Below are 57,671 nucleotides of genomic sequence, written 5' to 3' on the forward strand. Positions count from 1 at the left end.
TGGGGCAGCAGCTATAGGCGCGCAGCCCTTTCTATTTTTTTGACTTAGACGACCAGAGAAAAGGACCAGAAACATGGGAATATTTGACTTTCTCAAAGGCGAATTCATCGATGTCATTCACTGGACCGATGACAGCCGCGACACCATGGTCTGGCGGTTTGAACGCGAGGCACATGAGATCAAATACGGTGCCAAGCTGACCGTGCGTGAGGGTCAGGCGGCGGTCTTTGTGCATGAAGGGCAGCTGGCCGATGTTTTCACGCCCGGGCTTTATATGCTTGAAACCAATAATATGCCGGTGATGACAACCCTGCAGCACTGGGATCACGGCTTTCAGTCGCCCTTCAAGTCCGAGATCTATTTTGTCGACACCACCCGGTTCAACAACCTGAAGTGGGGCACCAAAAATCCGATCATGTGCCGGGATCCTGAATTTGGTCCGGTGCGCCTGCGCGCCTTTGGCAGCTACACGATCCGGGTTACCGATGCAGCACGCTTCCTGACCGAAATCGTTGGCACCGATGGTGAATTCACCATGGATGAGATCTCGTTCCAGATCCGCAATATCATCGTGCAGGAGTTTTCCCGTGCCGTGGCCGGGTCGGGCATTCCGGTGCTGGACATGGCGGCGAATACCGCTGATCTGGGCAAACTGGTCGCGGCTGAGATCGCGCCAACGCTGGCAGAATATGGCCTGTCGATCCCCGAGCTTTATATCGAGAATATCTCACTGCCCCCCGCCGTGGAGCAGGCAATGGACAAGCGTACTCAGATGGGCATCGTTGGCGACCTGGGCCGCTACACCCAGTTTGCCGCCGCCGAGGCCATGGGCGCCGCAGCCCAAACCCCCAACAGCGGTATGGGCGCCGGCCTTGGCATGGGGATGGGAATGGCGATGGCGCAGCAGATGGGGCAGCAGATGCAGCCCCAGGCAGCGGGCCAGGCCGCAGGGCCTTGGGGCGCCCGTCCCGCCCCCGCTGCATCTGCGCCCGCAGCGCAGGCCGCACCGCCGCAGGCCGCCCCCGTTGCCCCACCGCCGCCTCCGGTGGAACATGTCTGGCATACCGCAGAAAATGGCACCACGGCGGGACCGTTTTCCAAGGCTCGTCTGGGGCGCATGGCGCAGGAAGGCAGTTTGAAACGCGACACCCATGTCTGGACCCCAGGTCAGGACGGCTGGATGCGGGCCGGAGATGTTGCTGAACTGGCCCAGCTCTTCACAATTCTGCCCCCTCCGCCACCACCACCAGCACCGTAAGATTGACGACGACAAAGAGGGAGCACTCCAATCGCGTGCTCCCGCCTATAACTTCAACCCATTGAGAAGGACGAAGCAATCAGCCCTTTGCTTGCCACTCCGCAAGCGCTTCCTCCAGCTCTTTGCTCGAGGTGGTATAGGCAGCCCCTTCGAGCGCCGCGATTGCCATTGTTGGATTACCATCAGCAATTTTCTGAGCCACCAGCCCTGCGGCTTTGTGAAAATCACTATGCAGCGTTTTGATGTTGTTGAAATAGCTCCCGGTTCTATCGTTCGGGGTCACCCCCGCCAGCCATTGCCCAAAACGGCATTTGTCATCCCGGCAGATATCCTGAACCGGCAGGTCCGTTTCATTGTTCCTGGCGGCGGTCAACAATCGATGCTTCCAAGCAGCATGCGCGCGGATTGCTTCTGAAATTTCCCCACGAAAAGCATCGTCGGTCATGGCTGTGGCTCCCGTTGGTGTAACGACGACCATAGTCAAACCAAGAGCCTAACAGATCGTTCTCACCTGATCGAATCATAGAAAAACCTAGGAACAACTCCTTTAAAATTGACGCCACTTCCCCTTGCGTGGATTTGCGTACAGACCCCTTCAAACAATGAGGACATCCGCCACAGCGGCTGTTATAACCCCTTAAACACCCTCGCTAGATTTCGGAGTTTTTGTGACTGACACACCTCCCGCCCCGCCCGAGACCCTGCCTCAGATGCCCCCCCAAGCCCCGCAGGAGACCAATCGGTTTCCCTGTGAACAATGTGGTGCGGACTATCGGTTCGACCCAAAGGAAGGCAGCCTGACCTGCAGCCATTGTGGCCATAGCCAGGTTATGCGTGACAAAGCCGATCATGGTAGCGCTCTGCGGGAGCTGGATTTCAAAGCGGCCCTGTCGCAACAGCTGCCTGAGGCGGAGATGGAAGTGACCCGGGTCTCCAGCTGTCCAAACTGCGCCGCGCAGGTGGAGTTTTCCAACGAAACCCATGCTTTGGAATGTCCCTTCTGTGCAACCCCCGTGGTGGCGGATACTGGTGAAAGCCGCCATATCAAGCCCAAGGGTGTTGTCCCCTTTGAGCTGGAAGAGCGCGCTGCTCATGACGCCATGAGCACCTGGCTGGGCCGGTTGTGGTTTGCCCCCAATGGGCTACAGGCCTATGCCCGCAAGGGCCGCGCAATGGAGGGTATCTATGTGCCCTTCTGGACCTATGATGCCGAAAGCCAAAGCCGCTATTCTGGACAGCGCGGCACCACCTATTATGTCTCGGAAACTGTCATGGTGGAGGGTAAGGCCGAACAGCGACGGGTTGCCAAGATCCGCTGGACCCCTGTTTCAGGTCGGGTGCGCCGTTTCTTTGATGATGTGCTGGTGCTGGCCTCCAAAAGCCTGCCCAAACGCTACACGGATGCGCTGGAACCCTGGGATCTCTCGGCGCTTGCCCCCTATCAGCCGCAATACCTCGCCGGGTTTCGCGCCGAGGCCTATGCAATCGATCTGGAGGAAGGCTTTCACGAAGCACGGGCACATATGGACCGGGTGATTGAGCGGGATGTGCGCTTTGACATTGGTGGTGACCGCCAGAGGATCTCCCAAATCGACACCCAACTGTCAGATGTCACCTTCAAGCATGTGCTGCTGCCGGTCTGGCTGGCCGCCTATAAATACCGCGGTAAGACCTATCGTTTTGTGGTCAACGGCCAAAGCGGGCGGGTCCAGGGAGAGCGCCCCTATTCTGCCTGGAAGATCGCAATAGCTGTGGTTTTGGGCCTCGCCCTGCTTGGCGTTGCAGCCTATTTTGGCAGCCAAAGCTAGGGTTGACCTTACCGGTACTCACAGCACTCCTTTCCGCTTGAAGCGATCCCACTTTGATCGAGGGGCGAATTCCCCGGCAAGACTTTATGACAGGACTATTCAGACATGACCGCCCCCCAACTGCCCTCTCTGGCTGAGCTGCAATCGCTGTTTACGGCGCGCCATAGCTGCCGTGCCTTCTTGCCAGACCAGCTGCCAAGGGAGGTCATCGAGGACATCCTGACCTGTGCTCAGAAAGTGCCCTCCTGGTGCAATGCGCAGCCCTGGAAACTGACCATCACCAGCGGCAAGGAAACCGACAGGCTGCGCCAGGCGTTGATGCAGGCGGTACAAAGCGATAGTCATAGTCCCGACCTCGCCTTTCCGACCTCTTATGAGAATGAATACCAGACCCGCCGTCGCAAATGTGGTTGGGCACTGTACAAAGCCGTCGGGGTAGAAAAGGGCGATCGCGCTGCCTCCGAACGTCAAATGATGGAGAACTTTTCACTCTTTGGCGCCCCCCATTGTGCGATCCTGTCGACCCCGGCCGAGCTGGGAGGGTATGGGGCCATGGATTGTGGCGGTTTTGTTGCGGGCTTTACCCTGGCGGCGCAGGCGGCTGGGGTTGCAAACATTCCACAGGCTGCGGTGGCCTCCTATGCGCCATTACTCCACGAGCTTCTTGAGATCCCGCAGGACCGGCACATCCTCTGCGCCATTTCTTTTGGCTATGGCAACCCTGACCATCCTGCCAACAGCTTTCGCACCAACCGGGCGCCTCTGTCTGAGTTTGCCGCGTTTCGCGACTAGCCCAGCTACCAAGAGCAAGCGATTCCCCTCTTAATGAAAGATCCGAGCCATGCGTGCAGTCATCCAACGTGTATCCGAAGCCTCTGTCACTGTCGATCAAGAGGTCATCGGCAAAATCGATGCAGGGCTATTGGTGCTGGTCTGCGCTATGCAGGGCGACGATGAGGCCCAGGCCGATTATCTGGCAAAAAAGATTGCCAAGCTGCGCATCTTTCAGGATGAGGTGGGGAAGATGAACCGCTCTGTCACTGACATCGCAGGCGCCGTTCTGGTGATCAGCCAATTCACCCTGGCCGCTGAAACCCATCGTGGCAACAGGCCAGGTTTTTCAACAGCGGCCTCTCCGACCGAGGGTAACGCGCTTTATACCTATTTTGCCGATCAGCTCGCCTCTCTGGGCGTGCCGGTGCAGCGCGGATCTTTTGGTGCTGACATGAAGGTCAGGCTGCTGAATGACGGGCCAGTAACCATCTGGATGGACAGCGCCGAGCGCTGACCCCCTTTCAGTCGCCACAGTTTTCCTGCCCCTCTTGTCCAAACTTGGCCCCAGTTTGGACAAGATGGACGCTGGTTTTTTCTCATGGCTGGCCCCGTAGGCTGGGCCCGACAAATCACGATGTCGCAAACGAACTACGGGCAGCCGCTTGGTCGAATTACGACCAGAGATTCTTTTCGGTTTTGTGACAGATCACGATCCGAACGCTCTGGGCGAGGCAAAAAACTCCTGCGCAACGTCACAAGTTACAAAAACTTATCCTATAGGAAAAATAGGGGCAAAATGGCGGTTTACCTCACAAATGCGGCATGACACCCTGAGAAGGCGACACCATTTAGATTTCAGGACTTTGCAGAAGTTTCGTCAAACTAGGCGTGTCGTTATTAAAGCTTGCGAGGTCGCGGCAAATGCGCAAATCTTGGTGCATCATACAAAAATAAGCCGCCGAGATCGCAGACCGCGATTGCAAGCCGCAGGAACTAAAACTGGGAGACATCGATGAACGATCACCTTCATTATCTGGCGCGCCATGCCGCAGCCGGTAAACTGAGCCGCCGTGATTTCATGGCAAAAGCCGCAGCACTGGGCTTTTCTGCAGCTGCAGCAGGCACCCTGCTGACCACCGAAGCCCGTGCCGCTGGCCCGCAAAAAGGCGGTACCATGCGTATTGGTCTGCAGGGCGGCAGCACCACTGATAGCCTGGACCCGGCCCTGTCCACCAACCAGGTTACCCTAATGCTGATCCGTCTATGGGGCGAACCTCTGGTTGAGCTGAACGACGAGGGCGGCCTGGACGGCAAAGTTGCTGAAAGCTACGAAGCCTCTGCAGATGCCAAGGTCTGGACCTTCAAAGTCCGTAGCGGCATCACCTTCTCCAACGGGAAATCCGTTACTGCAGAAGATGTAGCAAAAACTCTTGAACGTCACTCGGGCGAAGACACCAAATCCGGTGCGCTTGGCATTATGCGTGGCATTCAGAACATCACCACCGAGGGTGACAATGTCATCGTCGAGTTAGAAACACCAAACGCTGACCTTCCCTACTTGATGGCTGACTATCACCTGGTCATCCAGCCAGGCGGAGGCATGGAAGATCCAGCGGCTGCTATCGGCACCGGCCCCTACATTATCAAAGATGTAGATATGGGTGTGCGCATCGTTGCTGAAAAGAACCCCAACTATTGGGGTGACATCGGACATGCCGAAACCATTGAGCTGATCGTCATCAACGACAACACCGCTCGCGTTGCAGCTCTGCAGTCCGGGCAGGTTGACTTGATCGACCGCGTTCCCCCACGGACCGCCAAGCTGGTAGACCGCGCCCCCAACATCAACGTGCACTCCACTTCTGGCCCGGGCCACTATGTGTTCATCATGCACTGCAACACCGCCCCGTTTGACAATAACGATGTGCGGATGGCGCTGAAATACGGCATCAACCGTCAGGAAATGGTCGACAAGGTTCTGAACGGCTTCGGGTCGGTTGGCAACGACAGCCCGATCAACTCTTCCTATCCTCTGTTCACCGCGGTTGAGCAGCGTGAGTATGATCCGGACAAGGCGATGCACCACCTGAAGAAGTCGGGCTACGACGGCGAGATCCTGCTGCGCACGTCCGATAACTCCTTCCCTGGTGCGCCGGATGCTGCAGCTCTGTTCCAGCAGTCCTGTGCCGGTGCTGGTATCAACCTGAACGTCAAGCGTGAGCCCAATGATGGCTATTGGTCTGAAGTCTGGAACAACCAACCCTTCTGCACCAGCTACTGGGGTGGCCGCCCAACCCAGGACCAGATGTACACCACGGCCTATCTGTCGACTGCAGACTGGAACGACACGCGTTTCAACAACGAACAGTTCGATCAGTTGCTGCTGGCAGCCCGCGCCGAGCTGGACCTTGCCAAGCGGACTCAGATGTATGCGGACATGGGTGAAATTCAGCGCGACAATGGCGGCTTGATCTGCCCAATGTTCAACGACTTTGTTGATGCAACATCTGATCGCTTGGATGGCTGGGTAGAGAATGCAAAAGGCTTTGCACTCATGAACAGCTACGCACCGATGAAAATGTGGGTGAAGGCATAAGATGCCTCTCATTATCAAACTGTTGGCCCAGCGCATTGCGCTGGGCCTCATCCTGCTCTTCCTCGTTTCCGGTCTGATCTTTGCCGGCACGATGATCCTGCCGGGTGATGTCGCGCAGTCGATCTTGGGCCAGTCGGCCACCCCGGAGGCACTGGAAAACCTACGTGCTGAACTGGGGCTGAATGATCCGCCGCTGCAGCGCTATATTCAATGGCTCGGCGGTGCGATGACCGGCGATCTGGGAACCGCTCTGACCAGCGGCGCCGACATTACCGAAAGCATTGGCAAGCGTCTGTCGAACACCCTGTTCCTGGCCTTCTGGGCTGCGATCATTGCGGTGCCTTTGGCGATCTTTCTCGGCCTTTTGGCTGTGCGGTTCAAAGACCGTTGGCCCGATAAGGCGATCTCGGCTGTGACCCTCGCCTCTATCTCTATTCCTGAATTTCTCATCGGCTATGTGCTGATGTACCTGATCGCAGTTAAACTGCGTTGGTTCCCCTCGGTGGCTATGATCAATGACAGCATGTCCTTAGGCGACAAGCTGAGCGCCATTGCCCTGCCCGTCACGGTGCTGACCCTGGTGGTTCTGGCCCATATGATGCGCATGACCCGTGCGGCGATCCTGAACGTGATGCAGTCGGCCTATATCGAGACGGCTGAGCTGAAGGGCCTCAATGGCTTTCAGGTGATCTTCCGCCACGCCTTCCCCAACGCGATTGCCCCCATTGTGAATGTGGTGATGCTGAACCTTGCCTATCTTGTGGTTGGCGTTGTGGTGATCGAGGTGGTCTTTGTCTACCCTGGCATGGGCCAGTATCTGGTGGACCACGTCTCGAAACGCGATGTGCCGGTTGTGCAGGCCTGTGGTCTGATCTTTGCCGCGGTCTATATCGGTCTCAACATGGTGGCTGATGTTGTCGCCATCCTGTCGAACCCCCGTCTGAGGCATCCAAAATGAAGAATATCCCTATCTCCGCTATGATCGGGTTGTTCTTCACGGCCCTCTACTTTCTCGCAGCGATCTTTGCACCACTCCTCGCCCCTTACGGCATGGCCGAAGTGGTTGGTGATGTCTGGGAACCCTCCTCTTCTGAATTCCTGCTGGGCACCGACAATATCGGTCGTGATCTGCTTAGCCGGATGATCTACGGCGGGCGCACCACGATCTTTATCGCCACCGCTGCAACCGTTTTGTCCTTCACACTGGGCTCGGTTCTGGGCTTCTTTGCTGCCGTGGCCGGTGGCTGGGTGGATCAGCTACTCTCGCGTTTTGTTGACCTGGTGATGTCGATCCCCACCCTGATCTTTGCACTGGTTGTTCTGTCGGTGATGCCGGTGACCGTACCGGTGCTGATCGTTGTCATGGGGCTGCTGGATGCCACCCGTGTCTACCGCCTGGCCCGTGCCGTTGCGGTTGATATCGAAGTGATGGACTATGTCGAAGCGGCGCGTCTGCGCGGCGAAAAAACCGCCTGGATCATCTTCCGTGAGATCCTGCCGAATGCGCTGTCACCTCTGATCGCTGAGATGGGCCTGCGGTTCATCTTTATGGTTCTTTTCGTTTCCACCCTTTCCTTCCTCGGCCTTGGCATCCAGCCACCCGAAGCGGACTGGGGCGGTATCGTGAAAGAAAACAAAGATGGTATCGTCTACGGCATTCCGGCCGCATTGGCGCCTGCCTTTGCCATCGCCACACTGGCGATCTCGGTCAACCTGGTGGCTGACTGGGTGCTGAACCGGACCACATCGCTGAAAGGAGGCCGCGGATGAGCGAACCTTTGCTAAAAGTACGCGGCTTGAAGATCGGTGCTACGGTCTATCCTCCAAATGAAAAGCCCCATGACATCGACATCGTGCATGGGGTGGATTTTGACGTCCAAAAGGGCAAGGTACTGGGCCTCATCGGGGAATCCGGTGCCGGTAAGTCCACCATCGGCCTTGCCTCCATGGCCTATGGCCGGGGCGGCGTCAAAATCACCGGTGGTGAAGTCTGGGTCAATGGCCGTGACATCATGCAATCCGGGATCGGTGATATCCGCAAACTGCGCGGCGGTGAGGTGACATACGTGTCCCAATCCGCTGCGGCCTCCTTCAACCCTGCCAAAAAGATCATTGATCAGGTGGTAGAGGCCGCAGTTGAACAGAAAAAGTTCAGCCGCAAAGAGGCCGAAGAGCGCGCGCGGGTACTGTTTGAAAAGCTCGGTCTGCCAGATCCGCAGAACATTGGCGACCGTTTTCCGCACCAGGTTTCGGGCGGTCAGCTGCAGCGTTGCATGACAGCGCTGGCGCTCTGCCCTGAACCGGATCTGGTGGTCTTTGACGAGCCCACAACGGCGCTGGATGTGACCACACAGATTGATGTTCTGATGGCGATCAAGGAAGCCATCCGGGAAACCGGCGTTGCAGCCCTGTATATCACCCATGATCTGGCCGTTGTGGCCCAGGTCAGCGACGATATCATGGTGCTGCGTCACGGCAATATGGTTGAATACGGATCGGTTGATCAGATCATCAACAACCCGCAGGAAGAGTACACCCAGGCGCTTGTCTCGGTGCGCTCGATCGAGCACGAAGAAAAGCAACCCAGTGGCGACCCGGTGCTCAGCGTGCGCAATATCACTGCGCGCTACAAAGGCACACAGTTCGATGTTTTGCACAACGTGAATGTTGATCTCTACCCCGGTCAGACACTGGCCGTTGTGGGTGAATCGGGCTCGGGGAAATCTACCCTTGCCCGCGTCATCACTGGCCTTTTGCCACCGCGCGAAGGTGAGATTGAGTTTGCCGGACGCACCCTTTCGCCAGATCTGGCCGGGCGCTCGCAGGAAGACCTGCGCGAGCTGCAGATGATCTACCAGATGGCGGATGTGGCAATGAACCCACGCCAGACCGTGGGCACCATCATTGGTCGCCCGCTGGAGTTCTATTTCGATATGAAGGGCGAAGAGAAGCGTAAGCGGATCATTGAACTTCTCGACGAAATTGAGCTGGGCGAAGAGTTCATTGATCGCTATCCAGCAGAACTGTCCGGTGGGCAAAAGCAGCGTGTCTGCATCGCCCGTTCGCTGGCGGCCAAGCCCAAGATGATCATCTGCGACGAGGTCACTTCGGCGCTGGATCCCCTGGTGGCAGACGGTATTCTCAAACTGTTGTTGGAACTGCAAAAGATCGAGGATGTTGCCTTCCTCTTCATCACCCACGATCTGGCCACAGTGCGTGCAATCTCCGATTCTATTGCGGTGATGTATCAGGGCAAGGTGCAGCGCTATGGAGGCAAGAACCAGGTGCTGAGCCCACCGTTTGACGACTATACCGATCTCTTGCTCAGCTCCGTGCCAGAGATGCGTCTGGGCTGGCTTGAAGAGGTTATATCTAACCGCAAAATGGAAAGTGCCGGCAACTGACGCCGCCCTTCCCTTAGCAGTACAATCGACCAGCCCCGTGCAATCTGCGCGGGCCTGCGTCGTTTTAGCTATATACATTCCATTTCCAGCATGCTTTAACATTCCACAATTGGAATATTATTATCACGTTAGGAATGGACCGATGAGCAAGCCTCTCTCCGCTGCTGCCCGCGCCGCAGACCAGAGTTATTCTCCGCTCTACTTTCTCGCCTCCCTTGGCGCTGGTGGCCTCGCTGTCACCTTCTTTATGTATCTGATGTTCTGGGTGCCACACCCCGGCCAGCCCGTGCCTGTTTTTGAGGACCTGATGGCGGTGCTGGCCAGTGGCAGTCTCGCCATGAAAGCAGCCGTTGTAGTCGCAATGGTTGGGATCGCGATCTTTGTCTTTCTGAACGTAAAGATGCTGTTGTGGAACTTTGCCGCCCTGTCCCGCTTCAAAAAGGCCGACGCCTATGCGGCGCTACGCAAAACCAATGGCGAAACCACCCTGTTGGCAGGGCCGCTGGCAACAGCGATGACCATCAATGGCGGCTTTATTGTCGGGCTCGTCTTTGTACCGCAGCTCTGGAGCGTGGTTGAATACCTCTTCCCGGCCGCCATGGTCGCCTTTCTGGCTGTGGGCATCTGGGCCTTTCGCCTGATCGGGCATTTCCTGGGGCGGGTTCTGGCCGAAGGTGGCGCCTTTGACATGACCGCGCATAACTCCTTTGCCCAACTGCTGCCCGCCTTTGCCCTGTCGATGGTGGCTGTTGGCCTCTCTGCCCCCGCAGCGATGAGCGGCAACACGGTTGTTGTTGGCACCTCGCTGGTTCTTTCCACCTTCTTTGGTGTCACCGCGATGCTCTACGCCGCCTATGCCTCAGTCACCGCCTTCTCCTCCATGCTGATGCATGGCACCGCGCGCGAAGCAGGCCCTACCCTGATGGTAATTGTACCGCTGCTGACCGTGCTGGGCATCATGATGCTGCGCCAAAACCACGGGCTGCATGCTGCCTTTGACGTCCATGGGAGCCCGGCAGAAACACTGATCCTGCTGGCGCGGATCCTGACCATCCAGATTGTCTTCTCGCTGCTTGGCCTGCTGGTGATGGCGCGCCAGAAATACTTCTCTGACTTCGTTTTTGGAGACAAACTGTCCCCCGGTTCCTATGCGCTGGTCTGCCCCGGTGTGGCCCTGTCGGTGATGCTGCATTTCTTTATCAACAAAGGTCTGGTTGGTGCGCAGATCGTCGACAAGTTCAGCCTCGCCTTCTGGGTGCTCACCGCTCTGGCGCTGATGTTCCAGGCGGCCATGATCGCCCTGGTGCTGCGCCTCAACCGCCAGCATTTCAAGGCCGCCACTGCCGCCGCCTCTGCGGTTCCCGCCGAGTGAGCCCATATCTCACCTGATAAAATGGAAAAAGTGACGGATGGCGACCTCGCCGTCCGTTTTTTGAATGGCAATTCAAGTTTCTGTCGCAATGATGAGGTCAAAGAGCCCCGTGGAACAAAAGGATTCGGGTCATGGACAACAAATTGCTTCTCATCATTTTGGATGGGGTTCCCTATCGCAACTTTCGTCGGCTGTTTGGCAACCTCGAAGGCTGGGTCGACAGCGGCGATGCCCGTGTGTGGAAGTTGCGCGCTGTGCTGCCTTCGATTTCGGCCAGCTGTTACGCTTCGATCCACACAGGCGTCGCCCCGGCAGAGCACGGCTGCACCGGCAATGGCAATGTCTTCAAGCTGAGCCACAAGGACGTGTTCTCACAGGTGCGCGAGGCTGAAGGCACAACAGGGGCCGTGGCCCATAGTTTCTGGTCACAATTCTTCAACCGTCATCCCTTCGACTATGTGCGTGACGTGGAATACGACGAGCCCGACAGCAAGACCATCAACCATGGACGGTTCCATTCCATGACCGGTTATGGCCAAGCCAATCAGATGACCCCCTCGGATGTGGATCTCTTTGGCACCCTCACCAACCTCTGCCTGCGCTTTGGTCTGGACTACGGCATGCTGCATACCTGCACGCTCGACAGTATGGGACATCGGTTCTTCCATGACTGTCAGGAAATGGACCACGCCTGTTTTGTCATGGATGAAATGCTGGCCCCCTTTATCACCAAATGGCGTCAGCTGGGCTATGAGGTGATTGTCACAGCCGACCATGGCCAGGACGAACGCGGCCACCACGGCGGGCGCGGCGCGCTGCAACAGGAAACGGCCCTGTATTATTTTGGTGACGCTGAAGGCCCAGCCAAAGACGATGTCATCGATCAGCGGCAGCTGGCTCCAACTATCCTGACCCGTTTGGGCGCCCCTATTGCCGAGACGATGAAGGCCAAACCTTTCCTGAAATAGTGCTCAACCTTGGGGCCCCCTGTGATAGGATCAGGGGGTCTTAGATTTTCAGGATTTCTCGATGCGCTCTCTTTTTCTAACGGTTGTTCCGCTTCTCACGTCCCTAGCCGTCCTACCTTCATTGGTCGCAGCTGATGAATTTTGTGAAGATCTCTGGTTCACCCGCAATGCCATTATGGACCGGGCCGGATATTGCTTTGGCTCCAACCTCGGGCGGGCGATTTTCGACAATACAGACTGCCTAGGCAAAAATGTAAGACTGAACCGCGGGGATCAGGAAACGGTCGCCACTTTGCAAAGCATGGAGCACGACAATGACTGCAGGGTTGATACATCACAAAGTCAACTGTCGCTGAAGGATCTGAAGCACCGACACGCCCTGTGGTTTTTACCGATACGCGACCTATCCGAGAGTGCCTGCATTGGATGGCTTGGCGATCAGGCCGGACTGCGCGCCGGCCCCACATTGGACGCGCCGATCATCGGTAAAATCGCCCCCGGTGACACCATTGGCTACAGCTATCTGCCGCATGCCAACTGGGACTATGTGCAGGTCTTTGACAGCAACTGGAATTTCAAATCTGCCGGCTGGAGCGATCTGCGCATCACTCCTAAAACCTGCCGCCAGATCGCAGGTTAAGCTGTCATCTCGATCCTTTGCCCTGCTGTCAATCGTAGGGCCAGATCCCCTGCCCCAGCGCCTCGACCGCGGCTGAGATGCGCTCAAAACTGTCGCGCGCACGCTTGACCGAATGACGGGCACGCAGATAGCCATGCACCAACCCCGGCTCGTTGACCCAATAGGCCTTACCGCCTGCCCCCACAATCCGATCCCTATAATCCCGGCTGTCGTCGCGCACCGGGTCACAATCCGCCGAGACCAGTACTGTGGGCGGCAAGCCGGTAAAATCTCTGTCCTGCAGTGGCGCGTAGGTCGGATCTGGTCCCAGATCGCCACCGGGGCGACGTATATCCATGTAAAACAAGATCTCGTCGCGGGTCAGCATCGGTGCCTGGGCGTGTTCCAGATAAGACCCCGCATTCACATCGCCACCAAAAGCCCCATAAATCAGCACCTGCCCCAGAATGCCGCAGGTCAGTTCGATATCCTCACGGGCGGCATGGGCCAGTGCAGCACTGAGATTGGCCCCGGCGCTATCCCCCATCAGAACAACCCCCTCACCATAGGTTGCCAGTACCCATCTGAGCGCCGTCCAGCCGTCCTCGAACATGGCCGGGTGCTGGTGCTCCGGGGCCAGGCGATAGTCCACCGCAACCACGCGATAGCCGGTCTGGGCGCAGATTTCGGCGCAGACATCATCATGGCTGTCGAGGCCGCCAACAACAAATCCGCCACCATGGCAAAACAGCACCGTGCGGCTGGGATCCCCTGCCGTATAGATGCGCACAGGCACCTGCTCCACCATGCGGTCTTCGCTCGTCACAAGATCAGGGCGCGGCGCCAGAAACTCCCGTGCCATCTCATTGTAGACCGCGCGCTGCTCTGAAATGCTCAGCTCAACTGCGTCCTCGGGGTAGCATTCCCCGGTCTTACGAATGAAGGCCCAGGTTTCCTCGTCGATCAGCCGTTCATAATCCATTGCCGGTCCTTCACTGCATATGTTCTGCGTCACAGGTTAGGCCAGAGAGCTGGGGCAAGGGAATGGTCAAAGTACAAAAAAGGGTGCGCCTTGCTAGACGCACCCTGTCATTTTTCTAAAACCCCTTAAGGATGTTTGGGGATACCCCTTCAGCTGGCTGCGACCGCCTCTGCTGGCAGATGTTCCCAGGGGCAGGTAAAGCCCCCCAACACTGCCGAGATATCGCCGTCAGATGCACCATTGGCCTCCAGCTGGGCCACCAGGCCCCGCTTTTTGCTATCTACCACAGAGACAACCCGCGCCGGAGAAGAAGCCTTGAGCAGGGCTTCATTGTAAATACGGGTGATGGCGTGTTTGCGCAGATCCGGTTTAAAGACCTTGCCCACGGCGGTTTTTGGCAGCTCGTCCAACACGGTAAGGTGCTTTGGAATGGCCGCACGCTCATGCACATGGATCTTGCAATAGTCCAGCAGCTCATCCGCTGTGGCCGTTGCGCCGTCGACAAGTTCGACAAAGGCACAGGGCAGCTCACCGGAATGGGCATCAGGCTGACCAATAGCGCCCGCAAAGGCGACAGCCTCGTGTCCCAGCAGCGCCTCTTCGATCTCAGCGGGATCGATATTGTGCCCCCCACGGATGATCAGATCCTTGGCACGGCCAGTGATCCACAGATAGCTGTCTTCGTCAAAGCGCCCCAGATCACCGGTGCGCAGATACTCATCCTTGTAGTAGAGATCGACGTTCTTGTCGGCCTCGGTATAGGTATTGCCCGCATAGACACCTGGGTTGGAAATACAGATCTCGCCCACTTCATCGGTGCCGCATTCCACCAGACCATCGGCGGTACCCTTGACGATTTTCACATCCGTATAGGGGAAGGTAATCCCGATTGAGCCGATCTTCTTTTCCCCATCCACCGGGTTGCAGGACACCAGGCAGGTCGCCTCGGTCAGGCCGTAGCCCTCGATGATCTTGATTCCAGTCGCCTTTTCAAAGCGGTGAAACAGTTCCACTGGCAGCGGAGCTGAGCCGGAGAAGGCCGTTTTCACAGTTGAAATGTCAGCATCTACCGGGCGCTGCATCTTGGCCGAGATAGCCGTGGGGACAGTGATGATAAAAGAGATCTTCCAGCGTTCGATCAGCTTCCAGAAATTGTCAAAGACACCATCGCCACGGTAGCCCTGCGGCGTCGGGAAGATCACATGCGCGCCCGAAGACAGCGAGGCCATCATGATCACATGGCAGGCAAAGACATGGAACAGGGGCAGCGGGCACATGACGTTGTCGTTCTCGGTGAACAGCAGCGTGCCCCCCAGCCAGCCATTGTAGATCAGGCCGGAATACTTGTGCTGAGCCACCTTGGGCATGCCCGTGGTGCCACCGGTGTGGAAATAGCAGGCCACGCGGTCGCTGGTGCTGTCGGCAAAGGCCAGGGTGGTTGGCTGTTTGCGCATCTCCTTGCGGAAAGATTTGTAATCCGCATGGGTGACCTTTTCCTTGTTCTCGATCTTTGGACGGATCAGCGGCACGATCCAGGACTTTGGCGGCGTCAGATAGCGGTTTAGATCCACCTCCAACACCGTGTTCACCCCCGGTGCATGGCGCACGGCCTCGGCCACTTTTTGGGCCACGTCGGTCTTGGGAAAGGGTTTCAGCGTCACCACGACCTTGGCCTTGGTCTCGCGCAGGATTGACGCGATCTGTTCAGGCTCCAACAGCGGGTTGATCGGGTTGACGATACCTGCAACCGCGCCTGCCAGCATGGTAACCAGCGTCTCATTACAATTGGGCAGCACATAGGCCACGACGTCCTTTTCGCCGATGCCCATCTCGCGGAACATATTGGCAGCCTGGGTGACCTGATCCTTGAGCTGGCTCCAGGTCAGCGTTTCCGCCTTATCGGTGGGCCCCGAAAAGATCTGATAGCTGACCGCATTGTTATTGGGAAACTTGCCCGTTGTCCGGGACAACAGCTGGTACAGGGTCACCGGGTTATCCCGCTCTTCCCAGCTCGCTTCCTGCTCCATTGCGATGCAGTCTTCTATCGTGGCAAACGCCATAGTAATCCTCCCCTGCCCCGGTGTTTTCCGGGGTTTTCCTCTTTGATCTTAATCTGAGGGTAAAAGTCGGATCGTGCAAGCAAATGGGCGAGATCACGTCAAGGCAACACGCCAATTTGACGTTGCGAAACAAGCAGCCTGCCGCAGCAAACCGCTTGCCTTTACAATTACTCTGCTGCCAGCCCGTCGGTGAACTGCAACCGCGCCAACCGGGCATAGAGCCCGCCTTCGGCAACCAGCGCATCATGAGTGCCGGTGGCAACCACCCGGCCCTCTTCCATCACCACAATACGGTCGGCTTTTTTCACGGTTGCGAGACGGTGTGCAACGATAAGGGTCGTTCGGTTTTGGCTCAACTCATCCACCGCGGCCTGCACCAGACGTTCGCTTTCAGCATCCAGCGCCGAGGTGGCCTCATCCAGCAGCAGCACTGGTGCGTCGCGCAGGATAGCACGAGCAATGGCGATCCGTTGTTTCTGCCCGCCAGACAACATCACACCGCGCTCGCCGACAAAACTGTCATAGCCTTCGGGCAGCGCCGAGATGAACTCATGTGCGGCGGCGGCGGCGGCGGCGGCTTCGACCTCAGCGTCCGTAGCGTCCGGACGCCCAAAACGGATGTTTTCCCGCGCCGATGTGGCAAAGATCACCGGATCCTGCGGCACCATCGCCAGGTGTTTGCGGAAGCCGTCCCGCTGCAGGTCTGGCAGCGCAACACCATCCAGCAGGATGGCGCCTTTGTCAGGATCATAAAACCGCTGGATCATCTGAATGATGGTGGTTTTGCCGGCACCCGATGGTCCAACAAAGGCAACAGTTTCCCCTGGTTGCACTGTCAGAGTGACCTCGTTCAGGGCCTGCACCCCGGGTCGTGCCGGGTAGGCAAAGGAGACATCGTCAAAGGTGATCTCACCCTTTACTGGCTGAGGCAGAGTATTGGCTGCCTTGGGGTCCTTAACCGTATCCGTGGCGTTCAACAGTTCAATCAGCCGCTCGGTGGCACCGGCTGCGCGTTGCAGCTCGCTCCAGATCTCCGACAGCGCCGCCACCGATCCGGCAACCAGCACCGCGTAGATCACAAACTGGATCAAGGTGCCTTCGCTCATCAATCCGGCGCGCACATCATTGGCGCCCATCCAAAGCACCCCAACGATGCCGGAAAACACCAGAAAAATCACGATGACAGTCAGATAGGCGCGTGTTTTTATCCGATTGACCGAAACATCAAACGCCGTCTCGGTCATCTGGGAAAATTGCGCCCGGCTGGCATTCTCATGGGTGAACGCCTGCACCGTCTGCACCGCGCCCAGCGCCTCGCCCGCATTGCCAGAGGAGGCTGCGATCCAGTCCTGGTTTTCGCGGCTGATACCCCGCAAACGGCGCCCCAGAACCAGGATCGGCACGATGACAGCAGGCACGATGAGCAAAACAAGCCCGGTGAGCTTGGCCGAGGTGAGCAGCATCAGCACCATGCCACCAATGAAAATCAGCAGATTACGCAGGGCAATGGAAACAGAGGAGCCCAGCACTGACTGGATCAGGGTGGTATCGGTTGTAATCCGGCTCAGCACCTCGCCGGTCATGATTTTTTCAAAGAAAGCCGGGCTCATGCCGATGACGCGATCAAAAACAGCCTTGCGGATATCAGAGACCACGCGCTCGCCCAAACGAGTCACCAGCGCATAGCGCAAGCCAGTGCCGACCGCCAGCATAGCCGCAATACCCAAAGCAGCCACAAAATACTGGTTCAGCAGGGCGCTTTCGGAGATCCGGAAATTGTCTACGACGCGGCGTACCGCCAGGGGCAGCGTCAGGGACAGGCCCGCAGTCAAAACCAGGGCACAAGTGGCCGCAAACATCAGCAATCGATAGGGGCGCATAAAGGGCCAAAGAGCCCCCAACACACCTATTTCACGAGAGCTCTCGCGTTCTTCTTCTGTTGTCGGAGCTGCCTGATTTCGCGCCATACCCGGTCCTTTTAACAGTTGTCCTGCTCGGGCCTGGTGCCCTGCGGTGCAAACAGGTTCATGCCCCCCTCAGCTCAGCAGGTCAAGCAGCTCTCGCCACAGAGGTAAGAACAAACCGGGCCTATGCGCTGACAAGCGTCTTTATAGGGCAATAAGACGCAACAAGATTTCGCTTTTTCAAGAGAGGAAGCCCCTCTGGGCGCGGCAGCCTTTTGCCCCCCGCAGAAGGTCACCCCACCGCTTTGCCCTTAGATTGCCTTCCCAAGTGATTTCTGGGCTCAGTTCAACAGATGTTCAGCCAAACTAAGAGAGGATCAAAGGAGCAGGCTTTCATGGCTACGGGGCCAGCCTAGCTGCAAGGTATTGCTGAAAGTACCAGACCGTCCGTTCCTTTGGTGATAGACGCCCCGGCGCGGCGGCCAAAGCACCTGCGTTATGGACGATCCCACCGATGATCGGTTTGTCCTCATCGTTGATCACGTCAAAGCCAGCTTTTAACTCAGCGGCATAGGCCTCGCGCTCAGCCGGGTCTTCGGGCACCGCACCGGGGTAATAGTCAGCCCCCCAAAGCACCTTTACCTGATGGGTGCCATGCGGTTGCAGCGACAGCCAGAAGGTGCGTTCTGCCACGACAGACATCACATGACAGGGAAAAACTGCTGACAAAACTGCTGTATTGCGATCCTCTTCTGTCAGGCGCGGATTATCGACTGCCATATCAGAGGCCCGTTCGTAAGATTTCCCTGGGATCCGCCCCTGTTTGTAAAGGCTATGGCCTTCGCTGCCATGCATCGCATTGGCCAGCTTTGTTGGCATCGCAGGTTCAATCGTTTTGGCATGGGCCACAAACAGGTGATAGCCCTCGGTGAAATTCTGCACCAAGATCTTCCAGTTGGTGTCCCAGATCTCTTCGGCGCGAAACAGGGTACGGTATTTTGACAGTTGGTAATTGTCCAAATGCTCAGACAACAACGTAAGGCGCGGTGCGAGAGGTGCTGCGTTGGGGTCCAGCGAGACATAGACCCAGCCCTGCCAGACCTCGACCTGGAACTGCGGCAGGCAGACTTCCTTTTTGTCAAAGTTATCGCGCATATGCGCGGCGCCAATCAACTGACCGTCCAGATTGTAGGTCCAGGCGTGATAGGGACAGGTGATACGCCCTTTCAGGTTACCGGACCCCTGGAGCAATGTTGCCATGCGATGCCGACAGATATTGGACATCGCCCGCAGATTGTCATCGCGATCGCGCAACACCACAACGGGGTCGCGCCCAATGGTCATAGTGCGATAGTCGCCCTGGTTTTCAAACTCGTCAATGCGGCCAACGCAGAACCATTCGTGATTGAAGATCTCGTCCAGTTCCAGTTCCAGAAACTCGGGTGAGGTATAGATCTGCGGCGGCGTTGCCTCTGCCATGTCATCTGGCAGCTCGGCATTGCGCCGCAGCGCCTCTAGCAACTCTGCAATGGGCATATGTGGCTTCATCGTTGGAACTCCCGGTCGAATGGCTTGCTGGGCTTTTGGCTATTCTTCAACCAACCCGTATTGATGCGCGCTTTCAGAGAGCAGCTGCCACAGGGACAGGGCGGAGCTGCGCGGAAACAAAAGGTTCAACCCATCGGCATCGCGCCAAAGGGTGACACCGACGTGGTGGAAGGCGGTGGTTGCGACCGCCCCATCGGCAAAGACGCTGGGCCGCAGATTGAGCGGCAGGAAATGATTGAGCAGTGTTTCGGCCTTGTCGCCGGTGATGCGCAACCAACAGCGTGCATCCTGCATATCCAGAACTGCGCCATTCTCAGCTGCCAATTCAGGCTCAGGACGGGGCGCGGCGGCAGACGTCAGCAGCCACCACTTTAACGGCTCAACCCGCATCAGGACCCCATTGGACCCGGAAACCACGTGCCCTGGCGCTGGAGCTAAGCTGCAACCGGCCAGTCGTGCGGCCTCGGCACCGGTCTGCGCAAGACTCGCGCCCCAGGCAGAAAACTGCAACAGGCCAAAGCCAGTGACCTCTTTGATGGTGACACCAGGCTTGCCGGGGGCACCGAACTGCCCTGCCCTACGTATTGGCTGCAGTGGAGAAATCGCTTTAGCCATGCATCCGCTCCCCTTTTGGATCAAACATATGAGGCGAGACAATCTCGACCATGACATCCCCTTTGCGAACCGGGTCAGTGGCGGCCACGGATTTGCCCTGCCAGGCATCATGCCCGCCGGAAATGTAGCCAAGGCCAATCCAGTGCCCCAGCGCCGGGGAATGGGTCACAGCGGTGATCCAGCCTTCGCCAAAACCCGAGATCTCATCCGGTTTGCACAACAAGGCGCCGCCGTTGAAGCTGTCGCTGCGATCCTTGGGAAAGATCCCCACCAGTTGCGGCCTGTCTTCACGCTCCAGCTCGGGGCGTTGACGCAGGGCGCTGCCGATAAAGGGCTTCTTGGTTGAGGCCATTTTCCCCAGACCGGCATCATCGATGGTGACCCGCCCGTCGAGTTCGGCACCAGTGACATGACCCTTTTCGATCCTAAGGGTGCCAAGGGCCTCAAGCCCATAGAGGCAACCGCCCAGGGGCTCAGATGCGGCCCATAGCTGATCCATCATCGCCTCGCCAAGGTCGGCAGGCACATAGATCTCATAGGCCAGCTCACCGGAAAAGCTGATGCGCGCGATCAGGCATCTGATGCCCCCCTTCAGGCGGCTCTCCATCACCCCCATAAAGGGCAGATTCTCCGCCGAGATGGCTTCGGGATCTTCCAGACAAGCGGCAATCGCCTTGCGGGTTTGTGGACCTGCCACGGAAACACCCGCCCATTGATCCGAGACCGAACTGACATGAACCCGCAACTCGGGCCAGCGCAATTGCAGCAGCTCCTCCAGCCAGACCATGACCTTGCCCGCCGCCGTGGTGGTGGTTGTCAGCAGAAAGTCGTTCTCGCTCAGACGCCAGGTGGTGCCATCGTCCATCACCATGCCATCGTCGCGCAGCATGATACCGTAGCGTGCCTTGCCCACCGCCAATTTGGCAAAGGCATTGCTATAGATCCGGTTGAGGAACTCGGAGGCATCCGGCCCCTGCACCGCGATTTTACCCAGCGAGCTCACATCACAAATGCCGAGGGTGTCGCGCACAGTGGTGGCCTCGCGAATATAGGCCTCGGTGATGCTCTCGCCTTTGCGGGCAAAATACCAGGGCCGGTGCCACAGACCTGCGTCGGTCATGGTGGCGCCCTGGCGCAGGTTCCAGTCATGCAGCGGTGTCCGCCGCAGGGTTTTGAAATGGCTGCCAGTGTTGCGCCCCGCCAGCGCACCAATCGCCACAGGTGTGTAGGGCGGGCGGAACCGGGTGGTGCCAACGGCGGGGATGTCTTTGCCCAGGGCCTCTGCCATCAGAGCCAGCCCAATGATATTGCCCATCTTGCCCTGATCTGTGGCCATGCCCAGCGTAGTATAGCGTTTCAGATGCTCAACCGAGACAAAGCCCTCTTGATGCGCCAAACGAATGTCGCTGGCGGTGACATCGTGCTGCGGATCAACAAAACTCTTGGTCTTTTTGCCCGGCAGGCGCACCTCATAGAGCGGCTTGATTGGAGTATTCCAGCCTCCCGGGGTAATCGCGCCCACCTTTTGTCCCATGGCCAGATTTGCTGCAGCAATTCCCGAAGCGGTGCAATGCTCGGTGCTCCAGTGGCCGGCTGCAGCCCCAGCCATGGTTACGTTCTCGGCACAGAGCGCAGGCAGGAAACAAGAAAGATCCTGATCCCAGATCGGTTTTGCACCGCGATGGGACAACAGGTTCACCACCGGCGACCACCCAGCAGAGACAAGCAAGAGATCACAAGGCAACGTTTCAACCGCCACCCAAGTGTCGCCTTGCAGGCGGGCCAGTTGAACGCCAGTAACCGCTTTGCCACCCAGTGCTTTGAGCGGTGCAAGACCGGTCTGAACGGTTACTCCCGCCGCATTCATTTGCTCTGACAGGTCCGCATCAATTGCTTCGCGCAGATCAACCAGGGTGACCTTTGCTCCGGCCTGTGCCAGCTCGCCCGCAGTATCATAGGCGGAATCGTTGTTGGTATTCAGAACGATGTTCTGGCCGGGCAACACCCCATATCGGTTCAGATAGCTGCGGGTAGCGTTTGCCGTCATCACACCGGGGCGATCATTGTTTTCAAAGGCAACTGTGCGTTCCAAGGCACCGGTGGCCAGAATGGTGGCGGCAGCCCGCACGGTCCAAAACCGCTGGCGAGGGGCATGATCCGGCTTGACCGCCAAATGATCCGTTACCCGCTCCAACAGGCCAGCCGTGCCATAATCATACAAACCAAAGGCGGTGGTGCGCGTCATGATCCGCACGCCCGCCGCTGTCAGTGCGGCAATCAGCTCAGCGCGTATTGCGTTTGACTTTGGATCGGACCGGTTCAACAGATCCCCACCCAAGTCAAAGTCCTGTTCAACCAGGATCACGTCTTTGCCCTGTTGCGCCGCATGCAGGGCTGCACTCATCCCAGCCGGGCCGGAACCGACAACCAACACGTCACAAAAGGCGTGCACATGATCATAGCAATCAGGATCAGCCTGGCGCGAGGCCTCACCCATGCCGGCCGCTTTGCGAATGATCTTCTCATACTGCATCCAGATGCCGGTTCCGCGCCCCCATTCAAAGGGCGGTAGCCCCATGAAGGTCTTGTAGTAAAACCCGGCAGAGAAAAAGCGACCAAACAGCCCTAAACCCGCGCCGACATCATTGCGCACATTGGGCCAGGCGTTCTGTCCTGAAGCCAGCAGCCCGTCAAACAGCTCTACCATAGTGGCCTTGCTATTGGGTTCTGTTCGGTCGCCCGTGCCCAGCGTCACAATGGCACCGGACTCTTCGACGCCTGCCGACATGATCCCGCGCGGACGGTGGTATTTGAAACTGCGACCCAGTACCCTCTCACCATTGGCCATCAAGGCCGAGGCCAGAGTATCGCCGGCAAAGCCCTTATAAGATCTGCCGTCCCAGGTGAACCGGAGCGGACGGCTGCGGTCGATCCGACCGCCTGTATTCAGACGTGTCGCGCTCATGCTGTCACCTCAAGCGCAGCGGCCATGTCTGGATGCGCCGGGCGCACGGAATGGATCTCGTGGGTCATGGTATCACGCTCCACCAAAAGCCACATGCGACAGCCATTCACATGCTGCCAGGTCTCCACCTGAAGCCCACAGATGTTTTCGCGCTGAAACACCGCATCGTGCCAGTCCTGCATGGGTGCATCCAAATCTGGATAGGTGATCGCGCCATCCCCCCCATAGGAAAATTCGCTGTGGTCGCGGGTGCCGCAAAACGGACAGGGTATTCTAATCATGTGTGATGTCCTTATCCGTGCAGTTTCGGGTCTGGGCCGGCGCCGCGTTCATCCAGCTGGATGCCGCGCTCAAACCGTTTCAGATCGTGGTTGGCGATCACCTCGTGAGGGCGATCATTGGCGATAAGATCGGCAAAATAGGTGCCTGAGGCAGGCGTTGCCTTGAAGCCACCGTAGTTCCAGCCGGCGTTCAGATAGAGATTGTCGACCGGGGTCTTGCAGATGAAATGCGAGCCATCCATCGACATATCCACCACACCGGACCAATGACGCAGCAGACGCACACGGCCCAGACAGGGCATTACCGACATCGCAGCCTCGGCCACGTCCTGGACAATCGGCAGGTTGCCCTTCTGGGCATAGGATTTGTACCAATCCAGATCACCGCCAAAGACCATACCGCCCTTGTCCGACTGCGAGATGTAGAAATGGGCGCCGCCCATGCCAAAGACCACAACCTGATCCAAAAGTGGCTTCAGCGGCTCCGAGACAAAAGCCTGCAACTTGTGCGATTCAATGGGCAAATGGCGCATCCCCGCCATGTTCCACAGCCGCGAGCTATTGCCAGCCACCGCCAGACCGACCTTGTCAGTGGTGATCTTGCCGCGTGAGGTCTCAATCGCTGTGACCTTGCCACCATCGCGCAGGATGCCGGTGACTTCGCAGTTTTGAAGGATATCGACCCCCAGCTGATCCGCCGCCCGTGCATAGCCCCAGATCACCGCATCATGGCGCGCGGTTCCGGCCCGTTTGTGCACAGCTGCGCCCATGATCGGAAAGCGGGCATCGGCGCCGTAATTCAGATGTGGCACCGCCTCTTGCAGCTGATCCAGGCTCCAGATCTCGGCATCCGTGTTCCCGGTGAGCCGCATGGTGTTATAGTTGCGTGCTGTGGCATCCACCGCACCGGGGCTGTGCAACAGGGTGATATGCGACCGCTGGCTGAACATGACGTTGTAGTTCAGCTCGTGGCTCAGCTCTTCCCAGAGTTTCAGCGAGTTCTCATAGAATTCCCGGTTGCCCGGCTGGGTATAGTTGGAGCGTACAATAGTAGTGTTGCGCCCGGCGTTGCCACCACCGATCCAGCCTTTTTCCAGCACCGCAATATTGCGAATGCCGTGGTCTCTGGCCAGGTAATAGGCGGTGGCAAGCCCATGCAGCCCGCCGCCGATAATCACCACATTGTAATGGGGTTTGGGTTCGGGGTCGCGCCACTGACGCGACCAGCCCTTCTGGCCGGTCACACCGTTCCAGAAGACATTCCAAGCGGAAAATCTTGTCATTTCATCTGTCTTTCAACGGGCTTTAGAGGGTGCTTTTCAGCGCCTTGCCAGGATGTTTGAAAATCTGACCAAAGCCTTCCAGCTCATCCATGATGCCGGCCCGCCGCAGGCAGGACCACATCTGGGCCTGGTTCGAGGTAATCACCGGTTTGCCAGTGGCCTGCTCGATCTCTTCCACCACCTCCAAAGCACGGATGCCGCCACAGCTGAGGAAAATCACGTCGGCATCAGGCTGGTCGATCTCCAGTGCAAATTTCTTCCAATAGGCCGGTGTAACCAGCCCCATGTCCCAGCCCTGGGCAATGTTGAGCCCCTGAATGTCGAGCACGTCAAAGCCGCGCTCCACCAGGAACTCTGCCTCGGCAGTATTGATTTCATCCAAATAGGGCGTACCAACGACCAGCTTCTTTGCACCCAGTTCGTGCAGCGCATCCAACACGCCCTGCACCAGACACATCGGCTGTGCCCAGGGAGCGCCCTTGTGGATTTCCTTAAAAATCCGCTGCTCGCCAATGACAATGGATCCGCTGGTGCAGCTGTAGCTGACTACATCAGGCCGGGCCTCGGGCTGGATGCGCGAAGCGGCATCAGCCATATGTTCGATATGGCGCGAAAGCGTTTCATTGGTGGTGTAGTCATCGGTTTTCAGCCGGGTGATATGCACACCAACCCCTTCGGGCGCCATGTCACGAAAATCCCCTTCAGCGGAAGGATCCGTCGACATCAGGATAAAGCCAAGCTTGGCGCGATGATGACGGCCTGTGCTCAATTCCGGAGTACGGGGCGTGGACTGGATCTTTTGACCGGGCTGAAACATCACAGAATGACCTCTTCTACGGATTTCGGGTGTTGGGTGAGTGGCTCCCAGCCATCGTCGGTGATGATAAAGCTGTCGCCGACCTGAGCGCGGAAGGTCTCAACCGACACAGAGCCATCTACGGCCAGAACCATGCCCGGCTGAATGATGGTGGTGTCGCCAGTGACCAGCTGTGGAGCCTCCAAAAAGCTGAAACCGGTCGCGCGGCCACAGCGGAAGGGATACTCAAAACCCGCACCCTGAATGACCTCGGCGTATTCGGCGTGAATGCTTTCGGCCGTTACACCGGGACGCAGGGCGTCCAGCGCCGCCTTCTGACTGGCCACTGCCACCTCATAGACCTTCACTTGCTCCGGGTCGGGCTCGCCAATCCAGAAGGTTCGATCAAAGCCCAGTTTGAAACGATGGAAATTGGTCATGCCACAAAAGCACAGGAACACCGGCTCTCCCTGACGCATGATGCGGGTTGAGGCGCGGTGGTGGGTTTTGACGATATCCTTGCCCGAGGCCATGATCTGCAGGAAATGTGTGTTGGGTGACATGTCGGCATCATCATAATGCGCCGCCAGCAGCTCAGCCGCTTTGCGCGTTCCGGCCTGGCTGGTGGCAATGGCCACCTCAAATTCGGGAACGCCATCACCAATGGCCGCACGACCTGCATTCATCATTGCAGTGGCCACCTCACCGGCATGACGAGCCAGTTGCAACTCCTGCGCCGATTTGATCATCCGCATTTCATTCAGGATGGGGGTGACACTGGTGAGCGCCTCGGCATCAACCAGATCATTCACATAGGCGCGCACCAAGGGTGGCATGTGACCCGGCTCAATCGCCACAGAGGTCGCAGATTTGACCGCCGCTGGCAGCTCTTCGCGCCATTCATTGCCCATGCCGTCATTCCAGGGCGCAATCCGTCCAACACGCGCCGCGGCCTGGGCAGAGTTGAGGTCGATTGTCGGGGTGATCAACAGGGCCTCGCCGTCCTTGGGCACCACCAGAATGGTCGGGCGGCCAAACTCCATATGCAGGTAGTCGTAATAGCCGGTCAGGTAGTAGACATTGTCGTCATCAGTGATCAGCGCCACATCGATATTAGCGTCAGTCAATTTGGTCTGCAGGCGGCTTAATCGTTCGGTGAACATGCGGACTTCCCCTGTGCAATGGCCCCGGCGGATCTGGGCCTTATTGTGTATTTCAGACGAGCTTATTGTCAGAAATCGCATTTTCAAAATGACTTTTACCCTTCACGTATGATAACCATTAGTTATGAAAAATTACCGCCGCACCCTGCCACCTCTGGACTATCTCTTGTTCTTCGAGACGGTCGCCCGCCACAAGAATTTCACCCGTGCGGCGGAGGAGCTGAATGTTAGTCAGGCCGCTGTTAGCAAACGCGTAAAATTCCTAGAGAGCTGGCTTGGGGTAGAATTGATGACCCGTAACGGACGCACCGTAGACCTCACCAAAGCGGGGCATAAGCTTGCTGCCAACGCGTCCGAGGCATTAGAGTACCTGGCGCTTGGGATAGGTCAATTGCGACAGGGCAGCCATGATAGGCTGTCCTTGGCCTCAAACATCGCGGTCTCGCAGTTCTGGCTGACGCCCCAGGTCAACGAATACCTGCTGAGCCAAGACGCTGTACCCGTGAGCATTACCGCTTCAAACAAGGAATCTGATGTTCTCAATCAGGATCATGATGTGGTCGTCTACTACGGAAACGACATTCCTTCAGGTTGGGAAGGCGAAGTGCTGTTCGAGGAGGTCTGGCAGCCCTTGGCTGCGCCCAGTCTGCTTGCCAAAGAACCCGACCTTGCGCGCAGCACCCTGTTGGATTTTGATAAACTGGCGTTGAAATGGATCAACTGGCCCGACTTCATTGACCTGTCTGGATCTGAGGAACTGGCAGCGGCGCCTCGGGTCAACCTAGGCTCCTACGGGAGCTCGTTGGATGCAGCCATCCGGGGCAAAGGCATTGCCCTGGGATGCGTCAATGTCCTGCGATATGAGATCGAGGCGGGCAGATTGGCGCCCTTGGGGGGATACGCCCTGAACACTGGGCGTACCTATTTTGTCATCTGGCGCATCGGCACCCTGTCCCAACGCACCCGCGATCTGTTGCGCGACGTTGGGATCAAGATATAGGGCAAAGCCAGATCACACGGCTTCGCGGACCGCACTGAGGAACTGCTGGGTGCGTTCGCGCTGTGGGTTACCAAACAGCTCGGACGGAGGTCCTTGCTCTTCGATTTTACCGCCGTAGAAAAAGCAAACACGATCTGAAATATCGCGGGCAAACCCCATCTGATGGGTGACCATCAGCATGGTGAGGTTATGTTCGGAAACCAAACCCCGGATAACATTTGTCACCTCGCCGATCACTTCCGGATCCAGTGCCGAGGTCACCTCGTCAAACAGCATCACCTTGGGGCGCATGGCCAGTGCCCGGGCGATGGCAACCCGTTGTTGTTGTCCACCTGACAGGCGCGAAGGGTGTTGGTCTTTTTTGGCAATCATGCCGACCAGCTCTAGCAGCTCTTCCGACCGGTCACGCGCCTCTGCCTTGGAAAGGCCCAGCACCTGAACCGGACCCTCCATGCAGTTTTCCAGCGCCGTCATATGCGGAAACAGGTTGAAGTGCTGAAAGCACATACCAATGTCGGAGCGACGGCTGTGCAGGTGACGTTCATTGGCCGGCACCAACTGCCCCCCTTTGGGCATATGGGTCAGCGGCTTACCATCCACATAAATCACGCCGCTGTTGATTTGCTCCAGCGTCATCAACATCCGCAGCACGGTTGTTTTACCTGACCCGGAGGGGCCAATGATCGACACCATTTCACCGGCATTGATATCGAGATCAAGATCATCAAGAACGGTCAGCGCGCCGTAGGATTTGCGCACCTTGCGAAAACTCACCATAGGTTTGTTCTCACCGCTCAACTCGAGTGGAAAACCTGACATATCAAGCATTATTTCAGTCCCATTTTGCGGCGCACGCGCCCTTCGACCAACCGGATTAGTCCTGCGGCAGGAAGAGAGATTGCAAGGAAAAGGATGCCAACCATCGTGTAGGGCTCCAGAAAGCGATAGTGCTCGGACCCGATGGCATTGGCCGTGTGAATGAGTTCGGCGACCCCAATGACGGACAGCATCGGCGTATCCTTGAAGATACCAACCAGATAGTTGCCCATGCCCGAAAGGGCGGATGGAATGGCCTGCGGAATGATGACGCGGCGATATTTCTGCACCGTTGTCATGTTCAGCGCGATTGCCGCCTCCCACTGACCTTTGGGCACGCTGTCGATGCCACCGCGATAGACCTCGGAGAGGTAGCAGGCATAGTGCAGACCAATTGCGATCATCCCCGACATCCAGGGGCTGAGGCGAATACCAAACTGCGGCCCGACGTAGAAGATAAAGAAGATCTGCAAGAGCAAGGGGGTAGAGCGGATGAATTCAACCAACTCCCGCACCACAAAGGTCAAAGCGCGTGAGGGGCTGCGCTGAGCGATGGCGAGGAAAAGCCCCAGCACCAAGGCAATGGCATAGCCTGCGCCCGCCGCCAAAAGCGTGTTGCCGGTTGCCACAAAAAGCCGTGGCAAGATTTCCCAGGCGAATTCCCATTTCCAGTCAAACATGGATCAAGCCCTTCCCATTTTGCGCGCCATATAGGCCTCAAGCCAGCGCATGAAGGGGGTCACCATGAAACGCGCCAATATATAGTAGATCACCAGAGCAGCACCAAAGGCCTGGGCCGACAAAAAGGTAGATCCGTTGATCTGCTTGGTCTCGAACATCAGGTCCGCCACTGAGATCAGTGAGACCAGCGCCGTCCCCTTCAGCAGTTCAATCATCAGATTGCCCCAGGGCGGCAACATATTGACCAAGGCCTGAGGAAGGATGACCCGCCGCATCCGCTGCGCGGGCGACATATTAATCGCAAGGGCTGCTTCCCACTGGCCTTTGGGGACAGAAAGAATGCCACCCCGAACCAGCTCAGCCCCGTAGGCGCCGATGTTCATGCCAACCGCCACGTAGCCGGCGGTGAACTTGTCGATCGACACACCAAACAGCGGCAAAACAAAGAAGATCCAATAGAGCTGAATCAAGAGCGAGGTGCCACGAAAGATCTCGATATAGGTCACGGCAGTGGCGCGAACCAATTTGTTGGGGGAGAGTTTCATCAGGCCCATTATCAGGGCGACGGTCACCCCAAGAAGGGTCGCGAGAAAGAACTGTGCAACAGTCATTCCGGTTCCGGCCAACAGGCGTGGCCAGTATTGGGCAACGAAATCAAAGATATTCATGGATCCGCTCTGCTATCTTAGGAAACGTGCAAATTGCGGCGAGCCTCAACAAGGCCCGCCGCTTGGATGCTTAGCGGTTGCCGCAAACCCATTCTGCGGATTTGTCGCCGGGCAGATGCGAAGGCGTGTAACCGTACTCAGATACTGAATTCAGCATAGCTTCGGAGCCGACATAGCCTGCAAGGGCCGCGTTGAACTTGGTCATGAATTCAGAGTCTTCGTCACGAAAGCCGATGCCAACCCAGTTCTTTGTCCACTCAGGCAGAGCCGACGGGTCAGTAACCTCAAAGGCCCCCTCGGACTGTTCTGCCAGATACAGAGCTTCAAAATAGGTCAGAGCCGCCGCATCCGCGCGCTGCGCCTTCATTGCGGCCAGCGTTTCGGTTGGTCCGGGAACCTGCATCATCTGTGCGTCGGTCAGACCTTCCTTGCGCGAGGCCTCAACCGTGTTTGCGCCGGAATACATAATCAGCGTCGCATCTTCCTGCGCCACAACATCTTTGTAGTTGTTGATGTTCTTGGGGTTTCCTGCAGGCACCAGGAAAGCGTCGCCCATCGAACCGATTGGCTCGGAGAAGGCGATGTTTTCGCAACGACTGTTGAGAATATACAGACCACCGGTGATCATGTCATAGCGGTTTGCCTTCAGGCCCGGGATCAAGCCCCCCCATTCGGTGACGGTGGTTTCCACCTCGGAGTGGCCCATTTCGGCCAGGATACCCAGCGCGATTTCATTCACAAAGCCTTTGGCGTCGCCATTCTCATCCGGAAAGCCCCAGATTGGAATATTGGAAAAGCCAATACGGATTGGCTCACCCGCCGCGATCCGGTCATCAATTGGGCCAGCAACAGCTGCAACCGTGCTGAGAACTGTCGCGGCAACTGCGGTGCCGAGTGTCTTAAGTAGTTTGTAAGTCATAGGTTCCTCCCAGAAGTAAACTTGTCGTCGATGTGGAGCACGCCACCGTCACCTGAGACGGTCCGATACTGCCTTTGCCACGCCCACGCGCCCTCCCTGATGGTGAGAGCAAAACAGATCCTGCGCGCGGGTCGTGAATTCCCTAGTGTTATGAAGAACCTCCCGGAACCTCATGGTTTTGATATAGCCATCGCCCAAAAGAGCTTGCAGTGGCGGGTGCTTCATCTGGTCAAATCGCCCCATATTTAGGGGTGATTTCACCTCCTCCTCCAAAGTTCGAACCAGCCTATTGGCAAAAATCCGCATTTCAAAATGACCTTTCCTATCACCTTATGATAACCACAGGTTTTGATAGATCATTTTCGAAACCTCTTCCCCCTAGCCGCCCGTCAACATGCGTTTGCTCTGCGGGTCATAAAACGGTGCAAGGCTGACATCCGCCTTGATGCTCCTGCCCTCCACCAGAACTGTGAACTCTCCCTTTTCCACCGAAGCCTTGTCTGCTTCCCCCTCGGGAAGGTTCAATAGGCACAGGCCAACAGCGCCCCCTAGGGTTTGCCCCCAGGCTCCGGCAGTAACGTAGCCCGCGATTTTGCCATCACGCAGTACCGGCTCGTTGTGGTGCAAAAGCGGCTCTGGATCTTGCAGTTTGACCGAACACAGGAAGGGGCCTTTGTTCTCGGCCTTGCGGGCCAGATAGGCATCGCGACCAATAAAGGGGATGTCTTTTTTGGTCTTGCAGACAAATTCCATGCCCAATTGATGCGGTGCTTCGGTATAGGCCATCTCGTGACCCCAATGCACAAAACCCTTTTCCAGTCGTAGCGCGTTCAAAGCCTCACCTCCGATCAGGCGCAGACCGTCGTTTTCCCCTGCCTGCATCAAGACTTCAAAGACATGTTCGGCAAAATCCGGGGTGATAAAGATCTCCCAACCCATTTCACCGGAATAGGACAGTCGTTGCGCAAATACCGGGGCGTGCCCGATGTGGAAATGCTTCAGGCTGTTGAAGGGGAAGGCTTCATTCGAGGCATCAATGCCGCCGACCTTCTGCAACAGATCACGGCTTTTGGGCCCCATGATGCCCAGCACGCCATAGGCAGAGGTCGCATCCCGCAGACGCACATCTTCACCGGGCTGAATCAAATCACGCAGATGCAGATAGTCGCGCCGGGTATGCGAGATCGAGCTCATCACCATAAAGCTATCATCGCCGTGACGTGCCACGGTGACATCGCTTTCAATGCCACCGCGTTCGTTCAGCATCAGCGTATAGGCGACCCGGCCAGTCTTCATGGCCATATTGTTGGTGCAGGCGCGCTGCAGGAAGCTCTCAGCATCTTTGCCTTCGACCATCAGCTTGCCCAACATGGTGTAATCGATCATCGCCACACCTTCGCGCGCGGCTTTTTGCTCCTCCAGCGCGTAGTTAAACCAGTTCTGGCGACCAAAGCTGTATTCATATTTTGGTTCCACCCCTTCCGGGGCGAACCAACCGGGGCGCTCCCAGCCCTGGGTCTCGGCAAAGCAGGCACCACGTGCCTTCATCGCGTGATAGAATGGCGTGCGGCGCAGATTACGCGCGGTTTCACGCTGGCGGTTTGGCCAATGCATCGCATAGGTCAGCACCAGAGTTTCCGGGCAGCGTTCCTGCAAATAGGGATCTCGTGCCTGGAATTCTTCGCAGCGTTTGGGATCCATCTCGCTCAGATCAATCGGCGGATGCCCGTCGATGATCCATTGCGCCAATGCCCGTCCAGCTCCGGAACCAGACTGGATACCCGTGGAGTTCACCCCACCCAACACAAAATAGTTCGAGATATCCGGCGCCTGCCCCAGGATAAAGCGGCCATCGTAAGAATAGCTTTCAGGCCCATTAAAAAAGGTGCGAATTCCAGTTTCCTGCAACAGAGGCACCCGGTTCATCGCCAGCTCCAGCACCTCCATCACATCGTCTTCGACAAAAGGCAGACTGTCGTATTCAAAACTCTCCGAAATACCCTTCATGCCCCAGGGCTTGGCCTGGAAATGGGCAAAACCAAAGAGCAGCTTGCCGGCGTCTTCCTTCCAATAGGTGCCATCACAATAAGAACGCAGAACCGGCAGATCGCTGGGCAGATTGTCAATCGCCTCAGTGACCAGATAGTAATGCTCGCAGGCGTGCAGCGGCACACCCACGCCGTTTTGACGGCCCAGTTCACGCGCCCACATGCCACCGCAGTTGACCACATAATCCGCGCGGATGGTGCCTTGGTCGGTGCGCACACCGACGGCTTTGCCACCCTCGGTCAGAACCTCTTCGACCTTGGTATATTCAAAGATCTTGGCACCACGCATCCGGGCGCCTTTGGCCAGGGCCGTGGTCAGGTCCACCGGGTTGGCGGAACCATCGCTGGGCATATAGATGCCACCCTGAACACCATCCGGGTTCATCAATGGCCAACGCTCTTTGATTTCGGCCGTTTCCAGATAATGCGCTTCAATGCCAAAGAGGGCGGCAAAATCCGCTTTGCGCTTTAGCTCTGCCATGCGCTCATTATTGGTGGCAACCGAGATGGAGCCCGAGCGGCGGTAGCCGGGGTTCTGGCCGGTCTCGGCCTCGATTTCTTCCAGCAGTTCGATGCCGTATTTGGCAAAGGCGGTGGTCGCATGGCTGCCCTGCAGCTGCCCAACCAGCCCGGCCGCATGCCAGGTGGTCCCCGAGGTCAGCTGTTTGCGCTCCAACAAAACAACATCGGTAAGACCCTGTTTGGCCAAATGATAGGCCACAGAGCAGCCATGGATACCGCCGCCAATAATGACGACCGTTGCCTGCGATGGGATTTGCTTGTTCATAGTCTTTGGCCTGTCGAATTAGGTAATGATTGGAAGTTCGCGCGCCGCCCGGCGCGTCAGTAGCTCGGCGCCATCCTCTCGGATGACGATGTTCTCTTCGTGCAGCATCATTTTGCCGTCGCCAAAGGCCAGACCGGGCTCAAGTGTCAGCACCATTCCGGCCTGAATGACGGTGTCATCCCCAGGCATCAACGAGGGCCACTCGGTCACCTGCATGCCCAGCCCGTGGCCCATCCGGCCAATCTGATGGCCACTACAACCGCCCTCTTCCAACACCTGCGCCATCGCGGCCCAGAGCTCGGTTGTGGTCAGCCCGGGACGCGCTGCCTGCAATCCGGCCTCGGTGGCCCGCCAGGCCAGGTCATAGGCGGATTTTGCCGCATCTGAGGCATGGCCGAAGGCAAAGTTGCGGTCAAAATCGCAACTGTAGCCATCATACAGCGCGCCTGTATCCAGGAGCAGCATGTCGCCCTCGGCTATCAGCCGATCCGAAGGGCGGTTGATCACATCCTCAAATCCGCCGGGGCCCGAGCTGCCCACCAGATAGGGCACATCATCAGCGCCCTTTTGCAGCAGATCGATCTTGAATTTGGCAAAGGCCTGACGTTCGCTATCGCCTGCCTTGATGTAGCCTGGCAGATCCTCAAAGGCGGCAGAGGCAATGCTGCACATGCGGGCGATCTTGGCGATCTCAGCCTCGGACTTTACCATCCGCAGGCTGCGCACCACTTCGGTTGCATCCGCCAGCGCAACACCCTCCACCCCGGCTTGTAATTTGGCCAGATCCGCCGCAGGCATGCGCACATGGGTCTCATGCCCCATCGGCAGGCCCAAGACACCGCCACCGGGCATCACTTCCCGCAGCGTGTCAGTGAGCAGGGAAATGCCATCATCCTCGGGCTGCGGTGCCAGCCAGGTGCGGATATCCGTGACCCAGGTCAGCGACATGCTAGGACCGCCGATCTCTGGGATCACGGCAATTGGCGCACCTTTCGCCGGGATCACAACAAACCAAGGGCGCGTTGGGCTCAGCCAGAAGATGGTATCAAACCCGGTGAAGTACCGCACCTCGGGTTCCGTTGTCAGCAACATGGCATCCAGGCCTAGCCCCGCCATGATCTTTTGGGCCGCTTCGGTTCGCTGCTCAAATTCAGCGGTAGTAAAGCCGCGGGTGGCTATGGGATGCAGATCCAACATCTGTTCAATCCTCAGCGTTGAGTTGGTGTTGAAAGATCGAACCGGCACCTGCGATACAATCCGTGACCCCAGCCAACCGGGCCAGGTGCCAGGCGGTGGCCTGATTGCTGGACAAAACGGGTTTGCCTAGAAACGCCTCGGCTTCGGCAATGACAGACAGAACGCGCAGGCTGGTGCAGGAGACAAAGATGCCATCGCAATCCTCTCGCTGGCCCACCTGTTTGATCGCCGTCAGGATGCTGTCAGTCGAAATGCGGGCGACCTTGAAATCATCGGATTCGTTAAAGGTTCCAATCGCGTTCACCTCAAACCCAGCGGCCGCGAGATTGTCACGCATCTCCACCGTGACATCAGGCGCATAAGGGGTAATCAAGGCGATGCGCCTCACCCCCAATGCCTGTAGCGCTGCCTTGCTAGCCGTTATCGGATTGCTGGTCTTGGCGCCCGGATGCTGGGCCCGCAGGATTTCATCCACCCGGCCCTCACCAATCATCGTGGCACCAGAGGTGCAGCAATACCCAATTGCATCAAACTCAAAAGAGGCTGGCAACAACCCTGCTGCGACGGGCAGATCAGCCTCCATTTTGCGCAGGGTATCGCAGGTCACTTCCATCTCGTTGGGAATGCGCGCGTGATACAGCACCACCCCCTCTCGGTGTAGGAGCGTAGCAAACTCATGCTCGATGGTCTGATCAGATTGCAAAACAATCATGCCGATCCGCGCACGCGCGCCCAAACCGCTGTCCTGGGACGCACTGAGATTCTGGATGTCAGGTTCGCGGCTCATCTGCTGTGCTCCGAAACAAAATGGGTCAACGCTGCTCTCCCTGCAAACCGCCTCGCACCTTGAAATCCATGGCCATGCCATGCAGTCAGGAGGAGATCTCTTGAGAATCTGGTATAGACCAGCAATCTGGTATATACCAAGAAAAAACTTTGAAAGCTAAATTGAATGAGCCTGCCTGATAGAAACTTTAAGAATAAAGAGCCTGCATTTCAGAAGGTTATCGATCACTTTCGATCTCAAATTCGCAGTGGTGCACTGATGGAACATGCGGCTCTTCCATCTGAACGTGCCCTCGGGGACCAGTTTTCCATCAGTAGAATGACAGCGCGCCGAGCTCTCTTGGCGCTCGAAATGGAGGGGCTGGCCTATAGTTCTGAGCGCCGCGGGCGTTTTGTTTCACCGCAAAGACTGACCTATGACATCAGCAAAACGGTCAGCTTTTCCGAACATGCTGAGGATGACGCACTGGGGCTGAAGATCGAACTGGTATCAAAAGAAGTGACCCGAGCCTCCCCGCTGATCGCAGCCAAATTGGGTGTGGAGGAAGGGAGAGAGCTGTATAAATACACACGGTTGTTCCGCCTCAAGGGCCACCCAGCTTTTGTTGAAGTAGAGTTTGCGATTGCGGATCTGTTTCCCGAGATGTTCAGCCATAACCTTGAGCAATCTACAACGCGTCTTATGGAGCAGGAATATAACATTCCGTCTCATTCTGGTGACATCTCCATTCGCATGCGTGCATTGAATGAAGAGGAGTCCAGACTCCTGGGACTGCCAACCTATCACGCAGGCATCGAATTGGAGCAGGTGATTTTTGACTCCAACGGCCAAGCATTCTGTTATGGGCGGCAAATCTGGCGAGGCGAACTGGCTGAGTTCACGGCGCATGCTGTAGTCCGCGACCGGTAGATGGCGCGCTCCAGGCCCATATCACAGGAGCTTCCAGTCGGTAGGATCCTTAGGCTCTGATGTTGAAAGCCCGGCGCTGTGCCAGCCATTGCGCGATGTCAAAAGGACCTTGGCGGATCCGCTACGCCCAAGCTAGAAAATCGCAGGCCATGCGCCTCTGGTGTGGGCAGGTACTGCGCAACCTTGGCGCCTTGGGTGGTACTGACCCTCTGGTGACCTTCCTGCAGGCCTTCCACTTTGGTGCGCGTGACAAGTTCCATGCCATCACTATGGCAACAGCCAAGCTGGGCGCCGGTTCATGGATCGACCCCACCCTGCCCGCCCAGCGCGTCACCTCGCATTTCTACGAGATCGAGATGTTTGGAGTCTTGGGTCGTGGCGATAGCCCGGCAGCTGCAACGGACAGCTGGCACATGGCCGCCTTGGCCGAGCTTCCTGCCCGCCACCGCGCTGTGCGTCAGGGGGTAGCAGCATGAGCCTGTCGAGCCATCTGGTTGAAACCCCCGAGGATCTGGAAGTGAAGCGCAAGGCCTGGACCTGGAACAAGCGTGAGCTGCTGAAGTTCGTTACCCAATATGCCGAGGCAGCAGATCCCGGCGCCGTTTCCAAACCTACACCCTTGCAGAACGCCATCGCGGCCGACGCTGAAAAAGCTAAGTTCCCGGTCACCCTTGTTCGCAAGCTCGGCAACCTGCGTCGTCGTATCGATGCTTCTGATGACAAGGTCAATGAATTCGAACTTGTGACCGAGTTCACAGACAAACTGCGCAGTTATGCTGAAAAGCTTGGACTTGGACAGGCCTTCCAATGACCACATCCTATTTCCCCCGGTCCCGCACTGATGCGGGCACCTTCCCCAGCGGCCCAAGTGCTGCTGGGGTCTTTTCCACCACTCACGGCAAAGGTGATGGGGGATTAACCGCGGCGCGCGCTGTCCTGGCGCAGGTCTCAAACCACACAGATCTCCAGATAGCGCGCGCCTGCCGGATTGTATTGGATACCCATCGCTCAGAACCACAGGAACGCACCGACGCCCAGGCACTGTTTGCCCGGCTCCCGATGGTCGTATCCGCACAGGTTTGCGGCTCAATGGACGGGCGCTCTTATGCGTAAACCCGCCCTGCCCCGCTTTGCTGGCCTGCGCAATGGCGACCTATTGCGCCCAGCGCGCCCCATCATGCATTGGGTGATCATTGCGATGGCTACCACTGTCTCCATCACCATCCTTTTCATCTCGTTCTTATGAAAGCGCAGACAATGACCGAGACAGTCCGCATTTACAGCGCATCCCAAGACTTGCTGGGCCGCAAATGGACCTACGGCAGAGTTGTTCTGTTTCGCTCCCTTGGCGGCACGCTGCGAGCCCCTGAACCAGTCTCGGGCTATCCCGAAGAAAACTGCTGGCAGGCCGATCTGTTTGGCATCCTGCGCACCGGGGACAGTTGCGATGCTGCGATCCTGGCATGGGCGCACGCGGCAAATGACAGCGTTCCGTTGCAGGGAACAGATGGCCGCCCAGATTGCCCTTACAGCGGCCAGGGCCTCGCCCCGACCAAACTGATGGAGAATGAAATTGGAAAAGGCTGAAACGTAAAAGATCGGGCGCAGCATGCACACCCGATCTCTATGCCTGTGACAACAAGCTAGCGGCACCCTAATGGGCGGACGACCCGAATGCCTGACAACACCTTTAGCGTGCATTCGTATCCAAATTCTTAACCCAGAAACAAAACCGCGCACCTCTGAAAGAGACCAAATGGCCGCCTACTACAATGAGTTCGACAAGCGCGCCGCCGCATGGCTGCGAGAACTAATCAGAGCCGGATTAATTGCGCCAGGTGAGGTGGACGAAAGGAGCATTCTTGATGTTAGAGCAGATGAACTTTCTGGATTTACTCAGTGCCACTTCTTCGCAGGAATTGGAGGATGGTCCTACGCCCTCCGTCTTGCAGGATGGCCGGACGACAAGCCAGCGTGGACCGGGTCGCCTCCCTGCCAACCCCTCAGCGTTGCTGGAGAGGGCCTTGGACGGGACGACCCCCGGCACCTATCCCCCAAATTTGCAAGCCTGGTCGGGACCGCCCGCCCCGCAGTGTTGTTCGGCGAGCAAGTCGCTAGCGCGGCAGTCTTCGGAAAGATTGCAGCAAAAGCTAAACGCGGCCATGCAAGCGCGCCTGAGTGGGCATGGTGGGATGATTTATCAGACCGCCTGGAAAGCTCACACTACGCCGTTGGGGCGTCAGATATTCCGGCTGCGGGCGTCGGCGCCCCGCACATCCGGCAAAGAACCTTTTTCGGGGCCTACAATCTGCGATCTCCCACAAGCGGGCTGGTCAACGACATCAGCACGGGACTGGAAAGACACAGGGGGCATGTCTCAAACGGGCACGAACCCGGATGGGTCACCTCGGAACCGAATGGATCAGCTGGGGCGGCAGTGCCACCTTGCGGGCTGGCCATCAGCTACTGCGACAGATTCACTGCGCCACCCGTCACTGGAGTTCACAACGCCGAACATTACACTAAACCACGCGGCAGTGCTGGCGGGCTGGCCGACATGCAAGGCGCAGAACGCGAACAGCCCGGGCCTGCACGGCAACGGAGGTCAGGATCTCCAGACGGTTACAACAATGTTAGCCACCCCGACCCGCTTGACGGTTTCTGGAAAAATGCAGACTGGCTTGGATGCCGGGATGGAAAGTGGCGGCCAGTTGAACCCGGATCATTCCCGTTGGCTCATGGGCTACCCGGCAGAGTGGGGCTCTTGCGGGGCTATGGCAATGCAATCTGTCCGTGGGCAGCGAAAGAGTTCATCCAGGCCTTTGAAGAAGCAGCCCGATCTCACCTCACAAAATCCTAATTCCAACAAACGCCAACCATCGGAGGCCCGATGACTTCTGTCCACATTCCTGATGAAGCAAAATTCGTGACCGGGGTTCAGGCGATACGCTCGCCTCGCTGGCCCTTTCGCAAAGACACTTTCTACAAGATGGTGCGCGAGGGCATGATCAAAAAAGTCTTCCCATATCCTGGCGCCAGACCTGTGTTTTCCGTCGCTCAGATCGACAAACTTTATGCAAATTCAAGCGAAGAACAAAGTGGGGGCCAAAGTGGGGGCCAAATCGAAACTTAGGGTACTTTATTCAACGTTTTCAGGGGGTCTTTGGAGCGGGCGGCGGGAATCGAACCCGCGTCATTAGCTTGGAAGGCTAAGGTCTTACCATTACACAACGCCCGCTCATCTGAATCAGTTCTTAATCCATTGATTTTTTGAGGTCAAGCCATGAAGAGGGTTTGTCATGGGCACCTTTGCAAACGAAATCAATCCCGTTTTTTTGCAAAGCAGAGTACTGTGAAAAACTCGGTCTTACCCCCTGCCTTTTACCCTCCTACAAGGGCCACAATACGATCCGGAACTGCCTGTGAGAGTGCCAGCCTTCACCAGGGGCCGCGTCTATAGGATCAGACCCCAAATCACGACTTTTGCATAGTCGTTGTTCTCCAATGATCATGGTGCGTCACTATTGGCCTTAGGTTCAAAATCCAAGGCGTCACAGTCAGCCCATGATACAACATACTCATTGACTGTTTTCTGCGGTATCAAAATTGTCGAATGCGGGTCTATTTGAACGTCATGGAGCTCAAAACGGGCGAATGATTTTGTGGTGATTTCTCTATTGGATGGAATCAAATGAGCCCCTATAAGCCACGCGACGACGACACAGGGCAAATTCACTAAAGGCGTTGGGTTATGGATAGGTTTTGAGACCGGGCTTCACGTTTCAATCGAAAATCCTGAACTTTCCTCCCCTCCAAACTCTGTTTCCGCTACTGTCTTCTTACCCCAGTCAACAAAGGCGAACTTGCTTGAACCAGGATCACATGTGCCCAGGGAATGTTTATGGAGTCGACCGGTGGGGCAAAGGCCTGATCACCATTTCACCGGATGGCGAGATCGCGCTTTGCAACCCAGCCCATAAGGCGGCAGCGCCAATCAGCCTGCCCGGCATCTTGAACGACCTGGAGCAACGCGGCATTGCATCACCGCTGCTGCTGCGTATCAGCTCCTTTCTGGAGAGCGAAATTCGTCATCTCAACCAGAGCTTTTCTGATGCAATCCAGCGCGTTGGATACAAGGCCCCTTACCGCGGCGTTTTTCCGATCAAGGTGAACCAGCAAGCGCAGGTGATTGACCGTATCGTTGAATTTGGCAGCCCATATGACTTTGGACTGGAGGCCGGATCAAAACCCGAACTGGTGATCGCCCTGGCACATCGCCTCTCCAAAGACGCTCTGATCGTTTGCAACGGTGTCAAAGACGCTGAATTCATTCGCCTGGCGATCCTGTCACGGCGGCTTGGTTTCAATACCATCATTGTGCTGGAAAGCCCAAAAGAGGCAGAAACCGTCATCGAGGTGACGCGTGAGCTTGGTATCGAACCGCTTTTGGGGGTGCGCGTAAAGCTGACCAACCAAATTGGCGGCAAATGGCAGGAAAGCTCAGGCGACCGCTCGGCCTTTGGCATGAACACCGACCAGCTGTTGCGGGTTGTGGACCGGTTGAAAGACGTCGACCTGCTGCATTGCCTGAAACTGCAACATTCCCATCTGGGCAGCCAGGTGCCGGATGTGAACGATGTGCGCCGCGCCACAGCAGAAGCCTGTCGTTACTTCATCGAGCTGACCCGTGAGGGCGTGCCGCTGACCCACCTTGATCTCGGCGGCGGTCTGGGGATCGACTATACAGGGGAAAAACGGGCTGCAGAAAACTCGATCAATTATTCAATCGAGGAATATGCCGCCAATGTGGTGGAAACCGTAGCCTACGCCATGGACGAAGCCGAGGTGAAGCATCCGGTTTTGGTCACCGAGAGTGGCAGAGCGGTGGTTGCAACCTCATCGATATTGATCTTCGATGTGCTGGAAACCACACTCTATGACGCGCCGGACGCCCCGGAGGTTCAGCCGGAGGATCATCACCTGGTGACTGACCTGGCCGCAATTCGTGGCTATCTGGTGGCTGGCCGGGTGCAGGAATGCTGGAACGATGCCACGTTTTATCGCGATGAGCTGCGCGGATTGTTCCGCCGTGGCATGGTCGATTTGCGTCAGATGGCGCGCGCAGAGCGCATCTATCTGTCCCTCGTCGCGCAAATCAAAGTGCTGGCTGCAGCCTCGGATGAGGTCAACGAACTGGGTGAAAAACTGGAAAAGGTTGCAGATGTCTATCACTGCAATTTTTCGCTGTTCCAATCCCTGCCGGATGTCTGGGCCATCGATCAGCTGCACCCGATTGTTCCGCTCCAGATGCTGAACCAGGTACCGGATCGCCGCGCCGTCTTGTCCGATATCACCTGCGATAGCGACGGCAAGGTTGATCGCTTTATCCTGGCGGATGGCATTTCCCCCTCTCTGCCTGTGCATTCTCTGAGCGAGGACCAACGCTATTATCTTGGGGTGTTCTTTGTTGGCGCCTATCAGGAAACGCTGGGCGATTTGCACAATCTGTTTGGCGATACAAATGCTGTCACCATCGATCTGCGCCCCGATGGCGGCTTTGATCTGTTGCACGAACAGGAAGGCGACACGATTTCCGAAGTTCTGTCCTATGTCGAGTTTGATCCGGCAGACTGTGTGGCGGCCTTCCGCAAAATGGTTGATGAGGCCATTTCAAACGGATCTGTGCAGGTGAGCGAACGCAAGACCCTAATCGGGGCCTATCGGGACTCGATCAACGGCTATACCTACTATGAATAACCCCGGGAAGGAGAAGACCACCATGGGTAAGACACTTGTTGTTGGTGCCGGCGGCGTAAGCCACGCATCGGTACATAAGATGGCGATGAACGCCGATATCTTTACCGAAATCACCTTGGCCAGCCGCACCAAATCCAAATGTGATGCGATCGCGGCCAGCGTGAAAGAACGCACCGGGGTAGAGGTGAAGACCGCCGAGCTGGACGCCTATGATGTGGCTGCAACGGTTGCTCTGATCCGCGAAACCGGCGCCGAAGTCTTGGTGAACCTTGCCCTGCCCTATCAGGATCTGGTGCTGATGGATGCCTGCCTCGAGGCTGGCTGCCATTACTTGGATACTGCAAACTATGAGCCCGAAGATGTGGCCAAGTTTGAATACCATTGGCAATGGGCCTATCAGGAGAAGTTCAAAGAGGCAGGTCTGACCGCCATTCTGGGCTCTGGCTTTGATCCGGGCGTGACCAGCGTCTTTGCCACCTGGCTGAAGAAGCACAAGTTGGACACAATCCGCCAGATCGACATTCTGGACGCCAATGGCGGCTCCAACGATCAGGAGTTTGCTACCAATTTCAACCCCGAGATCAACCTGCGCGAAGTGCTGGCCGAGGTGCGTCACTGGGAAGGTGGTGAATGGAAAACCAGCCCCGCCATGACCACCAAGGTCGAGTTCGACTTCCCGGCCATCGGCAACAAGAACATGTACCTGATGTATCATGAGGAGTTGGAGTCGCTGTCGACCCATTTCCCTGAGATCGAGCGCGCCCGGTTCTGGATGACCTTTGGCGATGCCTATATCATGCATGCCAAGGTGCTGGAGAACGTCGGAATGACCCGGATTGATCCGGTGATGCACGGCGGTCAGGAGATCATCCCGATCCAGTTCCTGAAAACCCTGCTGCCTGATCCCGGTGATCTCGGCGCGGAAACCAAGGGCAAGGCCTGCATCGGTGACATCGCCACCGGCCAGGCAAAGGATGGCTCGGGCGAGAAGACCTACTATATCTACAACATCTGCGACCACGAAGAATGCTATGCCGAAGTGGGCAGCCAGGCTGTGTCCTATACCACCGGCGTGCCTGCCATGATCGGGGCGGCGCAGGTGCTGAAGGGCAACTGGGTCGCGCCCGGTGTCTGGAACATGGAACAGCTTGATCCCGACAACTTCATGGACATGTTGAACGAACACGGCCTGCCATGGCAGGTCCACGAACTCGACGGTCCGGTCGAATTCTAAACCCTCTCCCGGCCTTCGGGCCGGGCAGCGCCCGTCCTCCCAGGGGTGGGTGCTTTTGCCCACCTGCGGTCTGGTTCTCCTATCCGCTCTTTCTGGAAAATTCTCCATGTCCGAGATGATGACCACCCAGGCCGGAGATGCCGGCGCCTTTCGCGACTTTGACCTCTCCCGCGTCCCCACACCCGCCTTTGTGGTAGACGAAAAGGCAATCGAGCGGAATCTGTCAATCCTCGCCGATGTTGCTGACCGCTCTGGCGCCCATATTCTGGCAGCCCTCAAGGCGTTCTCAATGTTCGCTCTGGCGCCAATGCTGCGCCAGTATCTGAGCGGCACCTGCGCCAGTGGCCTGCATGAGGCGCGCCTGGCGCGCGAAGAATATGGCGGCGAGGTAGCCACCTTTTGTGCGGGCTACAAGGACAGCGAGATCGAGGAGATCATTGCGCTCTCTGATCATATGATCTTCAACAGCGTGGCCCAGAAGAACCGCTTTCTGGACAGATGTCAGGCTACCGGCAAACAGGTGGGGCTGCGGATCAACCCCGAACATTCCGAAGGTGAGATCGCCAAATATGACCCCTGCGCGCCCTGCTCGCGGCTGGGTACTCCCATCAGCCAGGTGACCTCAGAGGTTCTAGACGGGGTGGATGGGTTGCATATGCATACCCTTTGCGAACAGGGGTTTGCGCCTCTCGAACGGACCTGGGCCGCAATCGAACCCAAGCTGGCGCCCTACCTCAACCAGTTGAAGTGGCTGAATTTTGGCGGCGGCCATCACATCACTCGTGATGATTATGACCGCGATGCACTGGTGCGTTTCATCAAGCACATCCGCAGCAAATACGATGTCGATGTCTATCTGGAACCGGGTGAGGCCGTGGCGCTGGATGCGGGTATTCTGATTGGTGAGGTGCTGGATCTGCCGCAAAACGGCATGAACCTCGCCATTACCGATATCTCTGCCACTTGTCATATGCCGGATGTGATCGAAGCCCCCTATCGCCCCGCGATGAGGGGAGAGACCAGCACAGGCCATAGCTACCGCTTTGGCGGCCCCTCCTGTCTAGCGGGGGATGTGATCGGGGACTACCAGATGGACCAACCGCTGCAGATTGGTGACCGCTTCGCCTTTCTGGATCAAGCCCACTATTCGATGGTCAAAACCAACACCTTCAACGGCGTGGCCTTGCCGACAATTGCCTTGTGGAATAGCCAGACGGATGATCTGCGGATCGTGAGGCAATTCGGATATGACGATTTCAAAGACAGACTGTCATGAGGGGACCGCTATGAGCATTTTTCTGGAGAGTGAGTTAACCGCTGATGAGCGCCGCGAAACTGCTCATTTTCGGGTCATTCCGGTGCCCTTGGAACGCACTGTGTCTTATGGCTCTGGCACGGCAGCAGGGCCGCAAGCCATCATCGAAGCCTCCAACGAGCTGGAACGCCTGTGTCAGGGGACAGAACCCTGTGCCAGGGGTATCTTCACCGAAGAGATGCTGGATTGTGGCGGGCCGCTCCCCGACGTAATGGAGCGCCTGGCGCAGCGTACCGAAGCCTGTGTGCGTGCCGGTCAGCTGCCCGTCACCCTGGGCGGCGAGCACTCGCTGAGCTATGGCGCAGTGACCGGCGTCGCGCGCGCGCTGAACCAACCGATTGGCATCGTGCAAATTGACGCCCATGCAGATCTACGGGTGGCCTACCAAGGGGAGCAACACTCCCATGCCTCCGTCATGCATCTGCTGGTCAGTGAGGGCCACAGGCTGGCCCAATTTGGTGTGCGTGCCCTGTGCACTCAAGAGGCCGAAAGCCGCGTTGCAAACGGCGTCTTTCATGTGGATGCCGAGGAGCTGGTCACCGGAAATCTCCATGCGATCGACCTGCCCGCAGATTTCCCGGATCTGGTCTACGTCAGTTTCGACGTTGATGGCCTGGACCCTTCGCAAATGCCCGCCACCGGCACCCCGGTTCCTGGCGGCCTCGGCTACTATCAGGCGCTGCACCTTGTCGAACACGCCCTAAAGGGCCGCCGCTGCGTGGGCTTGGATGTTGTAGAACTTGCTCCCGACGGCAATGTAGCCTGGGATTTTACCGCAGCGCAGATCGTTTACCGTTTGATGGCTGGTTGCCTTGCAAATACTGCCCCTCCCCCTTTGAGGTGATCCGCCGGCTTTGTTGCACAAATCGGCTGATGGGGTTCACCGCATGAATCCAGCGTGATAGCTGCAGGTGATGAGCAGTTGGTCCCCTACGAATTACAAGACCAAGAATTGGTCCTCTTACCACCGCAGAAGCCGTGTCGAGCCCCCCTCGGGATCATGCTTTGCATAACCCTGCCGGGCAGCGGATGCTTTGCATGAAACCACTCGGGCAATCCTTGATGGCGAGGGACTTCGAAAGACAGGTCGCTGCACTCCAAATACGCATCATTCGACCATTGACCGCGGACCACTGGCGGCCAAGGTCTCATTTCTCAACAGATACACTGCTCTTGGCATACCCCTCACTGAGCCTGTAGGTTAAATTCGTCTGGGATAAAGGGAAGAGAGTCCCCGGTACCCGATTTGTGCAAGAAAGCCCTGGCTGCACGGTAATGATTGGTGCCGCCATTGCGCTCAGGCAATGGATAGATGGACGAAGATCCGCGATCAAACACACGTCCAATCGAGCTCATCGGCTCACCGCGCGGCCATCGATCCCAAATCTCTGCCTTCTGCTGCACTGAGAAAAACATCCGCTTCCGATAGGCCATGACTTACACTCCATCTTTCCAAAAAGACTAAAGTGTTGCGTCCATCCGTTGAAACCTCCGCAGGAAGTGGTCTTTGCAAAGTGTTCGTGCCTCCCCGGAGCAAACTTTCAGGCTGATTGCAAAAAACCTCACTTTAGGACTGAGAACTCCAATTGCTGAAACACTCATGAATGGCCGCAAATACGTGGTCTCGTTGGCCTTGCCTATCCAACGCTTCTGATGTGTGGGATATAGCGACCAAGGGACAGCTCGCTCGCGGAACTGACCAAGGCGTCGGCGTCGAGACGGAAGTGCCGGTAGAGGTCAGCAATAGAACCCGTTTGCCCAAAGTGTTCCACCCCGTGAGAGATCGTCTGATGCCCCCATACGCCGCCAAGCCATGACAGTGTTGCAGGATGGCCGTCGATGACGGTGATCAGGACGCAGGTTCGGGGCAGGCCTTGCATCAGGGTTTCGATATGTGAAGCCGCAGTCTTGGTGCCGTTTGCCCGTGCCCGTTGTGCCGCAGTCCAACCGGCATTCAACCGGTCAGCCGAGGTCACGGCGAGAACACCGACATCGCGGCGGCTTTCACCGATCATGCCCGCCGCCTTGATCGCTTCTGGAGCCACTGCGCCTTGATAGGCGATGACAACTTCGCAGTTGGGGCCGGGCTTGCGCAGCCAGTAGGCCCCGTCGATTGCCCCCTGTTTAAAGGCATCATCGACGCGCTTGCCGGGCTGTTCGATCGGGTTGGTTGTGAGCCGCAGATAGACCGACCCGCCTGTTTCGTCTCGTAGCCATGTCCGTTCATCAGGGTCGCTTTCGCCATCCTTTTGCAGGTGCTTGAACGACCACTCCATGATCACTGCCAATTCGTCGGCAAAGGCAGGCTCAAACGCGGCGAGACCGTCTTGGGACATGCCAATCAGAGGGGAGGCTATGGATTGATGCGCGCCGCCCTCATAGGACAGTGTGACGCCTGACGGTGTGCCGACAATCATGAAGCGCGCATCCTGGTAGCAAGCGTAATTCAGAGCATCCAAACCACGGGACACAAAGGGATCATAGACAGTGCCAATAGGAATGAGGCGTTTGCCGAACATCGAATGAGACAGGCCAGCTGCCGCCAAAAGCAGGAACAGGTTCATCTCAGCGATGCCAAGTTCAATGTGTTGGCCTTCGGGTGTGAACTCCCATTTTGCGATCGAAGGGATGTTTTCGGTCTTGAACGTGTCTTCCTGGTGGTCGCGCGCGAACAATTTACGGCGGTTCACCCAGGGGCCAAGGTTCGTCGTCCCCGTCACATCAGGCGATGTTGTCACGATGCGTTCAGCCAGTGTGCTGTCCCCTTTGGAGAGACTGTCGAGGATCTTGCCAAACGCCATCTGCGTCGAGATTTCACGATCTGATGTCAGCTCGATCATCGGAACGTCGATGATGTCATCAGAGTAGCGGCGTGGGCCTTTGGCGAAGAAGGGGGTCTTTGCCAGCTCGGCCTCAAACGCGGAGGGATCGGCGATGGTTGCAAACCTGTCCCACTCCTGGCCATGCGCCACGCCCATATGCTCTTGCCACTGCGCCATCTGGGTTTTGTTCATCAAGCCGCCATGGTTGTCTTTGTGACCCGCAATCGGGGTGCCCCATCCTTTGATAGTATAGGCCAGAAAGCAAACCGGGCGGTCGTGGTCGATTGACGCGAAGGTGTCGGCCATGGTCTGCACGCAGTTGCCGCCCAGGTTTTCCATCAGTTCGGCAAGCTCCGCATCGCTCCGCCGGTCCAGCAATGCAGTTACATCGCCCTGATCGCCAAGCGCCTCCATCAGCCGTTCGCGCCACACCGCCCCGCCCATGAATGTCAGGGCGGAATACAATTGGTTCGGACAGTCATCAATCCACTGGCGCAGCTTTTCGCCACCCGTTTCTTTGAATGCAGCCCGTTGCAGGTGGCCATATTTCACCCGAACGATATCCCAGCCGAAGGCATCAAAAATCTGCTCCACCCGTTTGAACAGACCTTCACGCACGACACCGTCAAGCGACTGCCGGTTGTAGTCGATAATCCACCAGCAATTGCGCAGATCGTTTTTCCAGCCTTCCTGCAAGGCTTCGTAGATGTTGCCTTCGTCCAGTTCCGCATCGCCGACAAGTGCGATCATCCGGCCCAATTTCTGCTCGCCGCTCCAGGATTTGGCGTCGATGTAGACCTGGACGATAGAGGCAAAGGATGTGACCGCAACGCCCAGACCAACCGAGCCGGTCGAAAAGTCAACATCGTCGATATCCTTGGTGCGTGATGGATAGCTCTGAACACCGCCATATCCGCGAAAATTCTCCATCTTCTGGCGTGTTTGATTGCCCATAAGATACTGTATTGCATGGAAAATCGGTGACGCATGCGGTTTGACCGCAACCCGGTCCTCTGGCCGCAGGGTCTGGAAATACAGCGCTGTCATGATCGACACCATCGACGCCGATGATGCCTGATGCCCGCCGACCTTGATACCATCCGCCTTTGGGCGAATGTGGTTGGCATTGTGGATCATCCAGTGGGACAGCCACAAAAGACGTTGTTCGATGGTCTTGAGATGCGCGGGCATGGCGGTGTTCCTTTAGGCAGCGGTCTTGATCGGGGTCACGGGCAAGGCCTGTGCGAGATCGGCAAGAATATCGTCCACCCCCTCAAGGCCAATCGACAGCCGCACAAGGCCTTCGCTGATCCCATGTTCAGCCAGTTCTTCGGTGGTGTAAGTAGAATGTGTCATGCTGGCCGGGTGCTGCACCAGTGTTTCTGCATCGCCCAGGGAAACTGCGCGTGAAATCAGTTCAAGCCTGTTCATCATCTCAATGCCTGCCTGCTTGCCGCCCGTCAGTTCAAAGGCAATCATGCCGCCAAATTGGGACATCTGTAGTTGCGCCAGATCGTACTGTTCGAAACTCTCCAGACCCGGATACCAGACCTTTTGCACGGCAGGGGACGTCTCTAGCATCTGGGCCACCGTTGCCGCATTGCTGCAATGTCGATCCATACGCAGCGCAAGTGTTTTGAGGCCACGCAAAATCAGCATCGCATTGAACGGAGCCATGACAGCGCCCGTCATATCCTTCATCCCCTGAAGGCGAATGTCCGCAACCAGCTCCGCAGACCCTGCCAACAGTCCCGCCACAACGTCGCCGTGCCCGCCAAGGTATTTCGTTGCCGAATGCAAAACGATATCCGCACCAAGTTTGATGGGCTGCGTCAGATAGGGCGTGGCATAGGTGTTGTCGACGACCAGATGCGCGCCGCCCGCGTGGGCAATACCGGCAACTGTGGCAATATCAACCAAGCGCATATTCGGGTTGGCAGGTGTTTCAAAGTACACAACTTTTGTCTTGTCTGACATCGCTGCCTTCAGGTTTTCGGCCCGCGTCAAGTCGACATGAGTGACGGTAATACCAAACTTGGCCAAACCATGGTGCATGAAGGAAAACGTGCAGCCATAGAGCGTTTTGTCCAAGATTATTTCGTCTCCAGGAGAGAGAAGAGTCCATAGGGTTGCTGTGATCGCGCCCATGCCAGATGCCAAGGCCAGCCCGGCTTCGGCGCCTTCCAATACCGCGATGCGACGTTCCAAAAGATCGGTTGTCGGGTTGGAGATGCGCGAATAGATATGCCCGGCCTGTTCCCCCGCAAACATGTTTCCACCCGCTTCGGCCGTTTCAAAGGTAAAGGTCGATGTCAGATGCAAAGGCGGCGTGAGGGCCCCCTCATTGTCCATCGGGTCGTATCCGTGGTGGATCGCCATCGTTGAAAAGCTGTTGGGGTGATTGCGCATGTCGATGCTCCGGAAATGTTTCTCGAGCAATTTGGGGCATTTCCCGGGTCATTAGATTGCTAATACTGCCATATTTTGGTACAAAAATAGCAGATTATGCCAACTTGGCCCTAAAATAGGTGCCACAGACCGCCAAGTCATCCGCAGGTTTGCAACGTGATAGCCGAATAACGAATCTAGACCTCTCCGCCCGGAGGCCGCCTGCAAACTGAGGGGCCTTTATGGTGGTGTTGAGGCCCCCTCCCTCCCCCACATAAGAAGGCGCAGTCACTTGGCGACCCAATCACTGATTGGCTCTACAAAACCTATGTCGCAGGCCCGATCAAAATCCCGATGGGGCCACATACAAGCCGAGCACTCAAAATGGCAGTGTTTCGGGGCGCCCTTCACTGCGACCAATCGCAACGGATCATCGCCCAGTCTCTCTGCTGCAACATTCACGCCGTGGAGCGTGCCAAGCGCGAGCTGGTAGACGCAGGGTTTCTATAGGGAGCTTAGAGTTTGGGGGGTCCTGTGACCACCAACCTAGCCCCGTAAATGAACGCCATTGGTCACTCAGTTTCCTGGGCTTCTCCGCGCCCTGTGCCCGACCCAAATCCGTCAGAAGATATGATGCTCTCCAACCCGAAGCGCGCGGTAGCACGACATTCCTGTCCACCTCCTGGCGCAGATTGAGGGTGGACGCATATCTAGCCATATACTTATGTGGGACTATGACAAACGTTACCTCTTCCGCTTCGTCCACGGACCACATTCTTACTGGTGTCGCGCTGATGCTGGGGTTTTGCTTGACTGCCCCCTTGCTTGATGTTGCGGCTAAACTCGCGTCTGAAAGCGTACCGGTCGGACAGATCACAGCTGCACGCTTCATTGTACAGTGCGCTCTGATGGCTCCGTTCATCCGGGTCATGGGATTGTCGTTACGGGTTGCGAAGGGCCTATGGCTGCCACTTCTGTTTCGTGCCTCGCTTTTGCTGATCGCGACCTTTTGTTTCATCTCCGCGATCCGCGTGATGCCTCTTGCGGATGCATTGGCAATTGTCTTCATAGCCCCCTTCATCGTGCTACTGGTGGGCAAATTCTATCTGGGCGAAGATGTCGGCCCGCGCCGGGTGGGCGCGGCTCTTGTGGGGTTTGTTGGCGTCTTGTTGGTGATCCAACCCAGTTTTGCAGCCTTTGGCGCTGTGGCCTTGTTTCCGCTTGGTACGGCAGTAGGGTTTGCATTCTACATTCTTGTCACACGCGGGTTGTCGCGTAAGATTCACCCGGTGACCATGCAATTCTACACGGGCCTTATTGCCAGCCTGTTCTGCCTGCCTGTCATGGCAGTGGCACAAGGCCTTGGGTCCGAGTTGCTTGATCCAGTTTGGCCTATGGGCATTGTCTGGTTGTGGCTCCTGGGAGTAGGTTTTTTTGCCACGTTGAGCCACATGATGATGACCTATGCTCTGTCGGTGGCACCTTCGGCCACGTTAGCTCCACTGCAATATCTTGAGTTACCAGTGGCGACCTTATTCGGATATCTGGTTTTCCACGATTTCCCGAACACTCTAAGCCTGATCGGAATTGCCATCATTATCGGCGCCGGGCTGTATATGATCCACCGCGAAAGGGTCACTTCCAAACAGTTGATCACCGAGCGGGCTGCGCCACCTATCTGATATGTCAGTCACTTGCGCCCAAAGGAGACTGCGATCAAGTTTCCGATGTCCCAGTGCAATTGCCCTAAAGGCAGAGGCTTTTATCCGTTAGCCGAGTTCTTTCATGCCACCCATGGGCTTCTTTTCGTGGCCCCATATTCTATGCAATGGCCCCATGAGTTGTATCTAACGCGAGCGTCGCATAAATCATCGGTACAAATTGTAAGTGGAGCCATAAGTCATGACTGATACCCTCGAAAAAGAAACATTTTCCTTTCAAACCGAAGTTGGTCAACTTTTGGAAATTGTCGCGGGTTCGCTCTATTCCAACCGAGAAGTTTTCCTGCGTGAGCTGGTCTCCAATGCATCTGACGCATGTGATAAACTGCGCTATGCGGCCCTTACAGATAGCAACCTCCTCCCGTCGCAAGACTTGGCTGTCACACTTGAAATCAGTGCAGAGTCGGGAACTTTGTCGGTTGCAGATAACGGCATTGGCATGAGCCATGCTGATCTTTTGGAAACCCTCGGCACGATTGCAAAGTCCGGAACTGGCGCGTTCATTGAGGCGCTCAAGGCTGAAGAAAAGGATCAGGTTGGCCTGATCGGCCAATTTGGTGTGGGTTTCTATTCTGCCTTTATGGTGGCGTCTCAAGTGGACGTCATCACCCGCAAGGCCGGTGAGGCTGAAGCTTGGCTCTGGTCCTCTGATGGCAAAGGCTCTTTCACCATTGAGGCAGCACAGCGAGACAGCAGTGGCACCACTGTTACCTTGCACCTGAAAAAGGATGACAAGGAGTTCGCAGAAGAAGCCCGGATCAGGCATATTATCAAGACCTACTCTGAGCACATCAGCTTTCCGATCAAACTGGGTGATGAAACCCTGAACGCAGCTGAAGCGCTCTGGACACGTCCTGCAAAAGACATCACCGAAGAACAATACGCTGAGTTCTACCGCCATAGTTCGCACGCGTATGATGCGCCCTGGCATGTGATCCACAACAAGGTCGAGGGAACGCTAAACCACACGAGCTTGCTTTTTGTGCCGAGTGCTCAACCTTTTGATCTCTTTGATTCTGAGCGAAAAAGCCACGTTCAGCTGTATGTGAATCGTGTCTTTATCTCTGAGACCACCACTGATCTGTTTCCGGCCTATCTGCGCTTTTTGCGCGGGGTTGTAGACAGTCAGGATCTGTCACTGAACGTTTCGCGCGAAATGCTGCAAACCGACCCGATACTCGCGAAAATCAAAGCGCAAATTTCGAAAAAGATCCTGAGTGAACTGAAGAAAAAAGCCACCAAAGCACCGGATGAATATGCACAATTTTGGAGCAATTTTGGGGCGGTTCTGAAGGAAGGTTTGGTCGAAGATCCATCCCTACGCGATCGTATTTTGGAGATCTGTCGCTTTAGCTCAACCGGTGACGGAACGCTCACCAGTCTGTCCAGCTACGTCGAGCGCATGAAAGAGGGACAAGAAGCGATCTATTACATCACGGGTGAAGATGACGCCAAGCTGGCTCACTCGCCCCACCTGGAGGGGTTCAAAGCCAAAGGCGTGGAAGTGCTAATTCTTTCAGACCATGTCGATGAATTCTGGTTGCAGCACATCACCGAGTGCGAAGGCAAGCCGTTCAAGTCCATCACCCGCGGTGCGGCTGACCTGGATCAGGTGAAAGCTGACGAACAACAAGAGGATCAAGACAGGCCTGAAGATGCGGACCTCTCCGCGCTTATCGCGGTGATCAAGGTCGAATTAGGCGAAACCGTCAAAGATGTGCGTCCATCCAAGCGTCTGACAGACAGCCCAGTTTGCCTCATCGCGGATGATGGCGACATGGACGTGAACCTTGAGCGCCTGCTGAAACGCCACGGCCAATTGCAAAACGGCGCGCCACGTGTGCTGGAACTGAATCCCACTCATGCCATTATTGTCAAACTGGCAGAGCGTGCAAAAGTGGAGGGTGCCAGCTCTGACGAACTCCTAAGCGATGCGGCCCACATCCTTTTCGATCAAGCCTGTATTATCGAAGGGCAAACTCCAAACAGCCCATCCGACTTTGCCCGACGGTTAGGTAGTGTCATGGCTCGAGCTTTCGGCGCTTAGCACTGGTTACATCAGAGACGCAGAGGCGCAAATTCGCCTCTGCATCGCCCAGGTCCTTTACCCGCGAATCCAATTCCAACGCACCTCAACTCTTTGCACAGCCTCTCCGCTCAAAGTGCTGGAATGACCTTGGGTAGCAACCGGAGCAAGCAGGTCGCCTGTCACCTTCTGAACGGCCCGAAGCTGCCAGTGACGCATCCCTAGCAATGCTGCGTCGCAGCTATCAATTTGATCTGAAGGATTGCCGAAATGCCGCCAGCTACCTGCCCGCCTTCTTAGTTTTGTACTAAGTACAACCAAGGGACTTTCGCCTTTATAACCAATGCAGTTCTTGCAACATCGACTCGTCGTAGTTGGAGAGCGCAATCATGGTCGAAACCGTTGATACCCTAGTCGTAGGTGCAGGTCAGGCCGGGATTGCGGCAAGCGCGCATCTGTCGCGCCGTAACATTCCGCATCTGGTCGTTGAAAAAGACCGCGTTGCTGAAAGTTGGCGCAGCCGTCGGTGGGACTCCTTGGTGGCCAATGGGCCGGCGTGGCACGACTGTTTTCCCGGGATGACATTCCCGCGCTCCGGCCCGGAAGCCTTCCCCCCGAAGGAAGAAGTTGCCGATGCACTCAAGGGTTTTTCCGAGGCACACGACGCCCCGATCCGTACGGGTGTGACAGTCAATTCAGTCGTCCGTGCCAAAGGTGGTTCGGGTTTCATAATCGATACGTCCCAGGGCGTGATCGCGGCGCAGAACATCATCGCAGCCACCGGTGCCTTCCATCACCCTGTGTTCCCGAAAATCATTCCCGAAACCGCGGGCGTCGCGCAGATGCATTCCGCCACCTACCGCAACCCAGACCAATTGGCGGAGGGCGCCGTGATGGTTGTCGGTGCCGGTTCATCAGGCGGCCAGATCGCCGATGAATTGCAACGCGCCGGTCGCAAGGTCTATCTGTGCGTTGGCCCACATGACCGCCCACCGCGTGCCTATCGGGGGCGTGATTACTGCTGGTGGCTTGGTGTTCTTGGCCTTTGGGACGTCGCCGCCAAGACCCCCGGAACTGAGCATGTAACAATCTCGGTCAGCGGAGCCCGCGGCGGCGAAACGGTTGACTTTCGCAAGTTGGCACATGGCGGCATGACGCTGCTTGGCCGTGCATCCGGGTATCAGGACGGCAGACTGCTGATTGATGATGATCTTGCCGATAATATCGCGGCGGGTGATGCAAATTATCTTGATATGCTGACCCAAGCTGACACCTACATAGATCAATACGGACTTGATCTACCGAAAGAGCCTGAGGCGCATGAATTGCCTTGCGATCCCGATTGCCTGACCCTTCCGTTGCGCGAAGTCGATCTTGCTAAGGCTGGAATAACCACGGTCATTTGGGCAACCGGATACAGCCAAGATTTTTCTTGGATTGATTTGCCAAATGCCTGCGATGCAGCCGGCGCCCCCCATCATCAACGCGGCGTTTCGCCCGAACCGGGGCTCTATTACCTGGGCCTTCCATGGCAATCGCGCCGCGGTTCAACCTTTATCTGGGGCGTGTGGCACGACGCATCACATGTCGCAGATCAGATAGAAATCCAACGCAACTACCGGGAATATCGACCAGAACCGGCCATGAAACGGGACCCATGCCATGAATAGAGCAACGCCCATGACCACCCCAATCGACGCGCTGCGGAACAATGTCTCGGCACCGTTTGATGAGGCCCGTGCCATGCCGCCAGCGGTCTACACCTCTGATGCCTTCCACGATGCAGAGGTGGAGAACGTGTTCAAGACGTCTTGGTTCTGCGTCGGGCGTGCCAGCGCCTTGGCCAAGTCTGGTGACTATGTGACTTGCGAATTGGCAGGCCAGCCGATCATCGTCCTGCGCGACAAAGACAATACGCTGCGTGCCTATTCGAATGTGTGCCGCCATCGCATGTCAACGCTGCTGCATGGGCGCGGCAACACAAAAACGATTGTCTGTCCCTACCACGCGTGGACCTACAACCTTGATGGGAGCCTACGCGGCGCACCTGCCATGAACGGCAACAAGGCGTTTTGCAAAAACCACTACAGCCTGCCCGATATCAGATGCGAAAACTGGCTTGGCTGGGTGTTCATCAGCTTGAATCCTGATGCGCGTCCCGTGGCCGAAGAGCTTAGCGAAGTTGCCGATTTGGTCGATGGCTATGACATGACCAATTACACCGAAACATTCTTTGAGGAGCACCTCTGGGACACGAATTGGAAGGTGCTAGCCGAGAATTTCATGGAAAGCTATCACCTCCCGGTTTGTCACGCAGGCACCATAGGTGGTTTGTCAAAGCTGGATGAAATGATTTGCCCTCCCGGACGTAAGGCTTTCAACTATCACACGATCCTCAAGGATGAATCCCTGCGTATTGCAATGGCCCACCCCAGCAACGATCGATTGGAGGGCGAGGAACGCCGGACGACCTATCTGTTGGCGATCTACCCGAGCTTGCTCATTACTCTGACTCCTGGCTATTTCTGGTATCTCAGCCTTCATCCTAAAGGGCCCGGGCAGGTGCAAATTCGGTTTGGTGGCGGTATGTCAGATGACTACAAGGACGACGCAGAAGCGCAGCAACATCTGATTGATCTCAAGACTCTCCTCGATGAGGTCAACGTCGAAGACCGCGGCTGTACCGAAAAGGTCTATCGGGGGCTGTCCGCCGAGGGCGCAACGCCGGGGCACCTGTCCCATCTGGAGCGCCCGAACTATGACTTTGCGCAATATTTAATGAGCAGGATGGACCCATCGTTCCAACCCGCCAGTGCGAGTGGAGACTGAACATGTCGTATCTTTCCGCCCAATTGCAAGAAGTCGCCGCCCTGCCTGCTGATCGCCCCATGACGATGCCGGGAGCGTATTACACCTCACAAGAACAGTTCAATCATGAGGCAGAAACGGTCTTGCGCCGCGGCTGGCATTGCCTTGGCCGTGTCGATGAAATTCCTAACGCAGGCGATTTTTTTACCGTCCAGCTGTTGAATGAACCTTTGATCGTTGTCCGTCAGGCTGACGGACAGATTGCAGTGCTTGCGAATGTCTGCCGCCACCGCGGGATGCCATTGGCTGAAGGAAGCGGAAACACAAAACGCTTCGTCTGCTCCTATCACGCCTGGGCCTATGATCTAGATGGTGGTCTTATGCGTGCTGCGCGGATGAAGAATGCAGGTTTTGACGCCAAAAACTGTGGCCTGCACCGCTATAACATGGCGCTCTGGAACGGGTTCATTTACGTCAACCTTGATCAGGATGCTGCGCCGTTCTCACACCCGCCGCTAGACGCGTTGCTGACCAATTACGACAGCGAGGCCTTTCGTGTGGCGCATGTGGCCGAGGAGGTCTGGAACACCAATTGGAAATGTCTGGTTGAGAATTTCATGGAAGGTTACCACCTGTCCGTTGTGCATCCAGAAACGCTGCATGGCTATACCCCCACGGGCCTCGCGCGTAAGCTGAAAGGTGGCGACGGGTTCACATCTTATGCTGCGAATTATCCCAGAACGATCCCATCACGCGGCGCAGGGGCGCCGAACCTGACCGAAGACGAACGCTTGCGATCCACCTTGTTTGCAGTCTTCCCGACCCAAGTCGCCAGTCAGGCGGCCAGCCTGCTTGTGTCGCTCTGTATCTTTCCGCTGAACGCAGGGCAGATTAGGGTCAAATGGACCTTGTCGAGCTATGGCGATGACCTTGACGCTGAAACCATCGCGGCACGCATTGCGCTTTGGGAAGAGGTCAATCGAGAAGATCGTGAAAAGCTCGAACGTATGCAAATCGCGCTTGGATCGCACCACGCGCTATCTGGGCCGCTGGCCGAGGATGATTACGAAGGCACAATCCGCGACTTCCAGCTGTGGCTTGCCGCTCAAGACCGACTGTAAGGAATGCCCATGGCCCATACCCGCATCCGCAAGTTTAACACCTCTGATACCTATCCCGAGCAAAACCTCGACAACGATCTGTGTCAGGCGGTCGTGACCGAGGCATCAGGCAGGATCGTCTGGCTGCGCGGCCAATGTCCCCAAAATCTTGATGACGCAGTAAATTTGGCCAGCCATGATCCAGTGGAGCAGACCCACAAAGTTATGCAAAACATCAAACAACTGATCGAAGAAGCGGGCGGCGATATCAGTCATCTGGTCAAGGTCGTTG

At 56.8% G+C, this 57,671-nt stretch carries 49 protein-coding genes, 1 tRNA gene and 1 pseudogene (2 of these 51 cut by a window edge); 30 read left to right on the forward strand and 21 right to left on the reverse strand.

What is annotated here, in order from left to right:
* Together ED661_RS20925 and ED661_RS20930 are read left to right on the forward strand one after the other, a co-directional pair.
* Positions 1 to 17: the 3' portion of a DUF2927 domain-containing protein gene (locus tag ED661_RS20925; RefSeq protein WP_122076837.1), read on the forward strand. Its footprint begins 943 nt before the window's first position; the window shows 17 of its 960 coding nt (coding positions 944-960); the start codon falls outside the window, past its left edge; the stop codon is at positions 15 to 17.
* A gap of 56 nt (positions 18 to 73) precedes the next feature.
* Entirely contained in the window at positions 74 to 1,258 is a 1,185-nt protein-coding gene (locus tag ED661_RS20930; RefSeq protein WP_122076840.1) for an SPFH domain-containing protein, read from the forward strand.
* A 79-nt stretch (positions 1,259 to 1,337) separates the two neighbouring features.
* Here ED661_RS20930 and ED661_RS20935 read toward each other — a convergent pair whose 3' ends face one another.
* Positions 1,338 to 1,703 (reverse strand): CZB domain-containing protein, encoded by a 366-nt coding sequence (locus ED661_RS20935; RefSeq protein WP_162930214.1) that lies wholly within the window; start codon positions 1,701 to 1,703, stop codon positions 1,338 to 1,340.
* A gap of 223 nt (positions 1,704 to 1,926) precedes the next feature.
* Between ED661_RS20935 and ED661_RS20940 the strand changes: the two genes are divergently transcribed.
* The 10 genes from ED661_RS20940 (at position 1,927) to ED661_RS20985 (ending at position 12,820) form a co-directional block, all read left to right on the forward strand.
* Entirely contained in the window at positions 1,927 to 3,066 is a 1,140-nt protein-coding gene (locus ED661_RS20940; RefSeq protein ID WP_371412472.1) for a primosomal protein N' (replication factor Y) - superfamily II helicase, read from the forward strand.
* 105 nt (positions 3,067 to 3,171) lie between these two features.
* A complete protein-coding gene (locus tag ED661_RS20945; RefSeq protein ID WP_122076848.1) occupies positions 3,172 to 3,858 on the forward strand; it encodes a nitroreductase in 687 nt (228 codons plus the stop codon).
* Positions 3,859 to 3,907: 49 nt separating this feature from the next.
* On the forward strand, positions 3,908 to 4,354 hold the full coding sequence (gene dtd, locus ED661_RS20950; protein WP_122076851.1) for a D-aminoacyl-tRNA deacylase: 447 nt from the start codon (positions 3,908 to 3,910) through the stop codon (positions 4,352 to 4,354).
* 498 nt (positions 4,355 to 4,852) lie between these two features.
* On the forward strand, positions 4,853 to 6,436 hold the full coding sequence (locus ED661_RS20955) for an ABC transporter substrate-binding protein (RefSeq protein ID WP_122076853.1): 1,584 nt from the start codon (positions 4,853 to 4,855) through the stop codon (positions 6,434 to 6,436).
* Position 6,437: 1 nt separating this feature from the next.
* Positions 6,438 to 7,394 (forward strand): ABC transporter permease, encoded by a 957-nt coding sequence (locus ED661_RS20960; protein ID WP_122076856.1) that lies wholly within the window; start codon positions 6,438 to 6,440, stop codon positions 7,392 to 7,394.
* Positions 7,391 to 8,206: an ABC transporter permease gene (locus ED661_RS20965; RefSeq protein WP_122076859.1), complete on the forward strand. Its 816-nt coding sequence runs from the start codon at positions 7,391 to 7,393 to the stop codon at positions 8,204 to 8,206. The genes ED661_RS20960 and ED661_RS20965 overlap by 4 nt, the downstream gene beginning before the upstream one ends.
* Entirely contained in the window at positions 8,203 to 9,840 is a 1,638-nt protein-coding gene (locus tag ED661_RS20970) for an ABC transporter ATP-binding protein (protein ID WP_122076862.1), read from the forward strand. Before ED661_RS20965 ends, ED661_RS20970 begins: the two co-directional genes overlap by 4 nt.
* A gap of 142 nt (positions 9,841 to 9,982) precedes the next feature.
* Positions 9,983 to 11,212, forward strand: a complete 1,230-nt coding sequence (locus ED661_RS20975; protein ID WP_122076865.1) for a hypothetical protein — start codon at positions 9,983 to 9,985, stop codon at positions 11,210 to 11,212.
* Between the two features lie 131 nt (positions 11,213 to 11,343).
* Positions 11,344 to 12,180 (forward strand): alkaline phosphatase family protein, encoded by an 837-nt coding sequence (locus ED661_RS20980; RefSeq protein ID WP_122076867.1) that lies wholly within the window; start codon positions 11,344 to 11,346, stop codon positions 12,178 to 12,180.
* A gap of 61 nt (positions 12,181 to 12,241) precedes the next feature.
* Positions 12,242 to 12,820, forward strand: coding sequence for a DUF4453 domain-containing protein (locus tag ED661_RS20985; protein WP_122076870.1), 579 nt, complete (start codon positions 12,242 to 12,244; stop codon positions 12,818 to 12,820).
* Positions 12,821 to 12,848: 28 nt separating this feature from the next.
* On the opposite strand, the gene ED661_RS20990 is transcribed toward ED661_RS20985, so the two are convergent.
* The 10 genes from ED661_RS20990 to ED661_RS21035 all read right to left on the reverse strand — a co-directional run bounded on the left by ED661_RS20990 (position 12,849) and on the right by ED661_RS21035 (position 26,396).
* On the reverse strand, positions 12,849 to 13,781 hold the full coding sequence (locus ED661_RS20990; RefSeq protein WP_122076873.1) for an alpha/beta hydrolase: 933 nt from the start codon (positions 13,779 to 13,781) through the stop codon (positions 12,849 to 12,851).
* A 149-nt stretch (positions 13,782 to 13,930) separates the two neighbouring features.
* Positions 13,931 to 15,841: an acyl-CoA synthetase gene (locus ED661_RS20995; protein ID WP_122076875.1), complete on the reverse strand. Its 1,911-nt coding sequence runs from the start codon at positions 15,839 to 15,841 to the stop codon at positions 13,931 to 13,933.
* A gap of 167 nt (positions 15,842 to 16,008) precedes the next feature.
* Positions 16,009 to 17,808, reverse strand: coding sequence for an ABC transporter transmembrane domain-containing protein (locus ED661_RS21000; protein WP_122076878.1), 1,800 nt, complete (start codon positions 17,806 to 17,808; stop codon positions 16,009 to 16,011).
* A gap of 336 nt (positions 17,809 to 18,144) precedes the next feature.
* Complete coding sequence (locus tag ED661_RS21005) at positions 18,145 to 19,293, reverse strand: aromatic ring-hydroxylating dioxygenase subunit alpha (protein WP_254054913.1); 1,149 nt, start codon at positions 19,291 to 19,293, stop codon at positions 18,145 to 18,147.
* Positions 19,294 to 19,332: 39 nt separating this feature from the next.
* Positions 19,333 to 19,908: a sarcosine oxidase subunit gamma gene (locus ED661_RS21010; protein ID WP_122076883.1), complete on the reverse strand. Its 576-nt coding sequence runs from the start codon at positions 19,906 to 19,908 to the stop codon at positions 19,333 to 19,335.
* Positions 19,901 to 22,873, reverse strand: coding sequence for a sarcosine oxidase subunit alpha family protein (locus ED661_RS21015; protein ID WP_122076887.1), 2,973 nt, complete (start codon positions 22,871 to 22,873; stop codon positions 19,901 to 19,903). The genes ED661_RS21010 and ED661_RS21015 overlap by 8 nt, the downstream gene beginning before the upstream one ends.
* A complete protein-coding gene (locus tag ED661_RS21020; protein ID WP_122076890.1) occupies positions 22,870 to 23,154 on the reverse strand; it encodes a sarcosine oxidase subunit delta in 285 nt (94 codons plus the stop codon). Before ED661_RS21020 ends, ED661_RS21015 begins: the two co-directional genes overlap by 4 nt.
* Positions 23,155 to 23,165: 11 nt before the next feature.
* The gene (locus tag ED661_RS21025; protein ID WP_122076893.1) at positions 23,166 to 24,437 is read right to left on the reverse strand and encodes an oleate hydratase; all 1,272 of its coding nucleotides are present in this window, start codon (positions 24,435 to 24,437) and stop codon (positions 23,166 to 23,168) included.
* 22 nt (positions 24,438 to 24,459) lie between these two features.
* Positions 24,460 to 25,254, reverse strand: coding sequence for an arylmalonate decarboxylase (locus ED661_RS21030; protein ID WP_122076895.1), 795 nt, complete (start codon positions 25,252 to 25,254; stop codon positions 24,460 to 24,462).
* Positions 25,254 to 26,396 (reverse strand): Xaa-Pro peptidase family protein, encoded by a 1,143-nt coding sequence (locus ED661_RS21035; RefSeq protein ID WP_122076898.1) that lies wholly within the window; start codon positions 26,394 to 26,396, stop codon positions 25,254 to 25,256. The genes ED661_RS21030 and ED661_RS21035 overlap by 1 nt, the downstream gene beginning before the upstream one ends.
* Before the next feature lie 124 nt (positions 26,397 to 26,520).
* On the opposite strand from ED661_RS21035, the gene ED661_RS21040 reads away from it, so the two are divergent.
* Positions 26,521 to 27,396 (forward strand): LysR family transcriptional regulator, encoded by an 876-nt coding sequence (locus tag ED661_RS21040; RefSeq protein WP_122076900.1) that lies wholly within the window; start codon positions 26,521 to 26,523, stop codon positions 27,394 to 27,396.
* Between the two features lie 12 nt (positions 27,397 to 27,408).
* Here the strand turns inward: ED661_RS21040 and ehuA are convergent, their stop codons facing one another.
* From ehuA to ED661_RS21080, 7 genes are all read right to left on the reverse strand, one after another.
* Positions 27,409 to 28,224, reverse strand: coding sequence for an ectoine/hydroxyectoine ABC transporter ATP-binding protein EhuA (ehuA, locus tag ED661_RS21045; RefSeq protein ID WP_122076903.1), 816 nt, complete (start codon positions 28,222 to 28,224; stop codon positions 27,409 to 27,411).
* On the reverse strand, positions 28,224 to 28,892 hold the full coding sequence (ehuD, locus tag ED661_RS21050) for an ectoine/hydroxyectoine ABC transporter permease subunit EhuD (RefSeq protein ID WP_122076906.1): 669 nt from the start codon (positions 28,890 to 28,892) through the stop codon (positions 28,224 to 28,226). The genes ehuA and ehuD overlap by 1 nt, the downstream gene beginning before the upstream one ends.
* 3 nt (positions 28,893 to 28,895) lie before the next feature.
* Positions 28,896 to 29,561, reverse strand: a complete 666-nt coding sequence (gene ehuC, locus ED661_RS21055) for an ectoine/hydroxyectoine ABC transporter permease subunit EhuC (RefSeq protein WP_122076908.1) — start codon at positions 29,559 to 29,561, stop codon at positions 28,896 to 28,898.
* A gap of 70 nt (positions 29,562 to 29,631) precedes the next feature.
* On the reverse strand, positions 29,632 to 30,480 hold the full coding sequence (locus ED661_RS21060) for a transporter substrate-binding domain-containing protein (RefSeq protein WP_122076911.1): 849 nt from the start codon (positions 30,478 to 30,480) through the stop codon (positions 29,632 to 29,634).
* A 378-nt stretch (positions 30,481 to 30,858) separates the two neighbouring features.
* Positions 30,859 to 33,315, reverse strand: a complete 2,457-nt coding sequence (locus ED661_RS21070) for an FAD-dependent oxidoreductase (protein ID WP_122076916.1) — start codon at positions 33,313 to 33,315, stop codon at positions 30,859 to 30,861.
* An 18-nt stretch (positions 33,316 to 33,333) separates the two neighbouring features.
* Positions 33,334 to 34,512 carry a Xaa-Pro peptidase family protein gene (locus ED661_RS21075; RefSeq protein ID WP_122076918.1) on the reverse strand — a complete coding sequence of 393 codons (1,179 nt, stop codon included), beginning with the start codon at positions 34,510 to 34,512 and terminating at the stop codon, positions 33,334 to 33,336.
* Between the two features lie 4 nt (positions 34,513 to 34,516).
* Complete coding sequence (locus ED661_RS21080; RefSeq protein ID WP_122076921.1) at positions 34,517 to 35,299, reverse strand: aspartate/glutamate racemase family protein; 783 nt, start codon at positions 35,297 to 35,299, stop codon at positions 34,517 to 34,519.
* Positions 35,300 to 35,464: 165 nt separating this feature from the next.
* Here ED661_RS21080 and ED661_RS21085 point away from each other — a divergent pair, with 165 nt between their 5' ends.
* The 6 genes from ED661_RS21085 to ED661_RS22450 all read left to right on the forward strand — a co-directional run bounded on the left by ED661_RS21085 (position 35,465) and on the right by ED661_RS22450 (position 39,068).
* Complete coding sequence (locus ED661_RS21085) at positions 35,465 to 36,208, forward strand: GntR family transcriptional regulator (RefSeq protein ID WP_122076924.1); 744 nt, start codon at positions 35,465 to 35,467, stop codon at positions 36,206 to 36,208.
* A 149-nt stretch (positions 36,209 to 36,357) separates the two neighbouring features.
* Positions 36,358 to 36,684 carry a hypothetical protein gene (locus tag ED661_RS21090; RefSeq protein ID WP_122076926.1) on the forward strand — a complete coding sequence of 109 codons (327 nt, stop codon included), beginning with the start codon at positions 36,358 to 36,360 and terminating at the stop codon, positions 36,682 to 36,684.
* The gene (locus ED661_RS21095; RefSeq protein ID WP_122076928.1) at positions 36,681 to 37,019 is read left to right on the forward strand and encodes a hypothetical protein; all 339 of its coding nucleotides are present in this window, start codon (positions 36,681 to 36,683) and stop codon (positions 37,017 to 37,019) included. Before ED661_RS21090 ends, ED661_RS21095 begins: the two co-directional genes overlap by 4 nt.
* Positions 37,016 to 37,321, forward strand: coding sequence for a hypothetical protein (locus ED661_RS21100; protein ID WP_122076930.1), 306 nt, complete (start codon positions 37,016 to 37,018; stop codon positions 37,319 to 37,321). The genes ED661_RS21095 and ED661_RS21100 overlap by 4 nt, the downstream gene beginning before the upstream one ends.
* Positions 37,322 to 37,465: 144 nt before the next feature.
* Positions 37,466 to 37,795 (forward strand): hypothetical protein, encoded by a 330-nt coding sequence (locus ED661_RS21105; protein ID WP_122076933.1) that lies wholly within the window; start codon positions 37,466 to 37,468, stop codon positions 37,793 to 37,795.
* A 169-nt stretch (positions 37,796 to 37,964) separates the two neighbouring features.
* Positions 37,965 to 39,068, forward strand: a complete 1,104-nt coding sequence (locus ED661_RS22450) for a DNA cytosine methyltransferase (protein WP_122076936.1) — start codon at positions 37,965 to 37,967, stop codon at positions 39,066 to 39,068.
* Between the two features lie 304 nt (positions 39,069 to 39,372).
* Here the strand turns inward: ED661_RS22450 and ED661_RS21120 are convergent.
* A tRNA-Gly gene (locus tag ED661_RS21120) sits at positions 39,373 to 39,446 on the reverse strand.
* A 644-nt stretch (positions 39,447 to 40,090) separates the two neighbouring features.
* Here ED661_RS21120 and speA point away from each other — a divergent pair.
* From speA to ED661_RS22455, 5 genes and pseudogenes are all read left to right on the forward strand, one after another.
* Positions 40,091 to 41,965, forward strand: a complete 1,875-nt coding sequence (gene speA, locus ED661_RS21125) for a biosynthetic arginine decarboxylase (RefSeq protein WP_122076941.1) — start codon at positions 40,091 to 40,093, stop codon at positions 41,963 to 41,965.
* A 22-nt stretch (positions 41,966 to 41,987) separates the two neighbouring features.
* Positions 41,988 to 43,199, forward strand: coding sequence for a saccharopine dehydrogenase family protein (locus ED661_RS21130; RefSeq protein WP_122076944.1), 1,212 nt, complete (start codon positions 41,988 to 41,990; stop codon positions 43,197 to 43,199).
* Positions 43,200 to 43,305: 106 nt separating this feature from the next.
* Positions 43,306 to 44,475: a carboxynorspermidine decarboxylase gene (gene nspC, locus ED661_RS21135; protein WP_122076947.1), complete on the forward strand. Its 1,170-nt coding sequence runs from the start codon at positions 43,306 to 43,308 to the stop codon at positions 44,473 to 44,475.
* A 10-nt stretch (positions 44,476 to 44,485) separates the two neighbouring features.
* On the forward strand, positions 44,486 to 45,358 hold the full coding sequence (gene speB / locus ED661_RS21140) for an agmatinase (RefSeq protein WP_122076949.1): 873 nt from the start codon (positions 44,486 to 44,488) through the stop codon (positions 45,356 to 45,358).
* Between the two features lie 103 nt (positions 45,359 to 45,461).
* A pseudogene (locus ED661_RS22455) lies at positions 45,462 to 45,719 on the forward strand (hypothetical protein); the annotation flags it as partial.
* A gap of 432 nt (positions 45,720 to 46,151) precedes the next feature.
* Here ED661_RS22455 and ED661_RS21150 read toward each other — a convergent pair.
* Both ED661_RS21150 and ED661_RS21155 read right to left on the reverse strand, forming a co-directional pair.
* On the reverse strand, positions 46,152 to 48,527 hold the full coding sequence (locus tag ED661_RS21150; RefSeq protein WP_122076954.1) for a 1-deoxy-D-xylulose-5-phosphate synthase N-terminal domain-containing protein: 2,376 nt from the start codon (positions 48,525 to 48,527) through the stop codon (positions 46,152 to 46,154).
* Between the two features lie 12 nt (positions 48,528 to 48,539).
* A complete protein-coding gene (locus ED661_RS21155; RefSeq protein WP_122076956.1) occupies positions 48,540 to 49,745 on the reverse strand; it encodes a methionine gamma-lyase in 1,206 nt (401 codons plus the stop codon).
* 713 nt (positions 49,746 to 50,458) lie between these two features.
* Here ED661_RS21155 and ED661_RS21160 point away from each other — a divergent pair.
* The 6 genes from ED661_RS21160 to ED661_RS21185 all read left to right on the forward strand — a co-directional run.
* Entirely contained in the window at positions 50,459 to 51,406 is a 948-nt protein-coding gene (locus ED661_RS21160) for a DMT family transporter (RefSeq protein WP_122077133.1), read from the forward strand.
* A gap of 220 nt (positions 51,407 to 51,626) precedes the next feature.
* Positions 51,627 to 53,492 carry a molecular chaperone HtpG gene (gene htpG, locus ED661_RS21165; protein ID WP_122076958.1) on the forward strand — a complete coding sequence of 622 codons (1,866 nt, stop codon included), beginning with the start codon at positions 51,627 to 51,629 and terminating at the stop codon, positions 53,490 to 53,492.
* Positions 53,493 to 53,857: 365 nt separating this feature from the next.
* Complete coding sequence (locus ED661_RS21170) at positions 53,858 to 55,141, forward strand: NAD(P)/FAD-dependent oxidoreductase (protein ID WP_122077137.1); 1,284 nt, start codon at positions 53,858 to 53,860, stop codon at positions 55,139 to 55,141.
* Between the two features lie 10 nt (positions 55,142 to 55,151).
* Positions 55,152 to 56,300, forward strand: coding sequence for an aromatic ring-hydroxylating dioxygenase subunit alpha (locus tag ED661_RS21175; protein ID WP_254054915.1), 1,149 nt, complete (start codon positions 55,152 to 55,154; stop codon positions 56,298 to 56,300).
* Between the two features lie 2 nt (positions 56,301 to 56,302).
* Entirely contained in the window at positions 56,303 to 57,400 is a 1,098-nt protein-coding gene (locus ED661_RS21180) for an aromatic ring-hydroxylating dioxygenase subunit alpha (RefSeq protein WP_216822475.1), read from the forward strand.
* Between the two features lie 9 nt (positions 57,401 to 57,409).
* Positions 57,410 to 57,671 carry the 5' portion of a RidA family protein gene (locus ED661_RS21185; protein ID WP_122077143.1) on the forward strand. The gene runs 158 nt beyond the window's last position, so the window shows 262 of its 420 coding nt (coding positions 1-262); it begins with the start codon at positions 57,410 to 57,412; its stop codon lies off the right edge, out of view.

The organism is Pseudophaeobacter sp. EL27 (assembly GCF_900313025.1).
In the GTDB taxonomy this organism is placed as follows: Bacteria; Pseudomonadota; Alphaproteobacteria; order Rhodobacterales; family Rhodobacteraceae; genus Pseudophaeobacter.

Coding starts and splice junctions, on each gene's coding strand:
- ED661_RS20930 (WP_122076840.1), top strand. CDS start 74: ATGGGAATATTTGACTTTCTCAAAGGCGAATTCATCGATGTCATTCAC.
- ED661_RS20935 (WP_162930214.1), bottom strand. CDS start 1,703: ATGACCGACGATGCTTTTCGTGGGGAAATTTCAGAAGCAATCCGCGCG.
- ED661_RS20945 (WP_122076848.1), top strand. CDS start 3,172: ATGACCGCCCCCCAACTGCCCTCTCTGGCTGAGCTGCAATCGCTGTTT.
- dtd (WP_122076851.1), top strand. CDS start 3,908: ATGCGTGCAGTCATCCAACGTGTATCCGAAGCCTCTGTCACTGTCGAT.
- ED661_RS20955 (WP_122076853.1), top strand. CDS start 4,853: ATGAACGATCACCTTCATTATCTGGCGCGCCATGCCGCAGCCGGTAAA.
- ED661_RS20960 (WP_122076856.1), top strand. CDS start 6,438: ATGCCTCTCATTATCAAACTGTTGGCCCAGCGCATTGCGCTGGGCCTC.
- ED661_RS20965 (WP_122076859.1), top strand. CDS start 7,391: ATGAAGAATATCCCTATCTCCGCTATGATCGGGTTGTTCTTCACGGCC.
- ED661_RS20970 (WP_122076862.1), top strand. CDS start 8,203: ATGAGCGAACCTTTGCTAAAAGTACGCGGCTTGAAGATCGGTGCTACG.
- ED661_RS20975 (WP_122076865.1), top strand. CDS start 9,983: ATGAGCAAGCCTCTCTCCGCTGCTGCCCGCGCCGCAGACCAGAGTTAT.
- ED661_RS20980 (WP_122076867.1), top strand. CDS start 11,344: ATGGACAACAAATTGCTTCTCATCATTTTGGATGGGGTTCCCTATCGC.
- ED661_RS20985 (WP_122076870.1), top strand. CDS start 12,242: ATGCGCTCTCTTTTTCTAACGGTTGTTCCGCTTCTCACGTCCCTAGCC.
- ED661_RS20990 (WP_122076873.1), bottom strand. CDS start 13,781: ATGGATTATGAACGGCTGATCGACGAGGAAACCTGGGCCTTCATTCGT.
- ED661_RS20995 (WP_122076875.1), bottom strand. CDS start 15,841: ATGGCGTTTGCCACGATAGAAGACTGCATCGCAATGGAGCAGGAAGCG.
- ED661_RS21000 (WP_122076878.1), bottom strand. CDS start 17,808: ATGGCGCGAAATCAGGCAGCTCCGACAACAGAAGAAGAACGCGAGAGC.
- ED661_RS21005 (WP_254054913.1), bottom strand. CDS start 19,293: ATGAAGCCACATATGCCCATTGCAGAGTTGCTAGAGGCGCTGCGGCGC.
- ED661_RS21010 (WP_122076883.1), bottom strand. CDS start 19,908: ATGGCTAAAGCGATTTCTCCACTGCAGCCAATACGTAGGGCAGGGCAG.
- ED661_RS21015 (WP_122076887.1), bottom strand. CDS start 22,873: ATGAGCGCGACACGTCTGAATACAGGCGGTCGGATCGACCGCAGCCGT.
- ED661_RS21020 (WP_122076890.1), bottom strand. CDS start 23,154: ATGATTAGAATACCCTGTCCGTTTTGCGGCACCCGCGACCACAGCGAA.
- ED661_RS21025 (WP_122076893.1), bottom strand. CDS start 24,437: ATGACAAGATTTTCCGCTTGGAATGTCTTCTGGAACGGTGTGACCGGC.
- ED661_RS21030 (WP_122076895.1), bottom strand. CDS start 25,254: ATGTTTCAGCCCGGTCAAAAGATCCAGTCCACGCCCCGTACTCCGGAA.
- ED661_RS21035 (WP_122076898.1), bottom strand. CDS start 26,396: ATGTTCACCGAACGATTAAGCCGCCTGCAGACCAAATTGACTGACGCT.
- ED661_RS21040 (WP_122076900.1), top strand. CDS start 26,521: ATGAAAAATTACCGCCGCACCCTGCCACCTCTGGACTATCTCTTGTTC.
- ehuA (WP_122076903.1), bottom strand. CDS start 28,224: ATGCTTGATATGTCAGGTTTTCCACTCGAGTTGAGCGGTGAGAACAAA.
- ehuD (WP_122076906.1), bottom strand. CDS start 28,892: ATGTTTGACTGGAAATGGGAATTCGCCTGGGAAATCTTGCCACGGCTT.
- ehuC (WP_122076908.1), bottom strand. CDS start 29,561: ATGAATATCTTTGATTTCGTTGCCCAATACTGGCCACGCCTGTTGGCC.
- ED661_RS21060 (WP_122076911.1), bottom strand. CDS start 30,480: ATGACTTACAAACTACTTAAGACACTCGGCACCGCAGTTGCCGCGACA.
- ED661_RS21070 (WP_122076916.1), bottom strand. CDS start 33,315: ATGAACAAGCAAATCCCATCGCAGGCAACGGTCGTCATTATTGGCGGC.
- ED661_RS21075 (WP_122076918.1), bottom strand. CDS start 34,512: ATGTTGGATCTGCATCCCATAGCCACCCGCGGCTTTACTACCGCTGAA.
- ED661_RS21080 (WP_122076921.1), bottom strand. CDS start 35,299: ATGAGCCGCGAACCTGACATCCAGAATCTCAGTGCGTCCCAGGACAGC.
- ED661_RS21085 (WP_122076924.1), top strand. CDS start 35,465: ATGAGCCTGCCTGATAGAAACTTTAAGAATAAAGAGCCTGCATTTCAG.
- ED661_RS21090 (WP_122076926.1), top strand. CDS start 36,358: ATGCGCCTCTGGTGTGGGCAGGTACTGCGCAACCTTGGCGCCTTGGGT.
- ED661_RS21095 (WP_122076928.1), top strand. CDS start 36,681: ATGAGCCTGTCGAGCCATCTGGTTGAAACCCCCGAGGATCTGGAAGTG.
- ED661_RS21100 (WP_122076930.1), top strand. CDS start 37,016: ATGACCACATCCTATTTCCCCCGGTCCCGCACTGATGCGGGCACCTTC.
- ED661_RS21105 (WP_122076933.1), top strand. CDS start 37,466: ATGACCGAGACAGTCCGCATTTACAGCGCATCCCAAGACTTGCTGGGC.
- ED661_RS22450 (WP_122076936.1), top strand. CDS start 37,965: ATGGCCGCCTACTACAATGAGTTCGACAAGCGCGCCGCCGCATGGCTG.
- speA (WP_122076941.1), top strand. CDS start 40,091: ATGTGCCCAGGGAATGTTTATGGAGTCGACCGGTGGGGCAAAGGCCTG.
- ED661_RS21130 (WP_122076944.1), top strand. CDS start 41,988: ATGGGTAAGACACTTGTTGTTGGTGCCGGCGGCGTAAGCCACGCATCG.
- nspC (WP_122076947.1), top strand. CDS start 43,306: ATGTCCGAGATGATGACCACCCAGGCCGGAGATGCCGGCGCCTTTCGC.
- speB (WP_122076949.1), top strand. CDS start 44,486: ATGAGCATTTTTCTGGAGAGTGAGTTAACCGCTGATGAGCGCCGCGAA.
- ED661_RS21150 (WP_122076954.1), bottom strand. CDS start 48,527: ATGCCCGCGCATCTCAAGACCATCGAACAACGTCTTTTGTGGCTGTCC.
- ED661_RS21155 (WP_122076956.1), bottom strand. CDS start 49,745: ATGCGCAATCACCCCAACAGCTTTTCAACGATGGCGATCCACCACGGA.
- ED661_RS21160 (WP_122077133.1), top strand. CDS start 50,459: ATGACAAACGTTACCTCTTCCGCTTCGTCCACGGACCACATTCTTACT.
- htpG (WP_122076958.1), top strand. CDS start 51,627: ATGACTGATACCCTCGAAAAAGAAACATTTTCCTTTCAAACCGAAGTT.
- ED661_RS21175 (WP_254054915.1), top strand. CDS start 55,152: ATGACCACCCCAATCGACGCGCTGCGGAACAATGTCTCGGCACCGTTT.
- ED661_RS21180 (WP_216822475.1), top strand. CDS start 56,303: ATGTCGTATCTTTCCGCCCAATTGCAAGAAGTCGCCGCCCTGCCTGCT.